53 protein-coding genes (2 of these 53 cut by a window edge) are annotated in these 57,229 nt (G+C 72.5%); 30 read left to right on the plus strand and 23 right to left on the minus strand.

Annotated elements, in window-relative coordinates:
- A protein-coding gene (locus RIN75_RS02675) for a cytochrome P450 (protein WP_309110106.1) crosses the window boundary here: on the minus strand, nt 1-1,160 show its 5' portion. Its footprint begins 73 nt before the window's first position; the window shows 1,160 of its 1,233 coding nt (coding positions 1-1,160); it begins with the start codon at nt 1,158-1,160; its stop codon lies off the left edge, out of view.
- A 93-nt stretch (nt 1,161-1,253) separates the two neighbouring features.
- Here RIN75_RS02675 and RIN75_RS02680 point away from each other — a divergent pair, with 93 nt between their 5' ends.
- The 6 genes from RIN75_RS02680 (at nt 1,254) to RIN75_RS02705 (ending at nt 5,046) form a co-directional block, all read left to right on the plus strand.
- Nucleotides 1,254-1,961 (plus strand): glycerophosphodiester phosphodiesterase family protein, encoded by a 708-nt coding sequence (locus RIN75_RS02680; protein WP_309110107.1) that lies wholly within the window; start codon nt 1,254-1,256, stop codon nt 1,959-1,961.
- 20 nt (nt 1,962-1,981) lie between these two features.
- Nucleotides 1,982-2,926 carry a DUF5926 family protein gene (locus RIN75_RS02685; RefSeq protein ID WP_309110108.1) on the plus strand — a complete coding sequence of 315 codons (945 nt, stop codon included), beginning with the start codon at nt 1,982-1,984 and terminating at the stop codon, nt 2,924-2,926.
- A 76-nt stretch (nt 2,927-3,002) separates the two neighbouring features.
- Nucleotides 3,003-3,329, plus strand: a complete 327-nt coding sequence (locus RIN75_RS02690) for a DUF952 domain-containing protein (RefSeq protein WP_309110109.1) — start codon at nt 3,003-3,005, stop codon at nt 3,327-3,329.
- A 72-nt stretch (nt 3,330-3,401) separates the two neighbouring features.
- Nucleotides 3,402-3,908: a SigE family RNA polymerase sigma factor gene (locus RIN75_RS02695; RefSeq protein WP_309110110.1), complete on the plus strand. Its 507-nt coding sequence runs from the start codon at nt 3,402-3,404 to the stop codon at nt 3,906-3,908.
- Nucleotides 3,905-4,540 (plus strand): hypothetical protein, encoded by a 636-nt coding sequence (locus RIN75_RS02700; RefSeq protein WP_309110111.1) that lies wholly within the window; start codon nt 3,905-3,907, stop codon nt 4,538-4,540. The genes RIN75_RS02695 and RIN75_RS02700 overlap by 4 nt, the downstream gene beginning before the upstream one ends.
- On the plus strand, nt 4,540-5,046 hold the full coding sequence (locus RIN75_RS02705; RefSeq protein WP_309110112.1) for a hypothetical protein: 507 nt from the start codon (nt 4,540-4,542) through the stop codon (nt 5,044-5,046). The genes RIN75_RS02700 and RIN75_RS02705 overlap by 1 nt, the downstream gene beginning before the upstream one ends.
- 20 nt (nt 5,047-5,066) lie before the next feature.
- Here the strand turns inward: RIN75_RS02705 and RIN75_RS02710 are convergent, their stop codons facing one another.
- The 3 genes from RIN75_RS02710 to RIN75_RS02720 all read right to left on the minus strand — a co-directional run bounded on the left by RIN75_RS02710 (nt 5,067) and on the right by RIN75_RS02720 (nt 7,567).
- The gene (locus RIN75_RS02710) at nt 5,067-5,552 is read right to left on the minus strand and encodes a GNAT family N-acetyltransferase (RefSeq protein ID WP_309110113.1); all 486 of its coding nucleotides are present in this window, start codon (nt 5,550-5,552) and stop codon (nt 5,067-5,069) included.
- Between the two features lie 110 nt (nt 5,553-5,662).
- Nucleotides 5,663-6,220 (minus strand): ferritin, encoded by a 558-nt coding sequence (locus tag RIN75_RS02715; RefSeq protein WP_309110114.1) that lies wholly within the window; start codon nt 6,218-6,220, stop codon nt 5,663-5,665.
- Between the two features lie 99 nt (nt 6,221-6,319).
- Nucleotides 6,320-7,567 carry an arginine deiminase gene (locus RIN75_RS02720; RefSeq protein WP_309110115.1) on the minus strand — a complete coding sequence of 416 codons (1,248 nt, stop codon included), beginning with the start codon at nt 7,565-7,567 and terminating at the stop codon, nt 6,320-6,322.
- Nucleotides 7,568-7,775: 208 nt separating this feature from the next.
- Between RIN75_RS02720 and RIN75_RS02725 the strand changes: the two genes are divergently transcribed.
- Together RIN75_RS02725 and RIN75_RS02730 are read left to right on the plus strand one after the other, a co-directional pair.
- The gene (locus RIN75_RS02725; protein ID WP_309110116.1) at nt 7,776-8,132 is read left to right on the plus strand and encodes a hypothetical protein; all 357 of its coding nucleotides are present in this window, start codon (nt 7,776-7,778) and stop codon (nt 8,130-8,132) included.
- A gap of 1 nt (nt 8,133) precedes the next feature.
- Nucleotides 8,134-10,176: a caspase family protein gene (locus tag RIN75_RS02730; RefSeq protein ID WP_309110117.1), complete on the plus strand. Its 2,043-nt coding sequence runs from the start codon at nt 8,134-8,136 to the stop codon at nt 10,174-10,176.
- Nucleotides 10,177-10,321: 145 nt separating this feature from the next.
- Here the strand turns inward: RIN75_RS02730 and RIN75_RS02735 are convergent, their stop codons facing one another.
- The 4 genes from RIN75_RS02735 to RIN75_RS02750 form a co-directional block, all read right to left on the minus strand.
- The gene (locus RIN75_RS02735; RefSeq protein WP_309110118.1) at nt 10,322-10,981 is read right to left on the minus strand and encodes a GPP34 family phosphoprotein; all 660 of its coding nucleotides are present in this window, start codon (nt 10,979-10,981) and stop codon (nt 10,322-10,324) included.
- 20 nt (nt 10,982-11,001) lie between these two features.
- Nucleotides 11,002-12,234: a lipase gene (locus RIN75_RS02740; protein WP_309110119.1), complete on the minus strand. Its 1,233-nt coding sequence runs from the start codon at nt 12,232-12,234 to the stop codon at nt 11,002-11,004.
- 99 nt (nt 12,235-12,333) lie between these two features.
- A complete protein-coding gene (locus tag RIN75_RS02745; protein WP_309110120.1) occupies nt 12,334-13,086 on the minus strand; it encodes a CPBP family intramembrane glutamic endopeptidase in 753 nt (250 codons plus the stop codon).
- 9 nt (nt 13,087-13,095) lie between these two features.
- A complete protein-coding gene (locus tag RIN75_RS02750; RefSeq protein ID WP_309110121.1) occupies nt 13,096-13,854 on the minus strand; it encodes a DUF2470 domain-containing protein in 759 nt (252 codons plus the stop codon).
- A gap of 174 nt (nt 13,855-14,028) precedes the next feature.
- Here RIN75_RS02750 and RIN75_RS02755 point away from each other — a divergent pair, with 174 nt between their 5' ends.
- The gene (locus RIN75_RS02755; protein ID WP_309110122.1) at nt 14,029-14,493 is read left to right on the plus strand and encodes a hypothetical protein; all 465 of its coding nucleotides are present in this window, start codon (nt 14,029-14,031) and stop codon (nt 14,491-14,493) included.
- A gap of 388 nt (nt 14,494-14,881) precedes the next feature.
- Entirely contained in the window at nt 14,882-15,346 is a 465-nt protein-coding gene (locus RIN75_RS02760; RefSeq protein ID WP_309110123.1) for a hypothetical protein, read from the plus strand.
- Nucleotides 15,347-15,392: 46 nt separating this feature from the next.
- On the opposite strand, the gene RIN75_RS02765 is transcribed toward RIN75_RS02760, so the two are convergent.
- From RIN75_RS02765 to RIN75_RS02780, 4 genes are all read right to left on the minus strand, one after another.
- Nucleotides 15,393-16,586: a VWA domain-containing protein gene (locus RIN75_RS02765; RefSeq protein ID WP_309110124.1), complete on the minus strand. Its 1,194-nt coding sequence runs from the start codon at nt 16,584-16,586 to the stop codon at nt 15,393-15,395.
- A gap of 313 nt (nt 16,587-16,899) precedes the next feature.
- Nucleotides 16,900-19,170, minus strand: coding sequence for a DUF5682 family protein (locus RIN75_RS02770; protein WP_309110125.1), 2,271 nt, complete (start codon nt 19,168-19,170; stop codon nt 16,900-16,902).
- Complete coding sequence (locus RIN75_RS02775) at nt 19,170-20,252, minus strand: AAA family ATPase (RefSeq protein ID WP_309110126.1); 1,083 nt, start codon at nt 20,250-20,252, stop codon at nt 19,170-19,172. The genes RIN75_RS02770 and RIN75_RS02775 overlap by 1 nt, the downstream gene beginning before the upstream one ends.
- A complete protein-coding gene (locus tag RIN75_RS02780) occupies nt 20,249-21,469 on the minus strand; it encodes a DUF5691 domain-containing protein (RefSeq protein ID WP_309110127.1) in 1,221 nt (406 codons plus the stop codon). The genes RIN75_RS02775 and RIN75_RS02780 overlap by 4 nt, the downstream gene beginning before the upstream one ends.
- Nucleotides 21,470-21,552: 83 nt before the next feature.
- On the opposite strand from RIN75_RS02780, the gene RIN75_RS02785 reads away from it, so the two are divergent.
- Nucleotides 21,553-21,765, plus strand: a complete 213-nt coding sequence (locus RIN75_RS02785; RefSeq protein ID WP_309110128.1) for a hypothetical protein — start codon at nt 21,553-21,555, stop codon at nt 21,763-21,765.
- Between the two features lie 153 nt (nt 21,766-21,918).
- Here the strand turns inward: RIN75_RS02785 and RIN75_RS02790 are convergent, their stop codons facing one another.
- Nucleotides 21,919-23,184: an SWIM zinc finger family protein gene (locus RIN75_RS02790; protein ID WP_309110129.1), complete on the minus strand. Its 1,266-nt coding sequence runs from the start codon at nt 23,182-23,184 to the stop codon at nt 21,919-21,921.
- A gap of 71 nt (nt 23,185-23,255) precedes the next feature.
- Nucleotides 23,256-24,431 carry a homogentisate 1,2-dioxygenase gene (locus tag RIN75_RS02795; protein WP_309110130.1) on the minus strand — a complete coding sequence of 392 codons (1,176 nt, stop codon included), beginning with the start codon at nt 24,429-24,431 and terminating at the stop codon, nt 23,256-23,258.
- A 69-nt stretch (nt 24,432-24,500) separates the two neighbouring features.
- On the opposite strand from RIN75_RS02795, the gene RIN75_RS02800 reads away from it, so the two are divergent.
- The 3 genes from RIN75_RS02800 to RIN75_RS02810 are packed head-to-tail and all read left to right on the plus strand — an operon-like array spanning nt 24,501 to nt 27,226.
- Entirely contained in the window at nt 24,501-25,367 is an 867-nt protein-coding gene (locus tag RIN75_RS02800; protein ID WP_309110131.1) for a hypothetical protein, read from the plus strand.
- The gene (locus RIN75_RS02805) at nt 25,364-26,545 is read left to right on the plus strand and encodes a fumarylacetoacetate hydrolase family protein (RefSeq protein WP_309110132.1); all 1,182 of its coding nucleotides are present in this window, start codon (nt 25,364-25,366) and stop codon (nt 26,543-26,545) included. The genes RIN75_RS02800 and RIN75_RS02805 overlap by 4 nt, the downstream gene beginning before the upstream one ends.
- Before the next feature lie 9 nt (nt 26,546-26,554).
- Entirely contained in the window at nt 26,555-27,226 is a 672-nt protein-coding gene (locus RIN75_RS02810; protein WP_309110133.1) for a helix-turn-helix domain-containing protein, read from the plus strand.
- Here RIN75_RS02810 and RIN75_RS02815 read toward each other — a convergent pair.
- On the minus strand, nt 27,223-27,816 hold the full coding sequence (locus RIN75_RS02815) for a TMEM165/GDT1 family protein (protein ID WP_309110134.1): 594 nt from the start codon (nt 27,814-27,816) through the stop codon (nt 27,223-27,225). The two genes, RIN75_RS02810 and RIN75_RS02815, sit on opposite strands and share 4 nt — an antisense overlap.
- Nucleotides 27,817-28,147: 331 nt before the next feature.
- Here RIN75_RS02815 and RIN75_RS02820 point away from each other — a divergent pair, with 331 nt between their 5' ends.
- From RIN75_RS02820 to RIN75_RS02835, 4 genes are all read left to right on the plus strand, one after another.
- Complete coding sequence (locus RIN75_RS02820; protein WP_309110135.1) at nt 28,148-29,635, plus strand: cytochrome ubiquinol oxidase subunit I; 1,488 nt, start codon at nt 28,148-28,150, stop codon at nt 29,633-29,635.
- A 9-nt stretch (nt 29,636-29,644) separates the two neighbouring features.
- A complete protein-coding gene (gene cydB, locus RIN75_RS02825) occupies nt 29,645-30,649 on the plus strand; it encodes a cytochrome d ubiquinol oxidase subunit II (protein ID WP_309110136.1) in 1,005 nt (334 codons plus the stop codon).
- A gap of 181 nt (nt 30,650-30,830) precedes the next feature.
- The gene (cydD, locus tag RIN75_RS02830) at nt 30,831-33,950 is read left to right on the plus strand and encodes a thiol reductant ABC exporter subunit CydD (protein WP_309110137.1); all 3,120 of its coding nucleotides are present in this window, start codon (nt 30,831-30,833) and stop codon (nt 33,948-33,950) included.
- 5 nt (nt 33,951-33,955) lie between these two features.
- Complete coding sequence (locus RIN75_RS02835) at nt 33,956-35,065, plus strand: GAF domain-containing sensor histidine kinase (RefSeq protein ID WP_375295895.1); 1,110 nt, start codon at nt 33,956-33,958, stop codon at nt 35,063-35,065.
- A 476-nt stretch (nt 35,066-35,541) separates the two neighbouring features.
- Here the strand turns inward: RIN75_RS02835 and RIN75_RS02840 are convergent, their stop codons facing one another.
- Complete coding sequence (locus RIN75_RS02840; protein WP_309110139.1) at nt 35,542-36,165, minus strand: response regulator transcription factor; 624 nt, start codon at nt 36,163-36,165, stop codon at nt 35,542-35,544.
- 61 nt (nt 36,166-36,226) lie between these two features.
- Between RIN75_RS02840 and RIN75_RS02845 the strand changes: the two genes are divergently transcribed.
- Nucleotides 36,227-36,709: a GNAT family N-acetyltransferase gene (locus RIN75_RS02845; protein ID WP_309110140.1), complete on the plus strand. Its 483-nt coding sequence runs from the start codon at nt 36,227-36,229 to the stop codon at nt 36,707-36,709.
- 48 nt (nt 36,710-36,757) lie between these two features.
- Here RIN75_RS02845 and RIN75_RS02850 read toward each other — a convergent pair whose 3' ends face one another.
- Complete coding sequence (locus RIN75_RS02850) at nt 36,758-37,369, minus strand: macro domain-containing protein (protein WP_309110141.1); 612 nt, start codon at nt 37,367-37,369, stop codon at nt 36,758-36,760.
- Between the two features lie 103 nt (nt 37,370-37,472).
- Between RIN75_RS02850 and pheA the strand changes: the two genes are divergently transcribed.
- Together pheA and RIN75_RS02860 are read left to right on the plus strand one after the other, a co-directional pair.
- A complete protein-coding gene (gene pheA, locus RIN75_RS02855; protein WP_309110142.1) occupies nt 37,473-38,366 on the plus strand; it encodes a prephenate dehydratase in 894 nt (297 codons plus the stop codon).
- Nucleotides 38,363-38,974: a histidine phosphatase family protein gene (locus RIN75_RS02860; RefSeq protein ID WP_309110143.1), complete on the plus strand. Its 612-nt coding sequence runs from the start codon at nt 38,363-38,365 to the stop codon at nt 38,972-38,974. The genes pheA and RIN75_RS02860 overlap by 4 nt, the downstream gene beginning before the upstream one ends.
- Nucleotides 38,975-38,983: 9 nt before the next feature.
- On the opposite strand, the gene RIN75_RS02865 is transcribed toward RIN75_RS02860, so the two are convergent.
- Nucleotides 38,984-39,334, minus strand: coding sequence for a metallopeptidase family protein (locus tag RIN75_RS02865; RefSeq protein ID WP_309110144.1), 351 nt, complete (start codon nt 39,332-39,334; stop codon nt 38,984-38,986).
- A 4-nt stretch (nt 39,335-39,338) separates the two neighbouring features.
- Nucleotides 39,339-40,385, minus strand: coding sequence for a septum formation family protein (locus RIN75_RS02870; RefSeq protein ID WP_309110145.1), 1,047 nt, complete (start codon nt 40,383-40,385; stop codon nt 39,339-39,341).
- A gap of 126 nt (nt 40,386-40,511) precedes the next feature.
- On the opposite strand from RIN75_RS02870, the gene RIN75_RS02875 reads away from it, so the two are divergent.
- The 5 genes from RIN75_RS02875 (at nt 40,512) to RIN75_RS02895 (ending at nt 47,316) form a co-directional block, all read left to right on the plus strand.
- Complete coding sequence (locus RIN75_RS02875) at nt 40,512-41,384, plus strand: hypothetical protein (RefSeq protein WP_309110146.1); 873 nt, start codon at nt 40,512-40,514, stop codon at nt 41,382-41,384.
- Nucleotides 41,385-42,548: a glutathionylspermidine synthase family protein gene (locus RIN75_RS02880; RefSeq protein ID WP_309110147.1), complete on the plus strand. Its 1,164-nt coding sequence runs from the start codon at nt 41,385-41,387 to the stop codon at nt 42,546-42,548.
- Between the two features lie 11 nt (nt 42,549-42,559).
- Entirely contained in the window at nt 42,560-43,012 is a 453-nt protein-coding gene (locus tag RIN75_RS02885; protein ID WP_309110148.1) for a DUF350 domain-containing protein, read from the plus strand.
- A gap of 582 nt (nt 43,013-43,594) precedes the next feature.
- Nucleotides 43,595-46,237, plus strand: a complete 2,643-nt coding sequence (locus RIN75_RS02890; RefSeq protein ID WP_309110149.1) for an HAD family hydrolase — start codon at nt 43,595-43,597, stop codon at nt 46,235-46,237.
- Nucleotides 46,237-47,316, plus strand: coding sequence for a class I SAM-dependent methyltransferase (locus RIN75_RS02895; RefSeq protein WP_309110150.1), 1,080 nt, complete (start codon nt 46,237-46,239; stop codon nt 47,314-47,316). The genes RIN75_RS02890 and RIN75_RS02895 overlap by 1 nt, the downstream gene beginning before the upstream one ends.
- A 595-nt stretch (nt 47,317-47,911) precedes the next feature.
- Here RIN75_RS02895 and RIN75_RS02900 read toward each other — a convergent pair.
- A complete protein-coding gene (locus RIN75_RS02900) occupies nt 47,912-49,492 on the minus strand; it encodes a DUF2142 domain-containing protein (protein ID WP_309110151.1) in 1,581 nt (526 codons plus the stop codon).
- 130 nt (nt 49,493-49,622) lie between these two features.
- Here RIN75_RS02900 and RIN75_RS02905 point away from each other — a divergent pair, with 130 nt between their 5' ends.
- Together RIN75_RS02905 and RIN75_RS02910 are read left to right on the plus strand one after the other, a co-directional pair.
- Nucleotides 49,623-50,822 carry a glycosyltransferase family 2 protein gene (locus RIN75_RS02905; protein ID WP_309110152.1) on the plus strand — a complete coding sequence of 400 codons (1,200 nt, stop codon included), beginning with the start codon at nt 49,623-49,625 and terminating at the stop codon, nt 50,820-50,822.
- A 21-nt stretch (nt 50,823-50,843) separates the two neighbouring features.
- Nucleotides 50,844-51,452, plus strand: coding sequence for a class I SAM-dependent methyltransferase (locus RIN75_RS02910; RefSeq protein ID WP_309110153.1), 609 nt, complete (start codon nt 50,844-50,846; stop codon nt 51,450-51,452).
- A 49-nt stretch (nt 51,453-51,501) separates the two neighbouring features.
- Here the strand turns inward: RIN75_RS02910 and RIN75_RS02915 are convergent, their stop codons facing one another.
- Genes RIN75_RS02915 through RIN75_RS02925 form a run of 3 tightly spaced genes read right to left on the minus strand, consistent with a single transcriptional unit; the run spans nt 51,502 to nt 55,045 of the window.
- Nucleotides 51,502-52,755, minus strand: a complete 1,254-nt coding sequence (locus RIN75_RS02915; protein WP_309110154.1) for a hypothetical protein — start codon at nt 52,753-52,755, stop codon at nt 51,502-51,504.
- Nucleotides 52,752-53,858 carry a glycosyltransferase family 1 protein gene (locus RIN75_RS02920; RefSeq protein ID WP_309110155.1) on the minus strand — a complete coding sequence of 369 codons (1,107 nt, stop codon included), beginning with the start codon at nt 53,856-53,858 and terminating at the stop codon, nt 52,752-52,754. Before RIN75_RS02920 ends, RIN75_RS02915 begins: the two co-directional genes overlap by 4 nt.
- 29 nt (nt 53,859-53,887) lie before the next feature.
- Complete coding sequence (locus RIN75_RS02925) at nt 53,888-55,045, minus strand: glycosyltransferase (RefSeq protein WP_309110156.1); 1,158 nt, start codon at nt 55,043-55,045, stop codon at nt 53,888-53,890.
- 175 nt (nt 55,046-55,220) lie between these two features.
- Between RIN75_RS02925 and serS the strand changes: the two genes are divergently transcribed.
- Both serS and RIN75_RS02935 read left to right on the plus strand, forming a co-directional pair.
- Nucleotides 55,221-56,471 carry a serine--tRNA ligase gene (serS, locus tag RIN75_RS02930; protein WP_309110157.1) on the plus strand — a complete coding sequence of 417 codons (1,251 nt, stop codon included), beginning with the start codon at nt 55,221-55,223 and terminating at the stop codon, nt 56,469-56,471.
- Nucleotides 56,472-56,565: 94 nt separating this feature from the next.
- On the plus strand, nt 56,566-57,229 hold the 5' portion of the coding sequence (locus tag RIN75_RS02935; protein WP_309110158.1) for a UDP-N-acetylglucosamine acyltransferase. Its footprint extends 35 nt past the window's final position; only the first 664 of its 699 coding nucleotides appear in the window; its start codon is at nt 56,566-56,568; its stop codon lies beyond the right edge, outside the window.

Raw genomic sequence — 57,229 nt, forward strand, 5'->3', positions numbered from 1 at the left:
GCCTCCGCCTTGGGCAGCTTGCGGGTCAGCGACGACAGCGCCGCCTGCACCTCGATGCGCGCCAGCGGCGCCCCGAGGCAGTAGTGGATGCCCATGCCGAACCCCAGGTGCGGGTTGCGCACCCGGCCCACGTCCAGCACGTCCGGGTCCGGGAACACCAGCGGGTCGCGGGCGGCGGCCCCGAGCAGGGCGGCGATCTTGGTGCCGGGTTCGACGGTGAACCCGGCGATCCCGACCTGCTCGGTGGCCGTCCGCTCGAACAGCTGGAGCGGGGAGTCGTAGCGGATCAGTTCCTCGACCGCCGTGGAGAGGAGGGACTGATCCGCTACGAGGCGTTCCCACTGCCCCCGGTGGGTCATCAGGGCGTTGACGCCGTTGCCGATGACGTTGACCGTCGCCTCGTGGCCCGCCATCAGCAGCAGGACGGCGGTCGCCACCAGCTCGTCCTCGGTGAGCTTCGCGCCGTCGGTGTCGGTGACCGCGACCAGGTCGGACACCAGGTCGTCGCCGGGGGACCGCCGGCGCAGCGCCACCAGGTCCCGCAGGTAGGCGACGAACTCGCCGGCCGCGCGCTCGGCCGCCGCCCGCTTGTCCGCCGGCAGGTCGTACTCGTACATCTTCACGATCGCGTTCGACCACGGCTGCAGCAGCGGCCGGTCGGCGGTCGGCACGCCGAGCAGCTCGGCGATCACCTCGACCGGCAGCGGCGCGGCGACGTGGGACAGCAGGTCCGCCCGGCCCTCGTCGGCGATCCGCGCGCACAGCTCGTCCACCAGCCGGTCGGCCAGGTCCGCGATCCACGGCCGCAGCCGCTCGACGTGCCCGCGCCCGAACGCCGCCGCGACCAGCCTGCGCAGCCGGCCGTGCGTGGGCGGCTCGTTCTCCAGCAGCGAGTTGCGGTGCAGCAGGTTGAAGTTGGTGAACTCCTCGACGGGCTTGGCGTCCGACCAGATCCGGCCCAGCGAGCGGTGCTTGAGGACCGCCGAGGAGGCCGCGTGCGACACGGCCAGCGCGATGCCCATCTCCTCGTGCCAGTGCACCTCGCCCTCCGCCCGTAGCGCGGCGAAGACGGGGTACGGATCGGCGATGAAGGCTGGATCGTGCTGGTCGAAGGGTGCCACGGTCACGGACGGTAGGTCTTGAGGTCGGTTCGCGTCCATCCGAGTGTGGTTCGTCTGGCAAACATTCAGGCAGCTGTGACATCAGGTAGCCGAGTTGACCCGTTCGGTGCTCCGCCAGGACCATTGCCCGTTGTGCCGCCCGAAGTCGTCGCCCACCGCGGGGCCTCCGCCGCCCGTCCCGAGCACACCCTCGCCGCCTACGAACTGGCGCTCGCCCAGGGCGCGGACGGCGTCGAGTGCGACGTCCGCCTGACCAAGGACGGCCACCTGGTGTGCGTGCACGACCGCACCATCGACCGCACCAGCGGCGGGTCGGGCGTGGTCAGCGCGATGACGCTGGAGGAGCTGCGCCGGCACGACTTCGGCAGCCGGCTCGGCGGCGAGCCCGCCGACGTGCTGACCCTGGAGGACCTGCTGGGCCTGGTCGCCGACTCCGGGGTTCGCCTGTTCGCGGAGACCAAACACCCGGTCCGGTACGGCGGCGACGTCGAACGGCGACTTGCCGACATGTTGTCGAAGCACCGGGTGGACGCGGTGATGATGTCGTTCTCGCCGTGGGCGGTGCGGCGGTTCAAGGCGCTCAAGCCGGACGTGCCGACCGTGCTGCTGTTCAACCGGATCTGGCCGAAGCGGCTGCCGCGCTTCGCCGACTACGCGGGCCCCGGCGTGCACCTCCTCCGGCGGTACCCCGACCGGGGCGCGGGCAGCTACTGCTGGACGGTGGACGCGGTGGAGGACGTCGTCCTGTGCGTCGAGCGGGGCGTGCGGTTCCTCGCGACCAACAACCCGGCGCGGACGCGCGGGATCGTGGGGGATAACTTGACGCCCGACCAGCCCTGAGGAGCTTTGAGGAGGCGGCGGTGGCGAAGCGGACGGCCGTGAAGACCAAGCCGGCGGACGGCGTCAACCCGCGTCAGCCCTGCCCGTGCGGGTCGGGCAAGCGCTACAAGGCGTGCCACGGCGCGGCGGGCGGCGCGGCGGACGTCATCGTGTCCCGGCCGTTCCAGGGCCTGGCGTCGGAGACCGAGCTGATCGCGCTGCGCGAGTTCGTGCCCTCGGCGACGGTCAAGCTGCCGCTCAAGGACGCCCCGCGCGAGGTCGTGCTGGCCTCCGTGCTGCCGATGGCCGCCGCCGCCCTCGTGCGCGCCGACGGCACCGCGTTCGTCGGCCTCCAGGTGCAGACCCGGTCCGGCGACCTCAGCCGCGACCTGGCCCGCGCCGTCCAGTGGGCGCTGACCGCCGAGACCGGCGACGCGCTGCCCGTGGTCGGCGTCGACGACGGCTCGAACCCCGGCCGGCTCCAGGACCTGCTCGACGTGGACGCCACGATCACGCCCGAGCTGCACAAGGACTTCGCCTGGTGGATGCCGCCGGACCACGAGCCGACCGGTGACGTCGCCCTGTCCCTGGAGCGCGCCAACGCCGCGATCCTGCCCACCGAACGGGTCGACGCGCCCGGCGTGCACGCCGCCTACTGGGTCGACGCGGGCGACAAGGCGCACCTGCGCTGGGTCCGCCCGGAGCCCGAGGAGCAGCTGCTCGCCGCGCTCGCCCGGCTGTCCGTGCGGGGCGAGCTGGACCTGGGCGAGGGCTCCCGGTACGCGGGGTCGTTCCGGGCGCACGGCCTGCTGGTGCCGGTGTGGGACCTCGACCGCGAGCTGCACTCCAGCGAGTGGGCCGGTCCCGCCGAGGCCCTGGGCAAGCGTTTGCAGGACGCCCTGACCAGCCTCGACGCCGAGCCGCTGACCGAGGCCGAGCGCCGGGCGCGGGACGGTCTGCGCGGCCGCCAGATCACCCTGCGCTGAGTTGTCCACAGCGAAGTTGTCCCCAACGAGTTGTCCACAGCCGTCCACACGGTTGTCCACAGGAGGTTGTGGATAGATGCTGCTGCGGATCGCGTCGCGCGAGGAGTGGGCGCAGGCCCGTGCGGACGGCGCCATCCCGCTCGACCCGGACGGGTTCGTGCACTGCTCCGACCCCGGGACGGTGCACCTGCCCGCCAACCGGCTGTACCGCGGCCGGCACGACCTCGTCCTGCTGATGATCGACCCCGAGGGCCTGCCGGTGCTGTGGGAACCGGGCGACGGCGACGAGACCGGGCCGTGGTTCCCGCACGTCTACGGCCCGGTCCCGGCCGACGCCGTGGTCGCCGTGCACGAGTTCAGCCCCGACTCGGACGGCTCGTTCCGGCCGTTGCCCGTTCTGTGACCTTCCGGCGGGCAACCGGTCGGGGCACCACCGCGTGAACCCACCGACAGCCGATCGGGGGAGGGGAACGAGGTGACGGCGGTACTGCCTGCCGGGGTGGCCGACGTCCGGGCCGACTTCGGGGAGTTCGTCCGGACCGCGCTGCCGGGCCTGCTGCGCTACGGGCACGCGCTGACCGGCAACCCGCACGACGCGGCCGACCTGGTCCAGTCCGTGCTGGAGAAGGTCGGCTCACGGTGGTCCGCGGTGCTGCGCAAGGACGTCGACCCGCTGGCCTACACGCGGCGGGCGATGGCGAACACGCACGTCAGCGTGTGGCGCAGGCTGCGCCGGGAACGCCTCGTGGCCGAACTGCCCGACGTCGGCGTGGAGTCGACCGACCGGCTGGAGCACGAACCGCTGTGGCAGGCCCTGCGCGACCTGCCGCCGCGGCAGCGCGCCGTGGTGGTGCTCCGGCACTACGAGGGGCTGTCCGAGCGGGAGATCGCCGACGCGCTCGGCATCTCGCCGGGCACGGTGAAGAGCCAGCACAGCAAGGCGATGGCGGCCTTGCGCAAGAAGGTCGGGGAAGGCCGGTGAGCACGGTGGAACTGGACGAGCGGTTGCGCGAGCTGTTCTCCGACGAACGGCTCGACCTGCCGGCGGCGAACGACGCGGTGTCGAGGATCGTGGGCGGTGCCCGGCGGCGCCGGCGGGTCCGGGCGGCGGCGACCGGTGCGCTGGTGGTGGCCGCCGTGGTGGGCGGTGTGGTGGTGGCGCAGGGCCTGAACGCGCGGGTGGCGTCCGAGCCGGGGGCGCCGCCGACGTCGGTCACGACGGTCCGGCCGCAGGCGCTGGAGCCGTCCGGGTACGGGCCGTTCCGGCTGGGGATGACCGAGGGCGAGGCGTCCGAGCGCGGGAGCTTCGAGGTGGTGCCCGCCGGGCCGTGCCGGCGCTACGAGGGCAGCGAGACCAGCTTCTCCCTGCTGGTCTCCCCGGAGGACGGGGTGGTGGCGATCCGGCTGCCGATGTTCGCCAAGACCCCGTCGGGGGTCGGTCACGGCAGCACCGTGGACGAGTTGCGCGGGCCGTACCCCGGTCTGGTGGTGGACGGGGACCGCGCCGCGGTGGCCATGGGGTCAGACTGGGGGTACGTGTTCCGGTTGGCACAGGGCAGGGTGTCGGTCACGTGGATCGAGAAGACCGGCGGCGAGTGCGGACAGGGTGGCTGATGAGGGCGTTGGCGGTGCTGGTGGTCGGGTCGGTGCTGCTGGCCGGGTGCACGACCGCGCAACCGTCGCCGAGTTCGACCACCGCCGCCCCGGCGCGCACCGTGGTGGTGGACGACGTGCCGGTGCTCAGCCCGGGCGGGCTGGGCAAGGTGCGGCTGGGGATGACGCTGGAGGAGTTGCAGGCCACCGGTGAGGTCGGCGGGCAGCTCGACAACTGGCCGCAGGCGAACTGCCCGGTCTACGAGCTGAAGCGGGCCAGCGGCTGGGTGGGGATCGAGGGCGGCGTGGCGGTCGACCTGCGGCTGGAGGGCGGGGCGCGCACGCCCGAGGGGTTGCGGTTCGGCGACTCGCAGAAGCGGCTCAAGGAGCTGTACCCAGCCGCCGAGCTGACCCCGCACGGGTACACGCTGCCGGTGGCCGAGGCCCGCTTCTACTACTTCGGGTTCGGCAACGCGGGCGACACGCTGAGCGTGATGGGCGTGCGGGACATCGGCTGCTTCCTCTGACGGCTTGGTCCGCCGGGCGGTTACCGTCGCCCAATCGGGTGAAATTCGAGCACCGCGTATCCGTCGTGGTCGTCGATCCGGGTCAGTCCGGCGCGTTCGGCGACTTTGATGGCGGCCGTGTTCCACGGTCGGGTCTCACACCGCACGACCCAGTCCGGTCGGACCTCGCCGGCGGTCGCGACCGCCTCCCGGGCCATCTCGGTGGCGATGCCGAGGCCGTGGCGGGCGGGGTCGACGCGGAAGTAGAGGTTCCAGGCGTCGCCGTGCGGCTGGACGCCGCCGAACCCGACCACCCGGCCGGTCATCTCGATCGCCCAGCACCCGAGATCGCCCCGGTCCCACACCTCGGTGAAGCGCCGGAGGTACTCGGCGGACTCCGCTTCAGCCGGCGGGCTGCGCTTTTCGGTGGCGCGCAATGCCCTTTCCAAGGCGACGAAATCCGGCAGGTCGGACATCCGCACCCGCCGCAACGTGAGCCGTTCCGTGGTCCGCTCGAAATGCGCCATGTGCCGAAGGTAACGACTCCGGTGCGCCTCGTCGGCGGAATTTCCGGCCCCGGACGGCACCGCACCGCCCGCCGGGAGTGGCGAGCGGTGCGGCGGTGGCCCGTGGCTGCTTACAGACTGCCGCCGGCGACCCGGGGGGCGGTCGGGTCGGCGTCCTCGCCGACGTGCTCGCGGGCGAGGAAGGTCTCCACGTGGAACAGGTTGCCGTCGGCCCGGTCCACCACGTTGAGCAGCGTGTTCATCGACGCGACCTCCTCCACCTGCTCCTTGAGGAACCACTGGAGGAACTGCTCGCCGAGGTAGTCGCCCTCGTCGCGGGCGGCCTTGGCCAGCGCCACGACCTGGTCGGTGACCGCCTTCTCCTGCTGGAGCGCCAGTTCGACCGGCTCGCGGGCGGTGGAGAAGTCGTTGCGGACCTCGTCGACGCCGGGGATGGCCAGTTTGAGGTCGTTGTCCATCAGGTACTGGACGATCATCATCGCGTGGTTGCGCTCTTCCAGCGCCTGCTTGTAGAAGTGCGAAGCCAGCCGCGGGAGGTCGTTGTTGTCGAACCACACCGCGATGGCCACGTACTGCTGGGACGCGGTGAACTCGTTGCGCACCTGCGCCTGGAGCAGGTCGTGGAACTTGGAAGTGCGCGAGGGAATCTTCTTGACGTTGAGGGCCATGCCCCGAGATTAACCGAAACGCGTTGTTCCCGCATTCAAGGTAAGGCTTATGAATGTTTGGAAAGGGTTGCCTAAATTAGGCGACCCTTTCCAAAGAATTCACACCAGCGGGGCGCGGTCGATCGGGCACGACATGCACCGCGGGCCGCCCCGGCCCGAGCCCAGCTCCGACCCGGAGATCCGCAGCACCTCGATGCCGGAGTCCTCCAGCCGCGCGTTGGTCTCGACATTGCGTTCATACGCCACCACGAGCCCCGGCGCGACCGCGAGCGTGTTGTTGCCGTCATCCCACTGCTCGCGCTCGGCGGTCACCGCGTCCAACCCGGTGTCGATCACCCGCAGCCGCTCGATGCCCATGGCCTCGGCCGCCGCCTCCAGGAACGGCCGCCGGTCGTCCACCAGCACGCCGCCGTTGCCGTCCGAGCGCACCGGGTAGGCGAACAGGTTGTCCCGCACCGCCGGGTACATCACCACGGCGTCCCGGTCGACCATCGTGCACACCGTGTCCAGGTGCATGGTCGCCCGTTCCTGCGTGATCGGCACCGCCAGCACGGTGTGCGCCAGGCCGTCCGCCAGCGCCGACCGCGCGAACGACTCCGCGCCCGCCGGCGTGGTCCGCTCGCCGACGCCGATCGCCAGCACGCCCGGCGCGAGCAGCAGCACGTCACCGCCCTCCACCGGCGCGGAGTGCGCCCCGTACGCCCGGCCGGTCTTGCGGAAGCGCGGGTGGTAGGCGTAGATCAGGTCGGTCAGCGCGGTCTCGCGGTCGCGCGCGGGCAGCGCCAGGGACGTGATCGCCACCCGGTCGCCCACCCACACCGACGAGTCGCGGGTGAACAGCAGGTTCGGCAGCGGGTCCACGGCGAAGTCGATCGGGTGGTGCATCTTGCGCACCAGCGACGCGCCCTCGGCGGCGGGCAGCTCCTCGAACGTCATGCCGGTCATCAGCGCCGTCGCGAGCTGGTCCGGGCCGATGGACGACAGGTGCGACCGCAGCGCGTCCGCCAGGTCGATGCCCAGCCGCCGCTCGTTCACCGCGCTGTGGATGCCCGCGATGCGCGCGCGGTCGTCGTGCAGCGCCGCCACCAGCAGGTCCGCCAGCAGCAGCACCTCGACCCCGCGCGAGCGCAGCACCTCGGCGAACGCGTCGTGCTCCTCCTGCGCCCGGTCCACCCACGGCACGCCGTCGAACAGGAGCTGGTCGTTGTTGCGCGGGGTCAGCCGCTTCAGCTCCAGGCCCGGGCGGTGCAGCAGCACCGTGCGCAGCGGGCCCACCTCGCTGTCCACCCTCGGCGCCGGGAACGGCGCGGCGTCGACGGACTCCGTCTGAGTGATGTGCGCAGTCACGTAGGCGAGGGTAACCCGACGGCGGCGAAACATGCAGCTCTAAGTGGCCTAGATCAGCGAAACTCGATCGTATGAACGGCTCAACGCAGCGAATCGTTAAGCACTCGCGCGCTTGTGGGCGTGAAACGTTGCGTTGTGACGTGGACTGGGTCTGTCCCGATGATCGGGGTGACTGGGATGATCGACGTCCTAACCGGGGAGGAAACGCGTGTTCCACTTGACGATCGACGCGCCGGGCAGTGCGGCGTCCGCGACGAACCTGCTGCTGGAGGAGTTGGTCCGGGGCGCCCGCGTGGACGCCCGGCACGCGCCGACGGAGCTGCCGGACGGTGCGAAGAGCGGCACCGGCATGGCCATCGCCGAACTGGTGGTCAACGGCGCGCTGCCCGCCGCCGTGGCCGCCGCCGTCGCGTCCGTCATCACCGCCTTCGTGCAGCGCGGCAGCGCGCGCAAGGTGACCATCAAGGTCGGCCAGGACTCGATCACCGTCCAGGGCGGCAGCAAGGCCGACCAGCGGGCACTCGTGCAGACGTTCCTGGAGAAGCACGGCTCCACGGACGCCTGACGTGGGCCGTTACGCCTTATTGGTGGCCACGGGGGAGTACGAGGACGCCCGGCTGAGCCGGTTGCGCGCGCCCTCGCAGGACGTGGAGCGCCTCGCCGCGCTGCTGGAGGACCCGGACGTCGGCGGCTTCGCGGGCGTCCGGGTCCTGCGCGACGCCACCGCCGACGAGATCCGCCGCGCCGTCGAGGACGTGCTGGCCTCGCGCACCCCCGACGACCTGGTCCTGCTCTACTTCTCGTGCCACGGCCTGACCACGCCCGCGCGCCGGCTGTACTTCGCCGCCGCCAACACCCTCCAGGACCGGCCCGCCGGCACCGCCATCCCGCGCTCGTTCGTCAACGAGCAGTTGGAGGACTGCCGGGCGGCGGGCCGCATCCTGGTGCTGGACTGCTGCTTCAGCGGCGCGTTCGTGGAGGGCTTCAAGGACGCCTCGGCGACCGTCCTGGACGACACCGCGCAGGGGTACGTCGTGCTGACCGCCTCGAACGCCTACGAGTACGCGTTCGAGCAGGACACCCTGTCCCTGGAGGCGCCGCGGGCGTCGCTGTTCACCGACGTGCTGATCGAGGGCCTGTCCAGCGGGGCGGCCGACCTCGACGGCGACGGGTGGGTCGACGTCAACGAGCTGTTCGGCTACGCGCACCGCGAGGTCCGGCGGCGACGCCCCGACCAGACCCCGCAGTTCTTCGCCCAGGCGGGCGGGCCGCCGCTGCGGGTCGCGCGGGCCGGGCGGTCGGTGCCGACGACGGTGCGGCGGTCGGCGTCCTACACGTCCGGGCAACTGCTGGTGGCACGCGGGTTCCGGGCGGCGGCCGAGCCGGTGTGCCGCACCCTCGGGCCGTTGGGGCGGCGGTCGGTGCTGTTCGTGCGGGGCGTGCCGGTCGAGCTGTCCGACGCCGCCGCCATCGCGGGCGCGTTCCAGCCGGACGACCCGCGCGACACGCTCGGCGCCTCCTACGTGCGGGAACTGATCGAGGAGGTGCACCGGGTGGCCGGGGACGGCGCCGCGTCGGCGGTCGCCGTGGCGCAGGGCGCGATCCTGCGGCTGGTCGAGGCCATGCGCGACGGCCACAACCCGGTCCGGCTCATGCACGGCGTGCGTGCGGCCGGTGCCCGAGCGGCGGACCTGATCGCCGAAACCGCGCAACCGCTGGAGAAGTCGGACACGGCACGCCTGGCCACCTCGTCCTCGGGCAGCGCCGAGATCGGCGAGGTCGTCGGGCAGGTGATGGCGGTGACCGGCAGGCGGGGCGCGCTCCTGGTCGAACCGACCCGGCGGTTCGGCCTGGACTACGAGATCACCCGCGGCCTGCGCTTCGACGGCGGCTACGCCTCGCCGCAGTCGATCACCGACCGGACCCGCCGGGAGGCGGTGCTGGAGTCACCGCAGGTCTTCCTCCACGCGGGCCGCCTGGCCGCGGTGCCGGACACGCTCGCCGCGGCGCCCGGGAAGGTGCTGGTGGTGTGCGAGGAGGTGTCGGACGAGGTGCTGAGGCACCTGGACACCGGCAAGGTCGTGGTGACCGCGGGCCGGGAGGTCCTGCTCCCGCTGGCCGCCGTGGTGGGCGGACGCGTCCTCGACCAGGACCTGCTCATGTTCCGGGTGGGCCAGGCGGACATGGGCCGGGCGGCGAAGGCAGTGATCTCGGAGCACTCCACCACGGTCATCGGCCTGCCCGACGTCGGCGCGCCCGGTGCGGAGGCGGCGGGCATCATCCGCGCACCCGCCGAGGACGTCGGACGGGTGAGCGCGGCGGTCCGCACCGTGCGCGGCGCGGTGACGGCGGGTGTGTTGCGCGGCGCGGCGGTCGGCCTGCGCGAGGTCGGCGAACTCCTGGCCGCCGAAGCAACGGGGAGCGCGGCGGAGGTCGCGGGCTGGCGGGCCCTGGCGGGCGCGCTGTCCGAACCGTCGAGGTGGATCGCCGAGAACGCGGCCGTGGAGATCACCGACCTGGACCCGCTCCTGATCGACTCGGCCGAAACCGCCCGCGCGGTCGTCGCCGCAGCCACCGCGACCACCGCCCGCTTCCTCCTGGTCGCCTGACCCCGGCGGACTGTCGGTCGCCGACGGGACAATGAGCCCCAGGGGGCGCTCGGACTCGATTGTCGGTGGTCCGTGGGACAATGGAACCGGGGGCCGGAGGCCGCGGGTCAGCTGGTCGGCCGCGGGTCAGCTGGTCGGCCGCGCGTCAGCTGGTCGCGGCGGGCACGATGGCGGCGACCATCATCACCGACACCGCCACCTGCACCTCCTCGATCGCCTTCCGGGTCGCCTCGGCCGCCCACTCGCCCTCGGAGATCTCCTTCAGCCGCCGCTTCACCACGTCCCGCGGCTGGTCGGCGAACACCTGCCGGTCGAACTGGACGGCCCTGATCAGCGCGCACAGCGCCGCCGTCCGCGGGTCGACCGGCCTGCCCGAGCCGACCGCCAGCGCCAGCCGCGCCCGGACCTCGGTCTCCAGCGGCGGCTCGACACCGCCGGGGGACGGGAAGCGGGTGCGCGGGAAGACCAGCAGCACCTTGTCCTGCTCGCGGCGCAGCACGCCGGACTCCGCCAGGCCGTCCAGGACCCGGTCGGTCAGCCCTTTGCTCAGCTTCTCCACCCACGCCTTCGGCTTGCGCAAGCGGTCGTCGGCGATCCGGGTCAGGGCGTCGTCCAGCACGTCGTGCCCGATGCGCTCGGTGCTCAGCGCCACGACGTTCTTGTCCGCCACCTCGACCCGGCCGGCGATCGCCAGCTCGACCAGCACCGCGCCGGCCAGGCCGTACCCGAGGGCGGGCTGACCCAGCCGGCGCGTGCCGTCGTCGTCGTAGGCCAACAGGGCCAGTTCGTCGGCGAGCGTCAACATACGACCACGATAGGCGCTGATCAGGTGATGAAGCGGGTGTCCGGGTGGCGCACCGGGCCGTGGTCGAACAGCCAGCCGCCCCGGTGCTTCAGGTGCAGGTCGAAGAACCCGCCGAAGTAGGCGCGCTGCGCGTCCATCGACCGCTCGGCGTCGATCCAGCCGACGACCTGGCGCCGCCTGTCCGGCGCGACCAGGTCACCCAGTTGCGGCACGGCGAACTGGAGGTCGGTGAACCCCAGGTGCGCCGCCCCGTCGAAGTGCAGGTCGCGCTTCCACCCCCGCTGGTTGAGCCAGAACTGGTGCCACGTCGGGTCGAGCTCCGTCTCCACGTGCGAGTGCGCGACCAGCCGGCCGTCGACCTCGAAGTCCGCGCCGACCAGCATGAACGGCCGGTCCAGGCCGTGCTTCACGACTTCGCCCACCTGGTCGGAGCGCATCGCGCCGTCGATGTTGATGCCCGCGTCGACCCGCCGGTCGTGGTGCATCGTCTCGCCGGACGTGAACCCGCCGTACGAGTGCCCGTACATGCCCACGCGGGACAGGTCCAGCGCCCCGGCCAGGCCGCGCGGCAGCGGGTCGCGCTCCGCGTCCGGGTTCTCGCCGCGCTCCAGGCGTTCCAACTGGTCGAGCACGAACCGCGAGTCCGCGACCCGCGCGTCCAGCGCGGTGCGCAGCGCGGCGGCGTCGGGCTCGGTGACCGACCCGATCACGAGCCGCCCGCCCGGGAACTCGACGACCCCGGCTTCGTGCGTGTGCGAGATGGACACCACGACGTAGCCCCGGCTGGCCAGGTCGTCGGTGAGGCCCGCGTTCAGCTCGCGCAGGCCGCCGAAGCCGTGCGAGAACAGCACGACCGGCCAGTCGCCGCGCAACGCCTTGGCACCCGTGCGGGTGTGCCGCTTCGTCGCGCCCCAGTCCACCGCACCGGGCGGCACGCCCAGCTGGTCCGGATCGGCCGCGAACTGCTCGATGGCCGATCCGACGGCGGGCGTCAGCCACGGGGCGCGGTCGCCGTCGCGGTGCGCCGGGTAGGTGACGGTCACCATCAGTTCGCGCTTCTGGGCCGGGAACCACGGGTCCGGGCGCGAGTCGACGAGGTGCAGGTCGGTGGTGCCGACCGGGTAGTGGCCGGTCGGCGCGGGCATGGTGATCCGCGCGGGCGCGGCTTCGGCCGAGGCCGGCGGCGCGAGCAGCGTGGCGGCGATCGCGACCCCCGCGAGCAGGGCCGGCACGCGTCTGTGCGTTGTGGACATTTCCCCTCCTTGCCGGATGGCGGCAGGCCCATGCTGGCAAGGGGGTTCGCGGTGGCGCGTCAGTCCGGCGGAGGAGTCGACGTCCACCGACGGGGTGATCTACGGCAGCCAGGAGACGGTGCCGCGCAGGGCCGTGTACCCGACGAAAGCCACCACGTCGAGGAGCGTGTGCGCGATGACCAGCGCCCACAGGCGGTTCGTGCGCTGCCAGACCTTGCCGAACACCAGGCCCATCACCACGTTGCCGATGAACCCGCCGAAACCCTGGTAGAGGTGGTACGAGCCGCGCAGCACCGCGCTGGCCAGCAGCGCGGTGTTGTCCTTGAGCCCCAACTGCTTCAGTCGCGTCAGCAGGTAGCCGACGACCAGCACCTCCTCGGCCCACGCGTTGCCCGCGGCGGCGAGGATGAGGACGACGCTGCGCCACCACGACTCGTCCAAAGTGGACGGAAGGACGGCGAGGTTGAGGCCGAGGTTCCAGGCGATCAGGTAGAAGACCAGGCCCGGGATGCCGATCACGGCGGCCAGTGCCGTGCCGCCGAGGAAGTCCTTGCCCGGCCGGGTGCGGTCGAGGCCGATGGACCGCAGCGCGATCCCGCCCCGCCACAACAGGTACGCGCCGAGCCCGCCCCACGCTGCCAGCTGCACCACGCTGAGCAGCTGCGCGATCATGTCGAGCAGGTCGAAGCGGGCCTGCGGGACGTTGATCGCGACCGACTGCTCGTTGAGCGGCTTGGGCTGGAGCAGGCTGTCCAGCAGCCGCACCAGGCTCCGCAACCCGGACAGGCCGAGGGTGACGGCGAAGACCAGCAGCAGCTCGACCTTGTGGGCGGTGCGTTCCTCCGGGATCACCCGCGCAGGTTAACGGCGCTGCGCGAGGAACGGGCAGCCCATCAGCCGGCGCAGCTCCACCGCCAGCTCGTTGGACGTGGACACCGGCCGGGAGAACGCGATGCGCACGTCGTGGTCGGAGTCCGCGGCTTCCACGCGCAGCCGCAGCCCGAACCGGTCCAGCCCGAGCGGCCGGACGTGGCCGCCGCGCAGGTCGTCCGGCAGGTGCTGGGCGAGCAGGCCGACGACGTCCCGGTGCGACAGCTCCAGGTGCCGCAGCCAGTGGTCCTCCTGCCGGTGGAACGGGTCCGGGTCGGCCTGCGCGAACAGCTCGGGACGCAGCGAGGTGGTGCCCTCCGCGTCCGCGACGACCAGGCTCGCCGGGCACAGCCGGAGCGCGGACGCGCCGTGGCCGACGTCCAGCAGGCGGGGGTCGGGGCGTTCCTCGGCGACTTCCAGGCAGGCGGCGCGGGCCTCGTGCGGGTCCATCGTGCGCAGCCAGCCGGTCACCCAGAGGAGGCCGCGCACCGGTTCGCGCAAGGGCACGGGGGCGTGGTCGGCGACCTCCAGCATCGCGGTGATCTCACCGCCCTCGGCGGCTCTGGTGAGCGGGTGGTCGTCCGGCAGCAGGATCGTCGCGTCACCGCAGGCGTGCACGTGGTGCAGCAACGGCGTGATGCGGTTCTCCGTGCCGTCCGACGGCAGCAGCGCGGCGCGGCCACCCCGCGCGGCGATCGTCCGCGCACGCTCCGCGGGGTGCGGCGCGGGCGGTCGGCGGTTGTCGGTCACCGTTCACCTCCCCGAGTTAGGGCAGCCTAACTTGGAGGTGCGGGTAGGGGAAGTCCCACGAACGGATGTCCCGCTTCGTGGTTGCCCGCAGACGCGGAGTGCCCGGAGGTCGTAGCCTCGTCGGTCGTGTCTCGTGGGTAGTGGCCTCGGCGATGGCGGAGGTGAGCCGTGGTCGTGCCGAACAGGCCCTCCACCGAGGGCTCGGCCCTGGATGACGAGTGGACGCGGCACTGCCTGGAGATCGCGAGCCGACGCGCGTTCGGTTGGGTGGTCTTGGGCGTGTTGGCGTTCGTGGGGCAGCTGTTGTTGGTCTTCCTGGCTCCCGTCCCAGACGTGCCTGTGGTGCTCTTGGCCTTCTCAACTGTCGTCTTGCTGGCCGCCTTACGCCGCCGCCGCCCAGCCGCCCGGCTCTTGGCGGATCGCGAGTGGCACTACGTCCGAATCCACTGGCGGCACGGCTTGCTGGTGGTGCACGGCGAACGCCCCCTGGTCCTGGACATCACCGCCGGCCCGTTGGTTCGGGGCCGAATCAGCCGCCACCGCCGAGCCTGGCTCGTGCCGCCGGACAGGGCGGGCAACACAGTGGTCACCTTCCGCGGCATCCCCCACCTCTTCCCCGCCCAAACCCGCCGCCGCTGACCCCAACCGAGACTATCGATGCCCCGACCGAACCCCGCCGCCCGCGCCCCCCGGACCGCCCGTCCCGCCGGCTGCGCCCCCGAACCGCCCGCCCTGCCGCCCGCGCTCCGGACCGCCCGCCCCGCAGACCGCCGCACTCCGCCAACCCGCCACCGGCAAAACCTGCCCCGCTCGCCGTCGAGCCAGAACCACCTGGTGCAGACGGTGCCCGGCGAGTCGGGCGGGTGCAGTGTCCGCCGGTGCGCGTCGGGTCGGCCGCGTCGATCGTCGCGTCGGATGGGTCGCGTCGGATCGGTCGCGGTTGAGAGGTATCTCTCGCGGGTTTCGGTGATCATTTGTTCGGCTATCCCGGCTGGAAGAGCTCGTTTCTGGTTGTGTGGGAGCAGTGGTGGGCGAGGAGTGGACGCGGCGGTGCCTGGTTCGGGCGGACCGGCGGGCGGTCGGGTTCGTGGGGCTCGCGGTGCTCTCGTGCCTCGTGCTGTGGCTGGTGTCGGTGTGGACCGGGTCGAAGTGGGTCTTCGTGCTGGTCCCGCTGTGCGTCGAGTTCGCGGTGCCGGGGCTGCGGCACTTCGTGTGCCGGCGCAAGGTTCGGCGGCTCGCCGAGGACTACGCGTGGCACCCGGTGAGCGTGTCGTTCGTGCCGGGACGGTCGCGGATCGGGCGGCAGGCGTACCTCGAGACGGAGGGGTCGGACCGGACCTTCCTGCGGTTGCCCGAGATGCCCGAAAGGGCGCGTGAGGACGTCCGCCGCACCGGGAAGTTGTGGCTGGCCGGTCCCGACGACCGTGGGCGCACGGCCGTGCTGACGCCGGAGACGCCGTTCGTCACCCTTGGTCGCGTGGTGATCCGCTGACCGCATCGACCGTCGTGGGCCGCGAATCTCGCCTGACCAGAGGGGATCAGCGGCCGACGGGGATTTCGTTGCGCTCGGCCCAGGCTGTGACGTCTTCCTTGCGGAGTGCGGTCGCCAGCAGGTCCGGGAAGCGGTCCGGGGTGCAGGCGAAGGCCGGTGCGCCTAGTTCGGACAGCTTCGCGGCCAGCTCGTGGTCGTACGCGGGGGTGCCGCTGTCCGACAGCGCCAGCAGCACGACGACCGTCACCCCGCTCTGCACCAACTCGCGCACGCGGCGCTGGAGTTCGCGGGCGACGCCGCCCTCGTACAGGTCGCTGATCAGCACCATCACGGTGTCGGTCGGCCGCCGGACCAGCGATTGCCCGTACGCGACCGCGCGGTTGATGTCCGTGCCGCCGCCGAGTTGGGTGGCGAACAGCAGGTCCACCGGGTCCTTCAGGTCCTCGGTCAGGTCGACGACCTCGGTGTCGAACACGACCAGCTTCGTGTCGACGGCCCTGAGCGACGCCAGCGACGCGCCCATGACCGCCGAGTAGACGATCGACTCGGCCATCGACCCCGACTGGTCGACCAGCAGGATCACGTCCTTGAGCGACGCCGCCCGGCTGCGGCGGGTGTTGCCCTTCAGGTCCTGGACGACGACCGTGCGCTGTTCGGGCTGGTAGTGCTTGAGGTTGGCGCGGATCGTGCGGGCCCAGTCGACGTCGCTCAGGCGCGGGCGGTTGGTGCGCTTCGCGTGGTCGATGGCGCCGTGGACGGCGTTGAACAGGCGTTCGGCCAGGCGGCGCTCGATGTCCTCGACGACCTTCCGCACGACCGCGCGGGCCGTTTCGCGGGTGCGGGCGGGGATGGCGCCGGACAGCGAGATCAGCGTCCCGACGAGGCTGACGTCCGGCTCGACGCTCTTGAGCAACTCGGGTTCGAGCAGCAACTGGCGCAGGCCGAGGCGGTCGACGGCGTCCTTCTGCATGACCTGGACGACGGAGGTCGGGAAGTACGTGCGGATGTCACCCAACCACCGGTGGAGCACGGGTGATGAGCCACCCAGACCGGCGCTGCGCCGGCCACTGCCGTCCGGCGCGTCGGTGGCCGCCGTCGGTGCGCCGCCGCCGTAGAGGCCGGTGAGGGCGGAGTCGCGGCGGCGGTCGTCCTCGTCCAGGGCTCCCAGGTCGCCGGACGCGCCGCCGAGGAGGAGGCGCCAGCGGCGCAGGCGTTCTTGGTCGGGGCCGGTGTCGGTCATCGGGTGTCGCTGCTCCCTGTCGCAGGGTGGGGCCGGGGAGGAGAGGAGGGCGGGGAGGAGAGGGCCGGGTCGGGCGGCGGGGCTGGGTCTCAGGGCGGGGCGGCGGACGGGTGTGGCGGACGGGTGTGGCGGACGGGTGCCGAGGGCGGGCACCGGGGCTGCGGCAGTGCGGCGTCGGAGGCTGTGCGGGCAGGAGGCGGTGGGCGTCGAGAGGTGGGGTGTCGGTTCCGGGGGGCGGGGGTCGGTGGAGTGTGGGTGTCGGTGGGGTGGGCGGTGGGCCTGGGTGTTGGGGGCCGTTGACCGCGCTCCTTGTTTACGGGACGCGTGAGTCGGCTAAAGGTCGCAGATCCTGTATGTCGCTCGATTGGGTGATGTTCGGGGGCGGGGTGCTCAGGAGGGCTTTGACGTGGGTGGTTAGGCGGGTCGCTAGGGGTTCGTCCCAGGTGGTTTCGGTGGTTGTCGATCTGGTTGAGCCTTTTACGCGGTCGCCGAGCATGCGGCGTTCGGCTGGGCTGAACTCCGTGATCGCTCGGCGCAGGAGGGGGAGGGCTGCTTCGAAGTCCGTTGCCGCCAGGTCGGTCAGCCAGTCGTCGACCACGGCGAACAACCTCGGGTCCGCGGTGAGCAGAGCGGCCGAGCCGCGGAGGAAGCCGGCTACGAAGGCCGTTGCGCCCGCAGCTTGGGTGGTTGCTCGGTGGAGTCTGGTTGCGACTGCCTCGGAGTCCAGGACCCCCGTTTCCCACAGCAGGCGAGTTGCCCGTCCACCGGGGAGACCGTGGGCGTCTTGCATGTTGACGAGCGCTTTCAGGGCCTGTTGCCAGGTTTCCTGGTGGTCTTCGTCTGCGGCCAGGCGGGTGGCGTCCTCGGCTCCGTTGATGGCTGCCAGGGCGCGTTCGGCGGTGTCGTCGTCGATAGCGCGGCAGGCAAGGGGTAGGCCAACGGCACCGCGGGTGAGGAGGCCGTGGAGGGCTACTCGGAGGAGGTCTGGGTCGGTTCCTCGGACCGAGCCGTAGCGCACCGTGGTGGCCAGGTCGGGGAGGGCGGACAGGAGTTCCAGGGCGTCTGTGGCTGCTGCGGCGCAGCGGTCGAGGGCGGTTCGGGAGGCGGTTACGGCCTCTGGGAGTTCGCAGCCCACTGAGCGGCTCAGGGTTTCGGCGGCTTCGACCACTCGGGTCGCGGTGGCGGCCTGGGTGGTGAGGACTTGCCTGGCTGCGGCTTCGACCGTGGTGCCGTGGCGGGCGGCGGTTGCCAGGGATACGGCGAATTCCGGGCGCCAGTGCAATTGCCATGCCTCGGCGAACGTGCCGATGCTGCGGGTGGTGTCCGGGGTGCCCCACGGGACGTCGAGGACTTCCAAGCGGCGCAGGAGTTTCGAGCGTTCGCGGTCGGTGTCCTTGCGGAGGTCCAGGCGGATCTGCTTCGGCTCCGCGTTCAGGGGCAGGCGCAGACGTCTGGTCAGGCGGTTCAGGTCGGCGGCCAGCGGTGAGGTGGGGACGTTCTCGCCCACCTCACCCAGGCGTTCGCCGACCACCAGACGGGTGTGGATCAGGCGCAACGGGGTGTCGTCGCCGTTGCACAGCACCGCGCGGGCCGATTCCATCACCTCGGACAGGCCGGGGGACGGGCGACCGCGTAGCGCTGCGAGGGTGTCGGCCAGGCGGACCGCCTCGACGGCGCCGGCGGTGGAGGCTGGGAGGTCTTCGGCGCGGAGCACTGTGCACGCTCGTGCGAACCAGCGTGGCACCGCGTCTGCAGCGGGTGCGCACTCCCAGAGGTGGGCGTACCAGCCCGGGGAGTCGATGCCGGCGCCGTAACCCGAGGCGGTGGCGAGCTTGCCGTGGCTCCACGGGACCCAGGTGCCGGAGATCTTGCGGCGGGGCAGGCCTTTGAGCAGGGCGTTGTCGGCGGAGGCCGGGGGCAGGGTGCGCAGGGCGGGGACGTGCCACGCACCGCAGACCACGACGATCGGGCCGTCCGTGTCCTTCAACGCCTGCCGGAGGTTCCGGCGCATCGCCGCCTCGCGGCGCAGTGTGCGGTCGTCCACCTCGTCGGCGAACTCCTCGCGCAGGGCGGTCATCGCCTCCGCCACGGCTTCCGCCAGGTCCGCCGGGTCGGTGTGGTGTTCGACCACGTCCTCCCACCAGCGTTCCGGGTCGTCGAAACCGGCTGCTGCGGCGAGGGTGCCCAGGGGGTCCAGGGAAGCCCGGCGGGGTTCGTCCGGCGACGCGGGATCGGTGGCGGGGCTGGTGGGGTCGTCGTCGGAGAGGGAGGCGGCGGCTGCAAGGTCGAAGAAGCGGACTGGGACGGTGGAGGTGTTGGCCCACACCATCGCTCGCCATTCCGGGGAGAACTCGGCGAAAGGCCAGAAGGCGGCACGGGACGGGTCGGCCTCGTCGTGGAGGAGCAGGGCGACTGGGGGCACGAGGTCCGGGACGTGGTCCAGCAGCGCGTCGCCCTCGGGCGGACCCTCGATGAGGACCAACTCGGGCTGGACCCGTTCCAGTGCCTCGGCGACCATGCGGGCCGAGCCGGGGCCGTGGTGGCGGATGCCCAGCAGGGTCACCCGCTCCGGGAGGTCCGCCATCACCACCCCTGGCACGCCCGGTAGAGGTCGCGCCAGTCGGCGCGTTCCTTCACGACCGCCTCCAGGTACTCCTGCCACGCCGCGGTGTCGGACACGCGGTCCTTCACCACCGCGCCTTGGAGGCCGGACGCCAGTTCGTCGGCGGTGATCGTGCCGTCGCCGAAGTGACCGGCCAGGGCCATGCCGCTGGTCACCACGGAGATCGCCTCCGCCGTGGACAGGCTGCCGCTGGGCCGCTTCAACTGGGTTCGACCGTCCACTGTGGACCCGTTGCGCAGCTCGCGGAAGATGCGCACGACCCGGCGCACCTCCTCCAGCGCGGGCGGTTCGGCGGGCAGTTCCAGGGCGCGGCCCAGTTGGGCGGCCCGCGAGGCCACGATCTGGACCTCGTCGTCCTCGGTCGCCGGCGGCGGGAGCACGACCGTGTTGAACCGCCGGGCCAGCGCGGACGACATCTGGTTCACGCCCCGGTCCCGGTCGTTGGCCGTGGCGATCACGGTGAACCCCGGCACCGCCTGCACCTGCAAACCCAGCTCCGGCACGGGCAGCGCCTTCTCCGACAGGATCGTGATGAACGAGTCCTGCACCTCCGCGGGCATCCGGGTCAGCTCCTCGACCCGCGCCACCGCACCGGTCCGCATCGCGGTGAGCACCGGGCTCGGCACCAGCGCCGCCTCGCTCGGACCCTCCGCGATCAGCCGCGCGTAGTTCCAGCCGTACCGCACCTGCTCCTCGCCGGTGCCCGCGGTGCCTTGCACGACCAGTGTCGAATCGCCGCTCACCGCCGCCGCCAGGTGCTCGGACAGCCACGACTTCGCCGTCCCGGGCACACCCACCAGCAACAGCGCCCGGTCGGTCACCAGCGTGCCCACGGCGATCTCCACCAGCCGCCGGTCGCCGACGTACTTGGGTGTGATCACGGTGCCGTCGGGCAGTGTCCCGCCCAGCACGTACCGGACCACGGCCTGCGGGGACAGCCGCCAGCGCGGCGGGCGGGGGCGGTCGTCGGCCTGCGCGAGCGCCGCGAGTTCGGCGGCGTACTGCCGCTCCGCGGCGGGGCGCAGCACGGTCTCGGTGGTCACGGCAGTGGTCCTTCCGGTCGGATGGTGAAGGCTTCGCGCAGTTGCACGCGCAGGCGGAGCACGTCGAGGTCCACGGTGTGCTCGGGCCAGCGGGCGGTGATGCGGTCCCAGTTCGCGCCCAGCACGCCGGCGTCGCCCCGGGCCAGCAGCACCGCGGGCGGCCGGCCCGCGCGCCACCTCGGGTCCCGCATCTGCGCGTAGCGGTCCAGCAGGGCGGCGGTGGCCTCGGGTGTCCACGGCGCGGGCAGCTGGGAGCACGCGTGGTCGAGCAGGTCGTAGTTCCAGTTCCGCGACACCTCGGCGACGGTGCGCGCCCCGAGGTCCGCGGGCAGGGTGGCGAGCATCTCCAGCTGCTCCATGCCGGTGAGCGACCGGGTGGCCGCCACCGCCCACGGACCGGCGTCGACCGCCAGCCGCAGCCGCTGCGCCACGCCCCGCAGCAGCGACGCCGCCCACGGGCTGCGCTCCAGCTCGCGAGCCGCGCCCAGGTCGTCGGTGCCCAGCCGCTGCGTCCAGTGGCTCGGCGGGACGCTCGCCGCCGCACCCCGGACGCGGCCCGCCACGCCCGTCTCCGAACCGTCCCGCAACAGGTCGCGGGCCTCCTCCGGCTCCGGCTCGGGCACCGCCCACAGCTCGTCGCTCTGCACGTCGAACCCGTCCGCGGTCAGCCACAGCCCCCGGTAGAGGCGTTCGGCGGCGCGCTGGGACAGCCGGGACGACGGCAGGGCCCGCAGCAACCGCACGGCCTCGTCGTGCACACCGATCGCCCGGTCGTCCAGGGCCTGCTCCAGCAGCGGCTCGTCGTCCTCGGACAGCCCCGCCTCCAGCGCGCCGACCAGCACCTGCCGGTCGGTCGCCCGCCGCTGCACGGCCAGTTGCTCCGCGATGAACGCCCGCGTGCCCGCCGGATCGGCCCGGCGTGCCCGGCGCAGGGCGGTGAGCCGGCTCTGGCCCGGCAGGTCCAGCACGTCGGCCAGGTCGACCTCGGCGGGTGTCGCGTCGGTGGCCCACGACCAGCCCGGCCGCAGACCCGCCAGCCACCGGCCGCGCCTGCCCAGGACGGTCGACACGGCCTGCCGCAGCCCGGGGTGGCCGGTGGCCATCGCGAGCAGCGCGGGCAGCACCTTCGGCTCGGCGACGAAGCCCCCGGCCGCCGCCAGCCCGCACCACTCGGTGAGCAGCACCTGGTCGTCCAGCGCGACGACCTGCGCCAGCACACCCCGCGCCGCCGGACCGGGGAGCCGCTCGCCCGAGCCCGCCGCCGACGCTGAACCCGACGCCGATGCCGCCGTTGAGCCCGATGCTGCCACTGCCGGGCCGGATGCCGACGCCGCTGAGCCGGATGCCGCTGCCGCCGGGCCGGATGCTGCCGCCGGGCCGGATGCTGCCGCCGCCGGGCCGGATGCCGAGGCTGCTGGGCCGGATGCCGCCGACGCCGATGCCGCCGAGGATGGTGCCGGTGCCGGTGCCGAGGTCGAGGTCGAGGACGGTGTCGGTGCCGGGGCCGGTGTGAGGAGGGGTTTGTCGATCAGTGGTGGGAGTTGGGCGCCGTGTGCGGCCACCCCCAGGGCGGCGCAGCGGTCCAGCAACTCCGTAGGGCTCATGTGAGCCCGGTGGGCGCCTATCAGCAGCGCCTGCACGGTCTCGTCCCACTCGGCTCGCGTGCTCATCCCAGCACCTCCGGCACCCCGCCCGGCGACGCCACCGCGCCCACCCGGAAGTCGCGGCCGTTCCACAGCCCCCAGACGTCGAACGGTTCCCCACCGGTCACCGCCGCGGCCTGCTCCACGGCCAGGTCCGCCCGCACCGGCAGGCCCCGCCCCGAAGCGTCCACCACGTGCCCGAGGTCCGCGGTCAGTCGCACCCCGCCGCAGCCCACGGGGTGCAGCCGCAGCCACGGATCACCCAGAAGTCGCGGCTCCAGCCCGGCCAACGCCTCCCGCCACGACCCGGGCACCGGCACCGGCCCCGACGCGCACGGCTCGACCTCGCCCACGGCCACCCGCTGCGGCGCCGACCCCGGGTACGGGTGGACCACCCCCTGCACCTCGATGCCGTGCGGCAACGCCGGCACCGGCCTCGCCCCACCGGCCGCGTGCCGGATCGCGACCACCCAGCCGTGCTCACGCCCCCACAGCCACTGCCGGACCGTGCGCACCAGCCCGTCGTCGGACTCCAGCCGCAGCAGCGGCAGCCAGCGGTCCGCCCAGGCCGCACCGGCCCGGACCTCCTCCTCCGCCACGGAGAACCCCAGCCGCCGGCGCACGACGTCCGACGGCGTGTCCGCCAGTCGCGCCAGCAGGTGCAGCCCGCCCAACCGGTCCGCCGCGTCGTGCGCCCACGACGGCCCGCCGGCCGCCACCACCGACCGCAGGTCCTCGATCGCCGACGCCAGGCCCTTCGCCTGCGCGTCGACCATCCGCGCCCCGATCGAGTGCCACCACGCCGAGTCGCGCGCGGGCAACCCCGCGATGCCCGCGCCCGCCACGTCGGCCAGCCAGTCGGTCAGCCCCGCGACGCCCGCCCGCACCGCCTCGGCCCGGTTGCGGGCGGTCTTCTCCTTCGCCCGCGCCCGCCGCTCCACGGCCTCCGGCGAGGTGTCCAGCTCGCGGGCCGCCTTCTGCCGCCGCGCCAGCCACTCGCTCACCCAGTCGGGTGGATCACCGGCCGGGAAGGGCTCGCGCGCGTCCCGCAGTTGCAGCGCCAGCGCGTGCTTGCACGGGAACTTCCGGGACGGGCACGAGCACTTCGACGCCCGGTCGCCCAGGTCGACGCACACCCGGTACGGGTTCTGCCCGCTGCCCGCGCACAGGCCCCACAGCGCCTCCGCGCTGCGGCCGGTGCCCTGCCAGCCGGACGACCCGGCCAGCCGGGTGGCGCTGCCCGCCACCCGGCTGTCCGGGGCCAGTCCCAGAACCGCCTGTGCGTCCATGGCACACGACGCTAGCGGCGACCACCGACAAAAAGACGATCAACCGGGCGGAAGGCTCGCCCAAAAGGCCATCAGCCCAGGTCAGGACCCCGCTTCGCCCACGACCACGCGTACTTGCGGTCCTCGGACGCCAGCGCCGCCTCGCCCAGGTCCAGCGGCCGGAACGTGTCCACCATGACCGCGGTCTCGTCGAAGTACTCGACGCCCAGCGACGCCTCCACCGCGCCCGGCTGCGGCCCGTGCGTGCAGCCCGACGGGTGCAGCGACAGCGACCCGATGCCGATGCCCGAGCCCTTCCGGGCCTCGTAGTTGCCGCCCACGTAGAACATCAGCTCGTCGGAGTCGACGTTGGCGTGGTTGTAGGGCACCGGGATGGCCAGCGGGTGGTAGTCGACCTTGCGCGGCATGAACGAGCACACCACGAAGTTCGGGCCCTCGAAGGTCTGGTGCACGGGCGGCGGCTGGTGCACGCGGCCGGTGATCGGCTCGAAGTCGCGGATGTTGAACACCCACGGGTACAGGCACCCGTCCCAGCCGACCACGTCGAACGGGTGATTGGCGTAGGTGAACCGGGTGACACCGGCGCGGTGCCGCACCAGGACCTCGACGTCCTCGCCGTCCACCAGCAGCGGCTCGGCCGGACCCCGGATGTCCCGCTCGCAGTACGGCGCGTGCTCCAGGAACTGGCCCTTCGCCGACAGGTAGCGGCGCGGCGGCCCGATGTGCCCCTTGGCCTCCAGCACCAGGATGTTCATCGGCTGGGACGGCACCACGCGATAGGTGCAGGACGTCGGCAGCACCACGTAGTCGCCCTCGGCGACCGGCAGCGCGCCGTAGATCGTCTCCACCACGCCCTCGCCGGTCTGCACGTACAGCAGCTCGTCGCCCGCCGCGTTGCGGTACAGGGGGCTGGGGGCGGTGGCGCGGACGAACCCGATCGTCACGTCCTGGTTGCCGAACAGCCGCCGCCGCCCGGTGACCGCGTCGACCTCGTCGGGCCAGGTCAGGTCTTGCGTCTTGAACGCGCGGGGCTTGAGCGGGAGGTTCGGCTCCAGCACGCCCCGGTCGTCCTCGACGGTCTCCGCGTTCACGATCGCGGTCGGCAGGTGGCGGTGGTAGAGCAGGGCGGAGTCAGCCGAAAAGCCCTCCACGCCCATCAGCTCTTCCGCGTACAGGCCGCCGTCCGGTGTGCGGAACTGCGTGTGGCGCTTTCGGGGGATCTCCCCGACTTGGCGGTAGTACGCCATCGTTCTCTCCGGGCGTTCGATAAACGGACATCTTTGTTCATTGACCGGTACGCCACTAGCGTGTCAGCCGTGTCAAGCGCCTTCGAACTCCGTGCGCCCGGTCCACGCGGCACTCCGCCCCTGCTCGCGAGGCTCGTCGACGACGCCGCGCTGTTCCCGCCGGGCAACGCGACCATGCCCGACGCGGTCCGCGGCCACCTCGACGCGCGGGCCGGCGAGTGGGCCGGCGCGGTGGGGCTCTTCCTGTGTCCCGCGTCACGCCTGGCCGAGCTGATCACCGAGTTGATCAAGGTCAAGCCGGTGAAGCCGATCGCCCTGTCCCTCGTGATCGACACCGGTCTGGGCGGCGTGCCCAAGGCGGTCTCGATCGTGGAGTCGCGCAGCGAGCTGCTCGCGCTGCGCATGGTCGAGATGCCCGCGCCGTCCGACGTGGACGAGGTGTGGCTGGAACGCGTCTCGGAGTTCGTCCCCGAGGACGTGATCCGGGTCGTCGAACCGCGCCGGGGCGGCCCCGAGTGGCTCGACGGCGTCCGCCGCGTCATCGAGCACGGCAGCTGGCCCAAGCTGCGCTGCGGCGGCCTGAGCAAGGAGAACTTCCCGAGCGTGGACGAGGTCGCCGACTTCCTGTCGGTGGTCTCCTCCGGCGGGGTCGCGTTCAAGGCGACCGCGGGCCTGCACCACGCCGTCCGCTACACCGACGCCGAGACCGGGTTCACCCACCACGGTTTCCTCAACCTGCTGGTCGCCACCGCCCGCGCGCTGTCCGGCGGCGACGTGCGGGCCGCCCTGTCCTCCTCCGACGGCCAGGCGCTGGCCAAGGAGGCCGGCGAGCTGTCCGACCAGGCCGCCCACGCGGTGCGCGGCGTGTTCGCCTCCTACGGCTCGTGCTCCCTGGACGAGCCCATCACCGACCTGGAAGAACTGGGCCTGCTGTGAGCTGGATCGACGACCCGGCGTTCACGCCGGACGCGCCCTTCGGGCCGCAGACCCTGCCCTACGGCGTCGTGCCCGGCGGCATCGCCGTGCGCGTCGGCGACCGGGCGCTGCTGCTGCGACCGCTCGCCGACCACTTCGGGGAGCGCCTGGCGCCCCTGCTGACGGCCCCGACGCTCAACCCCCTGCTGGCCGCCGGCCGGCCGCTGTGGAGCGAGCTGCGGGCCAAGCTGGTCGAGCTGGTCACCGCCACCTCGGCGCCGCGCGGCGCGGAGCTGGTCGGGCTGGACGGCGCCGTGCTGCCCTTCGAGGTCGCCGACTACGTGGACTTCTACTCGTCGCGCCACCACGCGGAGAACGTCGGCCGGATGTTCCGCCCCGACGGCGACCCGCTGCTGCCCAACTGGACCCACATCCCGATCGGCTACCACGGCCGCGCGGGCACGGTGGTCGTCTCGGGGACGCCGGTGGTGCGGCCGGAGGGCCAGCGGCGCTCGTCCGACGGGCCGGTGTTCGGCCCCAGCCGGCGGCTGGACATCGAGGCCGAGGTGGGCTTCGTGTGCGGCGGGCCGGTGGCGACGCGGCTGTCCCCGGCCAAGGCGGTGGACCACGTGTTCGGCGTGACCCTGGTCAACGACTGGAGCGCGCGGGACATCCAGGCCTGGGAGTACCAGCCGCTGGGGCCGTTCCTGGGCAAGTCGTTCGCCACCTCGGTGGGCGCGTGGATCACGCCGCTGGAGGCGTTCGCGACGGCCCGGGTCACCCCGCCGCCGCTGGGCAACGACGTGCTGCCGTACCTGGTCGAGGACCGGCCGTGGGGCCTGGACATCCGCATCGAGGTCGAGTGGAACGGGGTGCTGGTGTCGCGCCCGCCGTTCCGGACGATGTCGTGGACGTTCGCGCAGCAACTCGCGCACCTTTCCTCCAACGGCGCTACCGTCAGGCCGGGTGACCTGATCGCGTCGGGCACCGTGTCCGGCCCGAACCGCGACGAGCGCGGCTCGTTCCTGGAGCTGAGCTGGGGCGGGCAGGAGCCGGTCGCGGTCGGGGACGCCGAGCGCACGTTCCTGGAGGACGGCGACACGGTGCGGATCACCGCGACGGCCCCCGGCGTGAACGGGTCGGTCGTGGGCCTGTCCGAGGTGGTCGGCACCATCGCGCCCGCGATCTCGGAAGGGTAGGGACGCCTGGTGGCCAGACCTGACCCGCGCGGCAAGCTGCCGCTGCCCGCCGGGTCCAAGGAGAGTTCGCTGACCCTGGAGCGGGGCCTGGCCCTGCTCCAGGCGGTGGCGGACGCCGAGTCGGAGGCGCCGTCGATCAGCGAGCTGGCCGCCGCGATCGGCGCTTCCCGGGCCGCCGTGTACCGGTTGCTGGTGCCGTTGCAGTCGCGCGGGCTGGTGCGCCGGGAGGGGTCGAAGGTCCGGCTGGGCCTGGGCGTCCTCCGGCTGGCGTCCAACGTCCTGCCGCAGCTGCGCCTGGCCGCCCAGCCCGCCCTGCGGACGTTGGCCGAGCAGGTGGGCGCGACCGCGCACCTGACCGTGGCGGACGGGACCGAGGCGCAGGCCGTGGCCGTGGTGGAGCCGTCCTGGACGGCGTACCACGTGGCGTACCGGGTGGGGTCGCGCCACCCGGTGCACCGGGGCGCGGCGGGCAAGGCGATCGGGCTGTCCCCGGAGGGGCGGCAGTGGGTGCACTCGACCGGTGAGTTGCAGCCGGGCGCGTTCGGGGTGGCGGCGCCCGTGCGGGGCGTGCCCGGGTTGCGGGCCAGCGTGGGCGTGGTGGCCCTGGAGAAGCTCGACGGGGATGTCGTCGGGCCTCAGGTGGTCCGCGCGGCCCAGGAGGTCGCTGACGCCCTGCGCTAGGCGAGGGCCTGCCACAGGGCCAGCGCGGCGAAGACCGCGAAGATGGTGCCGCTCACCCGTTGGATCAGGTGCGTCGGAATGCGCGCCGCGATCTTGCGGCCGACCAGGACCGCGATGCCGGCCACCGTCACCAGGGCCAGGAAAGCGCCCAGGCCGACGAACACCGGGGTGCCGTAGCGGGCGGCCAGGGCGGCGGTGCCGAGTTGGGAGGCGTCGCCCCACTCCGCGGCGAACAGGACGCCGAAGGACGTCAACGCGGCCCGGCCGAAGGAGACGGGGCTCTGGGAAGCGGAGCCGTCGGTGGATTCGTCGTCCTTGGCGAAGCTCTCCTTGAGCAGCAAGAAAGCGCCCACGCCGAACAACACCGCCACGACGCCCGCCACCACGCGGTCCGGGAGCAGGGTCAGCACCCCGCCGAACGTCGCCGCCACCACGCACTGGATCGCGAACGCCACCGTGACGCCCACGAACACCGGCAGGGCCCGGTAGCGGGTGGTCAGGACGAGGGTCGCGACCATGGTCTTGTCCGGCAGTTCGGCCAGGAAGATGATGCCGAACGCCGTTGCCAACGCGATGAGTTCCGGTGCCACGAGTACCTCCACGTCCGTGAACCCGGACGGAGGCAGCACGACCCCGACCGGGCGTGATGCGCTGCCCGGCCGGAGGTCTCGTTCGCCCGTTCACGAGAACGGGTGAGGGACCGGATCCGCTCGAAGGCGGGATCAGTGTGTCGATCACCTCGCCGTGATCGTCCGAAGTGCACGATCGCGGGAACTACTCCCCTCTGGCGGAACCTACTTTAGGCGACGCGTACGCGCAGGTCGACGTGACGCCGGACGCACCGGGGAGGACCTTGGTCCCGGGCCGGACGGGACCGTCGTACCTGAGCGGGGCCACCCGCCCCGACTTACCGTCGTCGCCGTGGACGTACTCGACCTGGCGCGGTGGCAGTTCGGCATCACCACCGTCTACCACTTCCTGATGGTGCCGCTGACGATCGGCCTGTCGCTGCTGGTCGCCGGCATGCAGACGGCGTGGGTCCGCACGGGGGACCGCAAGTACTACAAGATGACCAAGTTCTGGGGCAAGCTGCTGCTGATCAACTTCGCCATGGGCGTGGTGACCGGCATCGTGCAGGAGTTCCAGTTCGGCATGACCTGGAGCGCGTACTCCCGGTTCGTCGGCGACGTGTTCGGCGCGCCGCTGGCGATGGAGGGCCTGGTCGCTTTCTTCGTCGAGTCCACGTTCCTCGGCCTGTGGATCTTCGGCTGGGACCGGCTGCCGCGCAAGGTCCACCTGGCCTGCGCGTGGGCGTTCTCGACGGCCACCATGGCCTCGGCGTACTTCATCCTGGCCGCGAACTCGTGGATGCAGCACCCGGTGGGCGCCGAGCTGGTCGACGGCCGGCCCCGGCTGACCTCGATCTGGGCGGTCCTGGGCAACAACACCGTGCTCGTCGCGTTCCCGCACACGATCTTCGGCGCGTTCGCCGTGGCCGGCTCGTTCCTGGTCGGCATCGCCGCCTGGCACCTGTGGAAGCGGTCGGCCGAGGAGCCGGTGTGGCGGTCGTCGGTGAAGCTGGGCACGTGGGTCGGCGTGGTCGCGTTCGCCGGGCTGGCGGTCAGCGGCGACCTGCAGGGCAAGCTGATGTTCGAGCAGCAGCCGATGAAGATGGCCGCCGCGGAGGCGTTGTGCCACACCGAGCGGCCCGCCGCGTTCTCGGTGTTCGCGATCGGCGACGTGTCGCGGCCGGACTGCGAGAACGTCAAGAGCGTCACCGTGCCGGCGCTGCTGTCGTTCCTGGCGCACAACGACTTCACGTCCGAGGTCAAGGGCATCGAGGAACTGGTCCCGATGTACCAGGCCAAGTACGGCACGAACTACCCGGTGGACGAGCGGCTGGGCGAGCTGTCGGGCAAGCCCATCGACTACGTCCCGCTGCTGCCGGTGACCTACTGGGGCTTCCGGCTGATGATCGGCTTCGGCGCGATCGCGGCCGGCGCGGGCCTGCTGATCCTGTGGCTGACCCGCGGCGGGCGGGTGCCGACCGGGCGGTGGTTCCGGCTGCTCGCGCTGGGCAGCATCGCGACCCCGTTCCTGGCCAACAGCTTCGGCTGGATCTTCACCGAGATGGGGCGGCAGCCCTTCGTCGTGGTGCCGAACCCGAGCGGCGTGGACGGGGTGTGGATGTTCACCGCGCGCGCCGTGTCGAACTCGACGCCCGGCGAGGTGCTGACGTCGTTGATCGCCTTGACGCTCGTCTACGGGGTGCTCGCGTGCGTCGAGGTGTTCCTGGTCCGGCGGTACGTCCGCGGCGGTGTCGCGGGCGTGCTGCCGGACCACGGGCCGGGTCCGAAGCCCGACCAGGCCGATCGCAAAGACGACGACGTCCTGTCGTTCGCGTACTGAGGGGTTGTCGTGGAGACGTTCTGGTTCTGCGTGATCGCGCTGCTGTGGCTGGGCTACCTGTTCCTGGAGGGCTTCGACTTCGGGGTCGGCATGCTGCTGCCGGTGCTCGGGCGCGACGAGACCGAGCGGCGGGTGCTGATCAACACCATCGGGCCGGTGTGGGACGGCAACGAGGTGTGGCTGCTGGTGGCGGGCGGTGCGACGTTCGCGGCGTTCCCCGGCTGGTACGCGTCGCTGTTCAGCTCGGCCTACCTGCCGCTGGTGCTGTTCCTGCTGGCGCTGATCGGGCGCGGGGTCGCGTTCGAGTACCGGGGCAAGGTGGACTCGGTGCGCTGGCGGCGGGTGTGGGACACGGTGATCTTCGTCGGCTCGTGGGTGGCGACGCTCGGGGTCGGGCTGGTGCTGACGGCCAACGTGTTCGGCCTGCCGCTGGACGCCAACGGTGACCGCGTGGGTTCGCCGTTCGCCGCGGTGACGTTGGAGTCGCTGCTGGGGGCGCTGGCGATCGCCGGGTACGCGTTGGTGCACGGCGCGGTGTTCCTGTCGCTGAAGACCGAGGGCGAGGTGCGGGAACGTGCCCGTGCGGTGGCGTTGCGGATCGCACCGGTCGCGTTGCTGCCCCTGGTCGTGCTGCTGCTGTTGGTGCAACTGCGGTTCGGGACGGTGTGGACGTACGCGGCGGCGATCGGTGTCGCGCTGGCGGCTTTCGGCGCTCTGGCGCGGTTGGCGCTGCGGCGCGAGGGGCAGGCGTTCGCGTTGATGGGCGTGGCGATCGCGTGCGCGGTGGCGGCGTTGTTCGGGGCGCTGTACCCGAACGTGCTGCCGTCCACTTTGGACCCGGCGTTCTCGTTGACGGTGGAGAACGCGGCGTCGAGCCCGTACACGTTGACGGTGATGACGTGGGTCGCGGCGTTCGGTACGCCGGCGGTGCTCGTGTACCAGGGGTGGACGTACTGGGTGTTCCGCAAGCGCATCGGGACGCGGCACATCCCGCAGGTGCACGTGCCCCAGTAGGTGGCTGGTAGTCGAGTTTCGGAGTCGCGGTGGTCGTCGGGTCGACCACCGCGACGAGCTTGTTCCCGGGGTTGATCGAGGTGCGCCCGGACGGAGGACGACGGGAGGGGACCTAGGTCCCGCCGGCGAGGGGACCCTCGTACCTGAGCGGGATGCGGTCCGGGGACCTACGGTTCGTGGTGTGGACGTCCCCGGAACCCCTTCCGCCAAGAAGCCGGGGAGGGGTCCGCTCGGCGCGCTACCCGCCCTTTCGCCTTCGGCGCGCCGAGCGTTGACCCTCTGCGGTGTGCTGGCCGCGTTGTCGGCCGGCGCGTTGGTCTTCCAGGCCGTGACGCTCGCGTCCGCGCTGGTGTCCGGCGGGTCGTTGTGGCTGCTGGGCTGCGCGGTGGTGGTGCGGGCCGTGTTGGCGTGGGCCACCGAGACGGTCGCGGCGCGGGCGGCGGCGGGCGCCAAGGAGGAACTGCGGGCCGCGGTGCTGGACCGGGCGCTGGGGCTGGGGCCGGCGTGGATCGTGTCGCGGGGTCCGGCGGAGCTGGCGGTCCTGGCCACCAAGGGCCTGGACGCGCTGGACGCCTACTTCACCAAGTACCTGCCCGCGCTGGTGACGACGGCCGTGGTGCCGGTGCTGGTCGGGGCGTGGATCTTCTGGACGGACCCGACGTCGGCGGTGCTGATCGCGGTGACGCTGCCGTTGATCCCGATGTTCGCGATCCTGATCGGCAAGTTCACCTCGGCGCGGGTGGCCGCGGCGGCGTCGGCGTTGGAGCGGCTGTCGGGGCGGTTGGCGGAGCTGGTGCGGGCGCTGCCGGTGCTGACGGCGTTCGGGCGGGCTTCGGCGCAGGCGCGGGCGGTCGGGGAGGTGGGGGCGCGGTACCGGAAGGCGACCATGGGGACGCTGCGGGTGGCGTTCCTGTCGGCGCTGGTGCTGGAGGTGGCGGCGTCGCTGTCGGTGGCGCTGATCGCGGTGGGGATCGGGCTGCGGCTGGTGTCGGGGGAGCTGACGCTGCTGACCGGTCTGGTGGTGCTGATCCTGGCGCCCGAGTGCTACCTGCCGCTGCGGGCGGCGGGGGCGGCGCACCACGCCTCGGAGGACGGCGTGGAGGCGGTGCGCCGGGTCGCGGAGATCCCCGAGGTGCGGCGGACCCGGGGTGGGCCGATGCGCGGGGAGGTCGTCGGCTCTCGGCTCGACGCGGTTCGCGGGGTCTTCACCGGTCGGCCGGTCGGGATCGAGGTGCGGAACCTGCGGGTGCGCCGGCGGGGGCGGTTCGCGCCGGACGGGGTCAGCTTCGTCGTGCGGCCCGGCGAGGTGCACCGCCTCGACGCGCCCAGCGGCGCGGGCAAGTCGACCCTGTTCGACGTCCTCCTCGGCTACGTCGAGCCGGACGGCGGCGAAGTCGTCGTCGACCGGGACGCCATCGCCTGGGTCCCGCAGCGGCCCGCCTTCGCCGGCCGCACCGTCGCCGACGAGCTCGAGCTGACCACCGGCCGCGTCGACCTCGACGTCCTCGCCTCGATCGCCGCCGACCACCTGGTGGATCGTCGGATCGTCGACCTGTCGACAGGTGAACGCCAGCGGGTCGCCATCGCCCGTGCGCTGACTCGCGTGAAGGATGGTTCAACCACCCTCTTGCTGGACGAGCCCACCGCTCATCTCGACCCGGCGACGGCCGCCCTCGTCATGAGCGCTGTGCAGGCCGCCGCCGACGCCGGGGTCGCTGTTCTCCTGTCCACTCACAGGGTTGTTGAGCAATCCGACAACCCTGTTCCGGTGGCCGCTGTGGACCACGAGGTCGGCCGGGCGTCGGCACCGAAGACGCCACGGCCGACCGGTCGGGTGCTGGCCGGGGCGGCGTTGGGGATCGCCGCCTCGGCCAGCGGTGTCGCGCTGACCGCCGTCGCCGCGTACCTCATCGCCAAGGCCGCGACCCAGCCGCCGATCCTGACGCTGTCCGTGCTGGTCGTGGGCGTGCGGACGTTCGCCCTCGCCAAGGGCGTCCTGCGCTACCTGGAGCGGCTGGTGTCGCACGACGCGGCGTTCCGGTTCGCCGAGGACCTCCGGGTCCGGCTGTGGCGGGCGCTTCGTCCCGGCCGCGCCGAGCTGACCCGGCTGGTGGACGACGTCGACACGGTCCGCGACCTGGTGCCCAGGGTGCTCCAGCCGCCGCTGGTGGCGGCCGGGGTCGGGCTCGCCACGACCGTCCTGTTCGCGTTGATCGACCCGTGGGCGGGGGTGGCGGTCGGGCTCGCGGTCCTGGTCGGCGGGACGCTCGCGCCGCTGGTCGCGGTGGTCGCCGAGCGCCGGGCGAGCACGGTGCTGGCGCGCGGTCGGCGGCAGGTGTCCGAAGAGGTGCTGACCCTGCTGACGGCGGCCCCGGACCTGATCGCGTTCGGCGCGGACCGGGTGGTGCGGGCGCGGCTGGCCGAGCACGACGCCGAGCTGGCGCGGATGGCGCGCCGGCAGGCGTGGGGCGCGGGCGCGGCGACCGGGTTGGTCCACCTCGTGCTCGGGGGCGCGGTGGTGGCGTGCACGGCGATCGCGGCGGGCGTCGACCCGCTGTTGGCGCCGTTGCTGGGGCTCGTGCCGCTGGCGTTGGCCGAGGTGTTGGGCGCGCTGCCGGCGGCGGCCCAGCACCGGCAGGCGTTGCGGGAGGCGTACGGGAGGGTCGTTGAACAGGACTCCGCGCGGGTGATTGTTGAACAATCCGACGACATCGTGGTGCAGGGTGTCACCGCGCGGTGGCCCGGCGCGGCGCGGCCGGTGTTCGAGGACGTGAGCGTGCGGGCGCCCGCGGGGGCGAAGGTGGCCGTGGTCGGGCCGTCGGGGGTGGGCAAGTCGACGTTGTTCGCGGTGCTGCTGGGGTTCGTGGCGCCGACCGAGGGGACGGTGCGTCGGCCGGCGCGGGTCGCGTGGTGCCCGCAGGAGCCGATGCTGGTGTCCACGACGCTGCGCGAGAACCTGCGCATCGGTGACCCGGCGGCCGACGACACCCGGATGCGGGAGGCGCTGGCGCGGGTCGGGCTCGACCTCGACCTGGACACCGTCGTCGGACCGACCCTGCTGTCCGGCGGCGAGGCGCAGCGCGTCGCCCTCGCCCGCGCCCTGCTGCACGACGCCGACGTCCTCCTCCTCGACGAACCCACCGCGCACCTGGACGAGGAGTCGGCCCGCCGCCTGCTGGACCTGGTCGACGGGCTGGACCGGATCGTCGTGCACATCACCCACCGGCCCGACGAGGCGCGGCGGGCGGACGTGGTGTGGGAGGTGTCCCGGGGGCGGGTGGGGGTCGGGGCCTACCGTTGACGGCCGTGGACCCCGCCCTGGTGCTCGCCGCGTCGACCGAGATCACCTCCGCCGCGCTCGCCGGCGACGACCCGGACGCCGTGCTGCCCCTGGTCGTGCGGCGCGCGGCCGAACTGGCGGAGGCCGACCTGGGGCTGGCGATGGCCACCGGCGACGACGGGACGCTCACCGTCGAGGCGTCGTCCGGCGACGTCGACCCGGTCGGCATCGTCCTGTCCCACCGCTCGTCCGCCGCCCGCGCCGCGCGGACCGGCGTCGCCGTGGTCGCCGACGACTTCACCACCGACCCGCGCACCGCCCCGTTCGTGCCGCAGTCGCTGCGCGGGTACGGGCCGTTCGCGGTGGCGCCGTTCGGGACGCGGGAGCGCAAGATCGGCGCGCTGGCCGTGTACCGGCGCAAGGGCGCGCCGCCGTTCAGCACGGACACCGTGGACGTGCTGACCGCGTTCGCCGCGCAGGCCGGGCTGGCGGTCGTGCTGGCGGAGGGTTCGACGGCGCGGCAGCGGATAGCGGTGTACCAGGAGCGCGAACGGATCGCGCGCGACCTGCACGACGTGATCATCCAGCGCCTGTACGCGACCGGTGTCCAGTTGGAGCTGCTCAACCGGCGGCTGAAGCTGGACGGCCGGGAGGCGAAGCGGCTGGCGGACTGCGTGGACCAGCTCGACCAGACCATGGCGGAGGTGCGGGCGACCGTTCGCGCGCTGCGCAGTGCCGATCCGGGGAAGCCCGGCGACGCTGATCTGCGCGCGTCGGTGGTGGCGGAGGCGCGGACCGCGGGGGAGTTGCTGGGGTTCGAGCCTGAGGTGCGGGTGGAGGGTGACCTGGCGGATGTGCCGGCTGACCTGGCCGACCACGCGCGGGCGGCGTTGCGGGAGGCGCTGTCGAACGTGGTGCGGCACTCGGGGGCGGGTCGTGTGGAGATCGCGCTGACCAGGGAGCCGGGGCGGTTGGAGCTGCGGGTGGCCGACGACGGCTGCGGCATCCCGCGGGGTGTGGCTCGGCGGGGGTTGCGGCACCTGGAGGAACGGGCTCTGGCGGCGGGCGGCGGCTGCGAGGTCACGTCGTCACCGCGGACGGGGACGACGATCACCTGGCACGTGCCGCTGACCTGACGCCTGGCCTCGGGGTGTCGTGAAGCGCGACCTGCGGCCCGGGCCCGGGCGGCGGCCAGGACCAGGCGGCGGGGCTGGGCTTGGGGCGCGGCTGGCTCGGCTGGCGGCTCGGGTCGGGCGGCTGGGGCTGGCCTGGGCGGCGGGGCTGACCCAGCTGGCGGCCCAGGCTGGGTGCGGCTGGTTCAGGCGGCGACGGGCGAGCTGGGCATGCGGACTGGCTGGCCCCGGGCGGGTCGTGTGGCGGGGTGTTGTGCGGCGGGTGTTGTGCGGCGGGGTGTTGTGCGGCGGGGTGTTGTGCGGCAGGGTGTTGTGCGGCAGGGAATGCCGTAGGCGGTAAGGGTTTTCGTGCAGTGCGCGCTGGGTCGAATTTTTGGGGCGCGGCCTCCGGCCCCCGTCTCCATTGTCCCACAGGGGTACGACAATTCGGGTTGAGCGCCCCGTGGGACATTCTCCCAGGAAGCACCGACAACAACGCCTCAACGGGAGCGGCGGGCTACCCAGGCGGCGGCCTGAGTGCGGCGTTCCATTCCGAGTTTCTGCAGAACCGAGGTCACGTAGTTCTTGACCGTCTTCTCCGCCAGGAAGAGCTGTTCCGCGATCTGCCGGTTCGTCAAACCCTCGCCGATCAGGTCCAGCACGCGCCGCTCCTGGTCGGTCAGCGCGTCCAGCACGTCGACCTCCGGTGGGCGGCGCATCCTCTCCAAAACCCTGGCCGTCGTCTGGGGGTCCAACAGGGACCTGCCTGCCGCCACCTCTCGCACGGCGTTCACCAAGTCCTGGCCGCGGACCTGTTTCAGCAAGTACCCCGACGCGCCGGCCATGATCGCGCCGACCAGGGCCTCCTCGTCGTCGAACGCGGTCAAGACGAGGCAGCGGACGTCCAGGGCGCGCAGGCGGCGGCACAGGTCGACTCCGGTGCCATCAGGCAGGCGCACGTCGACCATGGCCACATCCGGCCGGGTCGACGAAGCGAACACCAGGGCCTCGTCCACCCCACCCGCCTCGGCTACGACAGTGATGTCGTCCTCGTCGTCGAGCAGCTCGCGCAGCCCCCTGCGGACGATCTCGTGGTCGTCGACCAGCAACACGCGCACCGGCACGCACCCACCATAGGTCGAATGCCGGTACCGGTTGCGCGCGGACCTCAAGACAGTGCAAGACATGCTGGTACGCGCGATCGAGGAAGCCGACCGGATCGTCGTCGGCCGACTGGTGCTGGAGCTGTGGGGCGCCCACACCTCCGTCGCCCACGGCCAGGTGTTCTTCCCGGCCAGCCTGCCCGGGTTCCTGGTCGAGCAGCAGGACCAGGTGGTCGGCCTGCTCACCTACGCCGCCACCGACGGGGTCCTGGAGATCGTCACCATCGACGCGCTGCGAAGAGGCCGGGGCGTGGGCAGCTCCCTGGTCGAGGCCGCGGTGCAGCGCGCGCGGCAGCTCGGCTGCTCCCGCGTCCGGCTCACCACCACCAACGACAACCTCGACGCCCTCCGCTTCTACCAGCGGCGCGGGTTCCGGCTCACCGCGTTGCGGCCCGACGCGGTCCGGGAGTCACGCCGGCTCAAACCGGAGATCCCCTCGGTGGGGGACTACGGCATCCCCATCACCGATGAGCTGGACCTGGAGCGATGGGTCGCGCCGAGGTAGTTGTCCACAGGCTGCACGGGGGTTGTCCACAGAGTTGTGCACAGGTCGTCAGCGCCGGGGCAGGGAGCTGAACACCTCGTCCCACGCGGCGGCGACCTGGCGCGCGCACGTCTCCGGCGCGACCCCGCCAACTCCGGTCCCCAACCCCGGCATCGCGATGGTCCGCACGGCCGACCGCACCGGGCGGCCGTCGTCGAGCCGGCCGTCGCGCCACACCCGCAGCACGGCCCGCGCCGCCAGGTACGGGTGCACGGTGTCCTCCGGCAGGTGCTCGCCGGCGGTGCGCATGGTCGGCGCGCTGATCAGCCACTCCGGCTGCGGCTCGCCGGTCGGCACCACCAGCGCCTCGCCCACCGGCAGCTCACCGCCGTGCAACGCCAGCACGGCGCTGCGCACGTGCGCTTCGACGTGGGGAAAGGCTCGGGCGTACACGGCGTCTATGCCGCCGCGCATCCAGCCCGACGAGTTGGCCGGGCTCACCACGGCCTCGGCCACGATGTCGAGCACCGAACCCCGGTGCACCTCGACACCGCTGCGGCCGTCGGCGACACCCAGCCACGCCGTCGCGAGGGGCTCGTCGACGGCGCACAACACCAGACGGGGAACAGCTACCGGAGCGTTGATCTCACCCTCCGTATCGGCGGACACAGCCGCAAGCATTCCAGGACACAGGGGTCCGGCGGAACGGGGCCGGGCACCCGCCGGCCGGGTGATCCTCGCCTCAGCGACGATCACCGGGCGTGGTGCTCGTATCGTTGCGGCCGTGCTCGCCTACTTCGGACCGCAGGGGACGTTCACCGAGCAGGCCGCCCTCGGCCTCGGCGCCTCCCCGGACGAGCTGGTCCCGTACGACACCGTGCCCGCGGCCCTCGCCGCGACCCGCCGCGGCGACGCCGAGGCCGCGTGCGTGCCGGTGGAGAACTCCGTCGAGGGCGCGGTCCCGGCCACGATGGACGCGCTGACCGAGGGCGAACCGCTGGTCGCCGTCGCCGAGGCCGTGCTGGACGTCCGGTTCAGCGTCCTGGTGCGGCCGGGCGGTGGCGAGGTGAAGACCGTCGCGAGCCACCCGCACGCCCTGGCCCAGGTCCGGCACTGGCTCGCCGAGCACCTGCCGAACGCCGACGTCGTGGCCACCACGTCCACCGCCGCCGCCGCGCGGGCCGTGCTGGCGGGCGAGTTCGACGCGGCGGTGAGCGCGCCCGTCGCGGTGCGGCACTACCCGCTGGAGGTCCTGGCCACCGACGTGGCCGACGTCCGGGACGCCAAGACCCGGTTCCTGCTGCTGCGCCGCCCCGGCCCGCCGCCCGCGCCCACCGGCCACGACCGCACGTCCGTCGTGGTCACCGCGACCGACCGGGTGGGCGCGCTGTCCGACCTGCTCAGCGAGCTGGCGCTGCGCCGCATCAACCTGACCCGCATCGAGTCGCGCCCCACCAAGGGCCGGCTGGGCGAGTACCGGTTCTACATCGACTTCGACGGGCACGTGGCGCAGCCGCGCGTGGGCGACGCGCTCGCCGCGCTGCGCCGGCACTGCCCGGACACCAGGTTCCTCGGCTCCTACCCGAAGGCGGAGCCCGGCGGTTCGGTCCCGGGCGACGAGGAGTTCGTGGCGGCGGCCGAGTGGGTCGCCGCGGTGCGGGAAGGGCGGGAGGCGTGAAGCTGATCCTGGTGCGGCACGGGGAGACGGCGTCGAACCTGAAGATGGCGCTGGACTCGCTGCCACCCGGCCCGCCGCTGACCGACGCCGGCCGGGCGCAGGCGGCGGCGCTGGGCGAGGCCCTGGCGGACGTGCCGGTCAGCGCGGTGTACGCGAGCGCGGCCGTGCGGGCGCAGCAGACCGCGGCCCCGGTCGCCCGGGCGCACGGCCTGGACGTCGAGGTGCTGGACGGCGTGCAGGAGATCTTCTGCGGCGACCTGGAGGGCCGGCACGACCGCGAGGCGTTCGACCTGTTCCTGGCCGCCGCGCACGAGTGGGCCGCGGGCAACCTGGACGCGCCCGTCCCCGGCGGCGAGTCCGGCCGGCAGGTGATCGAGCGGTTCGTCGCGGCGGTGGACGAGGTGTGCGCGCGGCACTCGCCCGACGACACGTTCGTGCTGGTCAGCCATGGCGGGGCGATCCGGCTGGCGGCGCTGGCGATGGCGAAGAACGTCCAGCCGGCGCTGCTGGAGGCGGGGCTGCTGCCCAACACCGGTCAGGTCGTGCTGGAGCACGACGGCGCGGGCTGGGTGTGCACCTCGTGGACCGGCGTCGACCGGATCGACTAGCGCGCCCGGTCAGCCCCAGCCCAGTTCGTGCAGCTTGTCGTCGTCGATGCCGAAGTGGTGGGCGATCTCGTGGATCACGGTGATCGCCACCTCCTCCACCACGTCCTCCTCGGTGTCGCAGATGTCGAGGATGGCCTCGCGGTAGATGGTGACCCGGTCGGGCAGCACGCCGCCGTAGTCGGTGGTGCGCCGGGTCAGCGCGATGCCGGTGTAGAGGCCCAGCAGGGACGGCTCCTCAGGGTTGCGGTCCTCGACCAGCACGACCACGTTGTTCATCGCCGCCGCGAACTCCGGCGGCAGCAGGTCCAGGGCGTCGCCCACCAGTTCCTCGAACCGCTGCCGGGTCATCTCCGCGGGCACGGCATCACCTCGACGGCTTGGGTTCGGACGAGTTGGAGGTCGGCGTCACCGACGCCGAGGACGACCCCGACGGCGCGCTGCTGTTCGACTGGGAGTGCAGCGGCGCGCCGGTCGGCTCGTCCTGCTGCACGGTCGTCGTCTGCGGCGGGTTCGACGTGGTCAGGGGCGGCGCGTTGGGGTTGCGGACGCTGCCTTCCCACGGGTTGAGGCCGGTGCCGTCGGTGGCCGCGCCGACCTTGCAGTTCGCCCGGTGCGAGCCCGCCGCCCAGCTCTCCGGCGCCCGGGTGTCCCAGGTGACGACCAGGCCGCGCGCCTTGAAGTCCAGGCCGCCGGAGTACTCGGCGGCGATCCGGGCGCACTCGCCGGACAGCACCTCGTCCTGCCGCTCGACCGGCGGGAAGTCGCCCGCGGGCAGCGTCACCACGCCGACGACCTCGAACGCGTGCGGCTTGACGCACTCGACCGGGTCGCCCACGCCGCGCGCCTCGGTGATGCCCAGGCACACGCCCGGGTCGTAGACGTCGGACTGGTCCTGCGTCTTGGCCGACCCGTACGCGGGCAGCAGCCCGCCGGCCGGTCCCGCGACCTGGAGCCCGCAGCGCAGCGTCCGCTGGCCCTCGGCCCACAGCCGCTCGCCGGGGTTGAGCGGGCCGACGGTGTACTTGCCGAACGGGTCGAACCGGCCGCCCAGGTAGTCCAGGGACGTCTTGGCGCAGTACTCCTCGCTGATCTTCTGCCACTGCTCGTCGGTCGGGAACGGCGCCTGCGGCCCGTACCCGGCCCCGATGTCGGCCACGCCGGTGACCTCGAACATGTGCTGCGCCGCGCAGTCGACCTTGGTCACGTCGGACAGGTTCGCCCTGGTCCAGTTCAGGCAGTCGCCCGCCTGCGAGGTGTAGACCGGGTTCACGGCCGCCTCGGTGGCCCCGCCGACCGGTCCGCCGGCCACCGGCCAGGAGGTGAACGTGCTCAGGGCGAGCAGAGCGAGCGCACCGGCGAACGCGCCGAGCATGACCAAGTGGTCACCTCGACGAAACCAGCGAGCGCTCATGGACATCTACTCCATGATGCCTGTGCCGACCGCGCTGCCAACCGGGCGGGTGGACTGTGTTGCTTTTGGGACACTCGTCACCCATTCGGCGGCCGATCTCTGTACCGTCCCCGCCGGGAGTGGCTGATGACTGAGAACGACCGTAACGACGAGACGACGCCGCAGGCCGGCGGGCCCGCGAACCCACCGCCCTACGTGCCGCCGCCGGCGCCTCAGGGCGGGCAGCCGCCTGCGCCCGGACAGCCCGCGCCCGGACAACCCGGTGGCGCGCACCCGGCGCAACCCGGGCAGCCGGGCTTCGCGCCGAGCGGGCCGCAGCCGACACAACCCCTGCCGGGCCAGGGCGGTCCGGCTCAGGGTGGTCAGGGCCAGCCGGGGCAGCCGGGCTTCGCGCAGAGCGCGCCCCAGCCAGGCCAGGGCGGTCCCCAGGGACCCGGTGGTCCGCAGGGGTCTGGCGGTCCGCAGGGCGGCAAGCCGGTCAAGCGCGGCGAGATCCGGCAGCAGCAGCCCGGCGTCACACAGCCCCGGCCGCCGTCGGTGGCCGAGCAGCGCGCCCGCCAGCAGGCCGCCAAGCAGCAGCGCGAGGCCGCCGAAGCCGCCGCGGCCGAGGAGGCCCGCCGCCGCAAGCGGCGCAAGCGGCTGCTCATCGGCGGTGGCGTGGCCGTGGGCGTGGTCGGCGTGGTGGCCATCTGGTACGCCGTGGCCAGCCCGGACGAGGTCGAGGCGCAGTGCGTCCGCGACGACGTGGTCGTCGAGGACCAGTACTGCGACGAGAACTACGCCCGCACCCACGGCGGCTACCACAGCAACGGCTTCATCTACATCGGCGGCAGCTCCTACCGCTACTACTACGGCGGCACGAGCGTCCCGGTCGGCCAGAAGGTCAGCGGCGGCAGCTACACGATCCCCAAGGGCGCGAACGTCACGACCAAGTCCGGCACGACGATCCAGCGCGGCGGGTTCGGCGTCTCCGGCGGCAGCAAGAGCGGGGGCAGCTGAGTGCGCCGGGAGACCTCCGCGCCCCGGCCGAACTGGCAGCGCACCGTGTCCGAGCAGGGCCTCGTCTTCGGCGCACCCGCCCGCGCGGCCGACGGCAGCCCGCGCCCGTACTGGGACGAGTCGGCGCACTACGTCTTCGACATGAGCGACGTCCTGTCGCTGGAGGCGGACGTCGAGCTGCTGCACAGCATGTGCCTCGAAGCCGTGGACAACGTCGTGCTGACCGAGCGGTTCCGGGACTTCGGCATCCCCGAGTGGACCTGGCCCGCGATCGCCGAGTCGTGGAAGCGCCGCGACCCGCACGTCTACGGCCGGTTCGACCTGCGCTACGACGGCCGCGGCCCGGCCAAGCTGCTGGAGTACAACGCCGACACGCCGACGTCCCTGCTGGAGGCCTCGGTCGTCCAGTGGAACTGGAAGACCGACGTGCACCCCGACGACGACCAGTGGAACTCCATCCACGAGAAGCTGGTCGAGCGGTGGGCCGAGATCGGGGCGAAGCTGCCGTCCAACGAGGTCCACTTCACCTGGTCCGGGGCCGACCCGTCCGGTGAGGACCACGTGACGGTCGCCTACCTCCAGGAGACCGCGGCCGAGGCGGGCATGAACACCGTGGGCCTGGCCATCGAGGAGATCGGCTGGGACTCGCTGCTCAACCGGTTCGTCGACCTCGAAGAGGCCCCGATGGGCACGGTCGTGAAGCTGTACCCGTGGGAGTGGGTGGTCGACGAGCAGTTCGGCCGCTTCGCGGTGGAGAGCCTGCCGGGCACCCTGTGGATCGAGCCGCTGTGGAAGATGCTGCTCTCCAACAAGGCGCTGCTCGCGGTGCTGTGGGAGATGTACCCCGGCCACCCGAACCTCCTCCCCGCGTTCCTCGACGAACCCAGCGTCCTCACGGAGTACGTGCGCAAGCCCCGGTTGGGTCGGGAGGGCGCGAACATCCAGATCGTGGCGCCGGGCTACGAGACCATGACCGGCGGCGTGTACGGCAAGGAAGGGTTCGTCTACCAGGCGTTCGACCCGCTGCCCGAGTTCGACGGCTACCGCCCCGCGCTGGGCGCGTGGGTCGTCGGCGACACGGCGGCCGGGCTCGGCATCCGCGAGACGGTCGGCCTGGTGACCGACGATGGCGCGGCGTTCGTCCCGCATCGGATTGTCGAATGAATGGAGTGGCAGTGATCAGCGAACTCGCGTTGGACCCGGGCTTCGGCTCCGCGATCGGCCGGGGCATCGGCGCGATCGCCCTGTACGCGGTCGTCGGCCTCGCGCTGATGGTCTTCGGCTTCTACGCCATCGACTGGACGACGCCCGGCAAGCTGTCGACCCTGGTGCGCACGGGCGCCCCGAACGCGGTCATCGTGACGGCGGCGGGCCTGGTCAGCATGGCGCTGATCGTGGTGGTGGCGATCTACAGCTCCGAGGGCAAGCTGGACGAGGGGCTGCTGTCGGCCCTGATCTACGGCCTGGTCGGGATCGTGGTGCAGGTGCTCGCGGTGCGCCTGCTGGAGTGGGTGACCCGGCTGGACATCGGTTCGCTGATCGAGTCGGAGCGCTTCGCGCCGGCCAGCGCGGTCGTGGCCAGCGCCCACTTCGCCCTGGGCCTGGTGGTGGCGGTCGCCATCTCCTGACCGTTCGGGCCCGCCGGGCAGCACTCCGCGAGTCGGAGCGCTGCCCGGTGTGCTTTCGGGCGGCTTTCCGGCGCGGCACACGCTCCGGCGTCCGGCCTTTGCCGCCGCAGGCGGCCCCGCCGAAGGCGGGTGCAGTTGGGGCTTTGCGGGGTGGCCTGGGAGGGGGTGGGCGGGTGGACACCCACCGGCGGCAAAGCCCACCCGCGATCCGCCACCCGACCAACTGACCCAGCCCCGGCGAACCCCGCCGCCCCCGAGCCGCCACCGCCGAGCCGCCACCGCCGAGCCGCCACCGCCGAGCCGCCCACCGCAGTTCCAGCCGTCGCAGCCACGGCCTAGGTCCGGCGCTCAGGCCCGCGCTCCTGTCCCGGGCGTGGCCTCCGGCCCCCGTCTCGATCGTCCCACGTGGCACCGACAGAAACCGCCCCTCGGAGTCCGCTCGACAGTCGGCAGGCGGTTCGTTTCCCCCGTCCGGGTATGGTGGGCGCGCCGGAGGGCGACCGCGTCCCCCGGCGGCTCGCGCTTGGCAGCGCAACACCTGCCTCTCCGCACCGGACCAGGGAAGATAGGGGGGTCACCGCGATGACCGAGGTCGCGGACACCAGTCGACACGCTCTGCTCGAAGACGTCCACCGGATGATCGCCGACCGGTCGTGCGAGGTTCTCTCGCTGGACATCTTCGACACCGTGCTCTGGCGTCGGGTACCCCGTCCGGCCGACGTGTTCGGCATCCTCGGGGCCCGGCTGCGCGCCGCGGGCCTCTGCCCGGACTGGGTCACCGACGCCACCTTCCGGCGCATGCGGCACACCGCCGAGGAGAAGTCCCGGCACGGCCGCGACGCCCTGGGCACCGAGGTGTCGCTGTTCGACATCTGGCGCGCCATGCCGACGGACGTGTTCGACAAGGCGCTGCTCGAAGAGCTGGTCCAGGCCGAGATCGAGGTCGAGCGCGAGTTCACCGTCGTCGACCTGGACATCGCGGGCGTCATCGCCCAGGCCCGCAAGCACGACGTGCCGATCATCCTGGTCTCGGACACCTACTTCACCGCCGAGCACCTGTCCTACCTGCTCGACCGGCCCGAGCTGGACGGCTTGAAGGACGCCCAGGTCTTCCGGTCCCACCAGCACGGCCTGGACAAGGCCAACGGGCTGTTCGAGATCGTCCTCAAGCAGCTCAACCTCAGCCCCGAGCAGGTCCTGCACGTGGGCGACAACGAGGTGGCCGACTACGAGGTGCCCACCGAGCTGGGCCTGCGCACCGTCCACTTCCGCCGCCTCGACGAGCCCTACGCCGTCGTGCTGGAGCGGGAGAACGAGTCGCTGCACCCGTTCGGCCCCTACGCCGAGAACCTGCACACCACGCACGGCGACTTCGGCATCACCAGCCTGCGCGCCAAGACCCTCGCGACCGCGGCGGCGGACAGCGGGTCCGGGCGCGACACCGCGTTCCGGTTCGGCGCGGCCGTCCTCGGGCCGGTGCTGACCGGGTTCGCCGAATGGGTCGCGTGGCGGGCGCACCAGACCGGCACGCGGGTGCTGTGGTGCCCGATGCGCGAGGGCGAACTGCTGTCCAAGCTGGTCAACAACGCCGCCCAGGTGCGCGGCTGGGACGTCGAGGCCAAGCCGATCTGGCTGTCCCGCCACGTCACCTCGCTGGCCGCGCTGGAGCACTTCGACACCGACTCGGTCCACGAGTTCATCCGCCGCAGCTACCACCTGTCCGTGCGGCAGCTGCTGTCCGTGCTGACGCTGCGCTCCGGCGAGGTCCCGAGCCTGGCCAACGACCTGGACACGATCGTCGACAACGGCGGCATCGCCGAGCGGGTCGCGATCGCGCTCACCGAGACCCCGCACATCCAGAACCGCCTCAAGGCCACCTTCACCGCGGCCCGCGAGCGGCTCATCCGCTACCTGCGCACCACCGGCGCCCTCGACGGCGACGACCTCACCCTGGTCGACCTGGGCTGGGGCGGCACCATCCAGCTCCAGCTGGCCAAGGCGCTGCGCATCGCCGAGATCGACCTGCGCCCGGCGGGCCTGTACCTGGCCACCGACGACCGGTCCGTGCGCACCTACCTGGCGGGCCTGCGCGCCGAGGGCTACCTGGCGCAGGCCGGCCACCCGGTCGACGTCGCGTCGACCATCGTGCGCAGCCCCGAGGTGCTGGAGCAGTGCGTCAACGCGCTGTGCGGCTCCCTGATCGGCTTCACCGAGGACAGCCAGCCCGTCCTGGGCCGCGTCTCGGAGTCGCAGACCCAGAACACCGAGCGCCTGGCCGCGCAGGAGGGCATCCTCGCGTTCCAGCGCCAGTGGAACCGCTACGTGCGCACCAACCCAGGCTGGCCGGAGCTGGTCAGCGAGCCGGCCGCCAAGGACCGCCTGGCCAACATCCTGGTGTCCGCCCTGAAGGCGCCGACCGCCGAGGAGGCCTCGGTGTTCGGCAACTGGGCGCACGAGGACAACTTCGGCTCGTCCGTGGTCACCATGGTCGTCCCCGAGGACCTGCGGGCCGCGATCCCGTACCTGTCGCCGGCCGACCTGGAAGACCTGCACATGCGCGACTCGTTCTGGCCCGCCCTGCTGGCGGCGTCGGACACCGGTCTCGCCGCGGCCAGCCGCGCGCTCAACCTGGGCGCCGTGAGCCGGGACGTGTTCGAGTCCTCCGGCGAGCCGTTCGAGACCCGCCTGCGCTACCGCACCGTCGACGACCGCTGGCGCGACGCGGGCCGCAAGCGGGTCCGCATCAACCACAACGGCCTGTCGTTCGCGCGCCTGCGGTTCGAGCACCACGACACCGTCGACGTGTCGCTGGCGATCCCCGGCCGGCCCGCCGTGGTCCGCGTCGACTGGATCGAGGCGCGGGTCATCGCGAACGGCCGCCACCGCGAGGAGCCGCTGCGCTGGGAGACGCCGGAGGACTTCGCCGGCCTGACCTTCGCCGAGTGCCGCTGGCTGGGCGGCAACCTGGTCGAGTTCGACTCGCCGCACGCCGCGATCTGGCTGCCGCTGGCCTCGCGCGCCGGTGGCCTGGTGTCCTCGGGCACGGTCACCGTGGCGTTCTCGATGCTGCCGCAGTCGCTGTCGAACCTGGCGCCGAAAATGCCGCCCGCCAACCGGATCGCGCGTATTACGGGGCGTTTGCGGGAGGAGTACCGTGCCCACGGCGCCACGGGTGTGGCGGCCGGGGCGGCGCGTGTCGCCATCCGCAAACTGGGAGGCAGTTGATGAGCCTGCTCGTGGACATTATCGGCAGCCGGGAAGACCCGCACTCCCAAGCGCGTGCGGCTCGCAAACAGCCGTTGCTGCTGCACTCGATGTCGACGTTCCGCGAGCTGTTCGCCGTCGTGTTCGCGCACCGCGAGATCGAGACGGTCGTCGAGGTCGGTGTCGAGTCGGGCCAGGTCAGCTCGATCTACACCGACCTGGGCGCGTCCGCGGTCCACTGCGTCGACCCGCACCCGACCGACGAGCTGCGCGCCACCCTGTCGGGCAACGACAAGCTGCACCTGGTGGAGAAGCGGTCGCCGGAGGTCCTGGCGGAGCTGCCGCACGCCCAGCTGTACGTGCTCGACGGCGACCACAACTACGCCGTGGTACGCGCCGAGATCGGCTGGATCATGCGCAACGTGCCGGACGCGGTCATCGCGATGCACGACGTCCTGTGGCCGTGCGCGCGCCGCGACCTGTACTACGAACCGTCCCCGCTGAGAGGCGAGGACAAGCACGAGTCGTCGTCCGACGGCCCCACCATCAGCCACGACGGCCTCACCCCGGCGGGACTCGTCGGCCTGGGCGCGTTCACCTGGGCGGAGAAGGCGGGCGGCGAGCGCAACGGCGTGCTGACCGCCGTCGAGGACGCGATCGCCGAGGAGGAGGGCGACTGGCGCTTCGAGGTCGTGCCCGCGGTGTACGGGTTCGGCCTGCTGATGCGCGCGGACGCCCCCGGGGCGGCGAAGATCCGCAAGGACCTCAAGCCGTACACGTCGTCGGAGCTGATCGCGAAGCTGGAGAACAACCGGGTCGCGCTCTACACGCGCGTGCTGGAGATGCAGTACGAGGCTGTGGCGCACGCGGACGATGCCGATCGACTGGCGGAGACCATCGCGGCCCAGCGGCACGAGATCGCGGCCCTGAGGGGCGAGGTCGAGCACCTGCGTAGGGAGACCGACCACCTGCGGGACGCGAACGCGCGGTTGGAGCAGGAGCTGCGGGACCCGCTGTCGGTGCGGGAGCCGAGTTTCGGGTCGGCGATCAACCACTTGGGGCGGGCTACGGCGGCTCGGCTGCGGAAGGCCCGGCAGTGAGGCGAGCGTTGAGTCCGGCATTGAGTCGGTAGTGGTGATGGAACGGCCGGTGGTCCTGGGGACCACCGGCCGTTTTGTGTGTGCTGGGCGCGACGGGCGTGAGGTGAGCGGCGGGTCGGCCCTGGGTCGGTCCTGGGGCGGCGCGTGTGGGGCTTGTGGGGCATGTGGGGCGTGTGGGGTGGAGCGGGTGGAGTCGAGCGGGTGGAGTGGGTGGTGGCGTTGGGTGGTTGGGTCGCGTTGGGCATCCCCACCCACCACCCCCGCCAAGCCACCCCAGCAAAAGCCACCAAGAGCACCCGCCTGCGGCGGCCGGCACGGCCCGGCTCCGCCGGGGTCGTGCGACCCGAGCGCGCAGCGCTCGGGTCAGCGCGCGAAGCGCGCTTGGCGCGCAGCGCCTGGCTTGTGCCAGGGTGGCCTGGCGGGGGTGGTGGGTGGGGATGTCCAACGCGACCCAACCACCCAAACCCTCAGCCCACCCCACCCAGACACCCGCCCAGGGCACGCGACCGAGCAGCCCCGCCTGCGCAGGCCCGCCCAAGGCCGGCCGCTCCGAGGCCTGCACGCCCCTGCTCCAGCCCTCCCCGGCACCCCGCGCCTACTGGCGGGCGGTCTCCGGGACCCGGGTCTCGCCGTTGTCCGTGTGCGGCACAGCCTCGATCGTCGTCGTGTCGTCCGAGACCGGCTCCGCCTCGACCTCCGCCGCCGGCTCCGTCGGCACCCGCGACGCCCACCAGAACATCGCGAACAGCACGATCACACCCAGCGTGGCCGCCGCCAGCGGGAGCACGTGACCGCCGTACGGCTGCACCCAGCTGCCCTTGAACGGGTTCATGATCGCGAGCCCGGACTGCCACCGGATCATCGTGAACGCCACGCACACCAGGTGGATCGGCAGCAGCAACAGCGCGAACACCCGCGTCGCCGACCGGAAGTGGGCCGCCGTCAACGCGTTCTTCGCCAGGATGTGCGCACCCAGCAGCGGCAGCACCACCGCGCCCGGCAGGAAGTAACGGCCCTGGTTGAACCAGCCCGTCTGGTTGATCAGGTACAGCTCCGCCGCCAGCAGCGGGGTGAAGGTGCCGAAGAACAGGGCGATCATCCGCCACCGGTCGACCCGGCCACCGACGATGAACCCGCCCAGGATCAGCACCCCGAGCGCCGCGAACCACACCACGTAGATCAGGCGCGGCATGAGCGTCTCGGCCCAGCCCATGACACCGACCATCTGGTTGGCCAGGTTGGGCCAGAAGTCCAGGAGCGCGACCTTGAGGACGTCCTTGTACTGGTAGTCGTACCGAGGCGGCGCGACCTCGGCCGTCCCATTCGTGAACGTCCACAGCACGGACGCGATGCCGGCCAGCACGACCGCGCCCAGGCCCACCTGCACGGCCCGGGTCCGCACCAGCTCCTTCACCCGCTGCCACCGCACCGGCACGAGCAGCGCGAACGCGATGACGCACAGCCACATCACCCCGCTGAACCGGGGCGTCACGATCACCGCCGACGACACGGCGGCCAGCGCAACCGCCGCCTTGTTCACCGGCCCGCCCCCGCGTTCGTGCAGCAGCGCTATCAGGGCCACGCCCAGGCACAGCCCGGCGGTGATCTCGATGCCGTTCGGGTTGATCGACCCCGCCAGGTGCGCGGTCATCGGGGTCACCGCCACGACGATGCCCGCGAGCAGCGCCCGGTGCCTCGTCCAGCGCACCGCGCCGACCACCGCGCACGCCAGCATCGCCGCCATCAGACCGGCGCTGATGAGCCGGGACAGCATGATGCCGCGCCATTCCGGCCAGAACTTCAGCGGCCAGCCGACGACGGCGTAGTAAACAGGGTTGAAACGCGCTTCTGACACGTAACGAACAACAAGGGTCCGATCGCCGCCCGGCTCTTCGGTGCAACTCGCGGGCACCGTGACCTGCATGGGGAAACAGGAGCGGTGGCGCAGTACGCCGTTCTCCAGCTTGTTGTTCTTGTCCAGGCTTTGCGGGACGAGCTGCCCGTTCCCCTCACGCGAGAAGATGTCGCCGTTCATGATGGCGGCGGCGCGCAGGGCGTGTTGTTCCTCGTCCGGCGGTCCGTCGAAGGGCGCGGCAAAGGCCCAGCCCGCGTGCAGCAGCCAGAATCCGATGAAGGCGAGGAGCCAAAGCCGTGCACCCGAAGGCCGGTTCGTCACGGGCGCGTAGTCTATGCCACGCTGGCGCGGTCTCCCGGTTCAGCCCCGGGAGGCGGGGACGCCCGGTCGCACCGGTTACAGCGCAAGATCGAGCAAATCGTAGATCCCACCATAGGGGAGCACGCGCGGTATGACTCTGTCGAACCAGTCCGTGGAGACGCCGTCCGGGACGCCCACGGAAGTCGTCGAGCTGTCGATCGTCCTGCCGTGCCTGAACGAGGCCGAGACGCTCGAGGTCTGCGTCCGCAAGGCCAAGCGCTCGCTGGAGGAGCTGGGCGTGGTCGGCGAGGTCATCGTCGCCGACAACGGCTCCACCGACGGCTCCCAGGACATCGCCCGGGCCAACGGGGCGCGCGTGGTGGACGTGCCGCGCCGCGGCTACGGCGCCGCGCTGATGGCGGGCATCGAGGCGGCCGAGGGCACGTACGTGCTGATGGCCGACGCCGACGACAGCTACGCGCTGGACGACATCGGCGGGTTCCTCGAGGGCCTGCGCGCGGGCAACGACCTGGTCATGGGCAACCGGTTCAAGGGCGGCATCGCGCCGGGCGCCATGCCGTTCCTGCACAAGTACCTGGGCAACCCGGTCCTCTCGCTGCTCGGCCGGCTGTTCTTCCGCATCCCGGTAGGCGACTTCCACTGCGGCATCCGCGCCTTCCGCCGGGACCGGATGCTCGAACTGGGCCTGCGCACCTCCGGCATGGAGTTCGCCAGCGAGATGGTGGTCCGGGCCTCGCTCAACCACCGCAAGATCGCCGAGGTGCCCACCACCCTGCGCCCCGACGGCCGCAGCCGCGCCCCGCACCTGCGGACCTGGCGCGACGGGTGGCGTCACCTGCGGTTCCTGCTCGCGTTCAGCCCGCGCTGGCTGCTGTACTACCCGTCGCTGCTGCTGCTGGGCGTGGGCTGCCTGGGCCTGCTGTGGCTGTCGTTCGGCCCGCAGGAGGTCGGCGGCATCGGGTTCGGCCTGCAGAGCATGCTCGGCTTCGCGACCATGCTGTTCGTCGGCCTCCAGGGCGTCGGTCTGGCGGTCATCGCCCGCTCCTACGCCGCCCACCTGGGGCTGCTGCCGCCGCCGTCCGGGCGGCTCATCGGCCGGGTCGCGCGGGCGTCGCTGGAACGCGGCCTGTGGATCGGCGGCCTGCTGATCCTGGTCGGCATCGGGTGCTTCATCGGCGCGGTGGCGACGTGGGGCGCGGCCGGGTTCGGCGCCCTGGACGTGGTCGACACCGTGCGCGTGCCGATCCTGGGCATGGTCGCCATCGTGACCGGGTTCCAGATGATCAGCGTCAGCTTCACCCTGAGCCTCACCAAGATCGGCGAGGACTAGTCCCCATCCCTGTCGCGAAGAATGGTGTTAAGTGTGGGTTACCACGAGTGGCACGCGAAACCGGGCTATTACAACGACATCGTGAGGCACTTCCGCCCCGGTTCGCGCATTCTCGACGTGGGGTGCGGGACGGCCTGGGTGTCGGAGTTCTTCCCGGACTACGTGGGCCTGGACAACTTCCAGTCCACCGTCGACAAGGCCAAGGAGCAGGGGATCGACGTCCGGCTCGCCGACCTGGAGGAGGACCTCCCGGTCGGTGACCACGAGTTCGACGGCGTCGTGCTCAAGGACGTGCTGGAGCACCTGCTCGACCCGGTGTCGCTGGTCAAGGAGGTGCGCCGGGTGCTCAAGCCGGGCGGGCGCGTGTTCGCGTCGTCCCCGGACGCCCAGCGCTGGTCGTGGAACGACTACACCCACCGCCGGCCGTGGACCCGCACGTCGATGCGCCGGCTGTTCGCCGACCAGGGCTTCGACGTCAAGAAGGTGTCCTACGAGTCGGTGATGCCCGGTTCCAGCATCATCTCCGGCATGCTGCCGGCCAAGCGCCGCCCGGCCCCGCTGGTGGCGGCCGCGTGGCTGCCCGGCTGGCGCCGCAACGTGTGGATCCTCGCCACGAGCCCCACGTCCTGACCCGAAGCACGAAGGCGCCCGGTGGTCCTCCACCGGGCGCCTTCGTCGTTCAAACCGCCGTGGTCTCGCGGGTGGTGCGGCGGTGGGCGAGCGCCATCCGGACCACGCCGTCGCTGGACGCCACCTCGATGGCCGCCAGCGCCGCGCCGATCACGATCGCCGAGGCCGCGACGATGTGCCACGCCGAGTCGTGCAGGAACGCCAGCAGCACCCAGTGCGCCAGCGCCGTCCCGACCAGGCCGCCGATCATCAGCTTGCTCTTCTTGGCGATGGCGAACATCAGGTGCACCCACAGCACCGCCGCCGCCGTCATGACCAGCGCCAACGGCGCCAGCAGCGGCTTGGACGCCCCGTAGGCCGGGCCGAAGGTCGCGGTCAGCAGGGACGTCGGCACCAGCCACAGGCCCAGCGCCACGGCCAGGCCGCTCACCGCCGTCAGGCCCATCGTCTTGAGCACCAGCCCGTCCGCCCGCTGGCCGCGCTCCAGCGCCGCCGCCGCGCGCGGCAGCAGCACCATGGCCAGCGCGGACGGCGCGAACAGCGCCACCTTGCCCAGCAGCACGGCACCGGCGTAGTGGGCGCGTTCGATCTCGGGCAGCGTGGCCTGCGCGACCAGCAGGTCCACGTTCGTCAGCGACGAGAACGCCAGCAGGCCGATCATCGTCACGACCGTGCTCGGCATCGGTGGCGGCGCGGTCGGCGTCACCCGCATGTCCCGGATCACCGGCGGCAGCATCACGGCCAGGCCGATCAGGGCGGCGGCGAGCATCGCCAGCATCGACCCGGACATGCCCGCGATCAGCACGAACACCGGCAGCAGCAGCGGTCGCAGCGCGCCCAGCGGCCCGGCCAGCGCGAACGCCACGTACCGGAACCGCTCCGCGCCCTGCGCGACACCCGTCACGACCAGCAGCAACGCCGTCCACGCCATCCACAGGGCGGCGAACACCAGCGGCTGCGCGGCCCCGATGTTCAGGGTCTCCGCGAGCAGCGGGCTCAGCCCGGACAGGGCGATCGCGATGGCCAGGCTCACCACGCCCATCCGGCGGCCCAGCCGGCGCAGGTAGCCGGACAGCTCGCCCGGCGTGCCGGACGCCCGCAGCACGGCGACGTCCCGCGCGGTGGCGACCTGGATGCCGTTGACCGGCATCTGCACGATCGTGCCGAACGAGATCATCGCCGAGATCGCGGCGAACTCACCGGGCGACACCATCCGGGCCGCGACCAGGTAGAACAGGTAGTTGCCCGCGTGCCCGGCGAAGCTGGCGACGAGGACGATCAACCCTTCGCGCCGGGCACTCACCGTGCGACCGTCTTCTGGGCGACCATCTTCCGGTACACCTCGGCGTGCGCGTCGGCGGTGCGCTGCCAGGTGAACTGGGCGGCCCGCTTGAGGCCCGCCGCCGACAGGGCGTCCCGCAGCGCCGGGTCGGCGACCACCTTGCGCACGCCGGCCGCGATGGACGCCGGGTCGTACGGGTCGACGTAGACCATGTCGTCGCCGCCGACCTCGCGCAGCACCGGGATGTCCGAGCCGACGACGGGGCACCCGCGCGCCATCGCCTCCACCACGGGCAGGCCGAAGCCCTCGAACAGCGTGGGGAACACGTACGCGCTCGCGCCCTCGTACAGGTCGGCCAGCTCGTCCGCCGTCACCCAGCCGTGGAGGTCGACGTCGTCCTCCAGGCCCAGGTCCCGCACCAGCGGGGCGAGCGGGTCGTCGCCGTGGCTGCCGGTGATGACCAGCTTCGGCCGCTCGGCCGCGGGGATCGACGCCCACGCCTCCAGCAGCCGGCCGTGGTTCTTGTGTGGCATCCGGTTGCCGCCGGTCAGCACGTACGGGCGGCCGGTGCGCTCGACCCGCTTGCCCTGCTCCACCTGGTCCGCCCCGAGGTGGATCATGTCGATGTCGGACCGGGACCGGCCCAGCAGCGCCACGATGTCGTCCGCCGACGCGTCGCTGATCGTGTGGATGCGGGTCGCGGCCCGCGCGCTGGCCCGGCTGAGCAGCTGCACCGCCTTCGCCCGCCCGCCGGGCACCCACTCCGGGTGCTTGATCGGCAGCACGTCCAGCACCGACACCAGTGTCGGCAGCAGCCGCACCGAGGGGCCGAAGTTCGCCGGGCAGTGCAGCAGGTCGGCCTTGATCGACCGGGCCTTGACGGCCACCGCGAACGCCTCGGCGAGCGCCCACTGCACCCGGTTCTCCCCGGACACCGGCAGCGGCACCACCTCGCCCGGGAACCAGTCCGGCGGGTTCGCCGCCAGCTCCCGGTTGCCGATGCCGACGAAGCGCAGGTCGTCGTGCGCGGCGGCCAGGGCCGGGAACACGCCCCGCACGTACGTTTCCGCGCCGCCCTTCTTGCCGGTGAAGAACACGAGGTCTACGGCGATGTGGAGAGGCACGCGGCTCATGGTAGGCCGGTCACGGGGTGTTACTCGCGCGCCGCCGCCACCAGCCGGTCGAGGATGCCGCGGGCCGCGGCCTGGATCGTGTTGGTCTTGCTGACCTGGGCGTACCAGGCGTGCGTGGTCTTGCGCAGGGGTTCACCCGCGGCCACCACCTCGGCGATCGCGCCACCCAGGTCGGCGGGCGAGGTGGACGCCGCGATCCGGCCGTTCACGCCGTTCTCGACCAGTTCGACGGAGGCGTTGTCGTCCGCGTCGACCAGCACCACTGGCGTCCCGACCGCGCACGCCTCGACCACGACCAGGCCGTAGCCCTCCCGCTGGGACGGGTTGACCAGCACCGCGGCGGTCCGGATGCCCTCGTCCAGCTCCTCCTGGCTGACGAACCCGGGCGTCTTCACGACGTCTTGCAGACCCAGGCGCTCGATCTCGGCGAGCACGGCGTCCCGCGACGGCCCCTCGCCGAAGATCGTGGCGGTCAGGTCCGGGACGGTCTTGCGCGCCTCCGCGATCGCCGCCGGCAGCGCCTCGACCCGCTTGTCGGGGATGTGCCTGCCCACGAACACGACGTTCGGCGCGCCGGTCGTGGTCAGGTTCGGCTCGACCTCGCCCTGCGGGTCGATCAGACCGGGGCTGACCACGGCCTTCGACCGCAGGCCGCCCGCCTCCAGCCGGCCGGCGTTCATCCGCGAGTGGCAGGACGCGAACGGGCTGAGCTTGGCCGCCAGCCACTGGAGCGCGCTCGCCACCCGGCCGATCACCGGACCGGCGTACGTGCGCCACTGGTCGGGCCGCCACACCTCCAGGAAGTCCACGCCCACCGCGACCCCGGAGAACACCAGGGCGGCCCGCACCGCCGGCACGTTGGTGGACGGCAGCGCGGACACCAGGACCGCGTCGTAGGACTTGCGGTTGCGCAGGAAGTGGAAGAACAGGCCCTTGGCGTACTTGATCGCGGGGCCGAGCGTGCGGGCGCCGTTGTCGTCGTAGAGGCCGTCGTCGTGGCTGACCTCGACGACCTTGATGCCGTCCAGCACGGGCGGCGCGCCGTCCCACTGCCGCCGGGTCAGGTAGGTGACCTCGTGCCCGGCCGCGGCGAACTCCTCGGCGAACCGGCGGTACTGCCGCTCCCCGCCGCCCTTCGACCACGGGAACAGACAGTCATAGGCAACGGCGATGCGCACTTGTGGTCCTCCACCGAACGGCCGCGCTGGGAATGCCGGCGATGGTAACGGGTGCGGGCGTGGCCTCCGGCCCCCGTCTCGATCGTCCCACGGGGGAGGAGACAATTCCGGGCGGCCGAGGCCGGCGGGATATCGGTTCGAGCCGGTCGGCGGCACCCGGCTACCCTTTCTCCTCGTGATTGACCTCAAGGCCCTGCGCGAGAACCCGGAAGCCGTCCGCGCGTCGCAGCGCGCGCGTGGCGAGGACGAGGCCGTGGTCGACGCGCTGCTGTCCGCCGACGAGCGGCGGAGGGCCGCCATCGCCCGCGCCGACGCGCTGCGCGCCGAGCAGAAGGCGTTCGGCAAGCAGGTCGGCAAGGCGCGCGGCGAGGAGCGCGAGGCGCTGCTGGCCAAGGGCAAGGAGCTGGCCGCCGAGGTCAAGGCCGCCGAGGCCGAGCAGTCCCAGGCCGAGGCCGAGCGCGACGAGCTGCACCGCGCCATCGCCAACGTGGTCCACCCGGACGCCCCGCACGGCGGCGAGGACGACTACGCGGTGCTCAAGCACGTCGGCGAGCCCCGCACGTTCGACTTCGAGCCGCTGGACCACCTGGACCTGGGCACCCGGCTGGGCGGCATCGACATGGAGCGCGGCGCGAAGGTGTCCGGCTCGCGGTTCTACTTCCTCACCGGCGCGCTGGCCCAGCTGGAGCTGGCGCTGCTGAACATGGCCGTCGCCCAGGCCACCCGCGCGGGCTTCACGCTGGCCATCACGCCCACCCTGGTCCGCCCGGAGATCATGGCCGGCACCGGCTTCCTGGGCGCCCACGCCAGCGAGGTCTACCGGCTGCGCGACGACGACCTGTACCTGGTCGGCACGTCGGAGGTGCCGCTCGCGGGCTACCACGCCGACGAGATCCTGGACGGCGAGAAGCGGTACGCGGGCTGGTCGTCGTGCTACCGCCGCGAGGCCGGGTCGTACGGCAAGGACACCCGCGGCATCATCCGCGTGCACCAGTTCAACAAGGTCGAGATGTTCTCCTACGTCCGGCCCGAGGACGCCGAGGCCGAGCACGCCCGGCTGCTGGCCTGGGAAGAGGAGATGCTGGCCAAGATCGAGGTGCCCTACCGGGTCATCGACACCGCCGCCGGCGACCTGGGCACCTCCGCGGCCCGCAAGTTCGACTGCGAGGCGTGGATCCCCACCCAGCAGGCCTACCGCGAGCTGACGTCGACCTCGAACTGCACCACGTTCCAGGCCCGCCGCCTCAACGTCCGCTACCGCGACGAGAACGGCAAGCCCCAGATCGCGGCCACCCTGAACGGCACCCTCGCGACCACCCGCTGGATCGTGGCGATCCTGGAGAACCACCAGAACGCCGACGGCTCGGTCACCGTCCCGGAGGCCATCCGCCCGTTCCTCGGCCTCGACGTGCTGAAGCCCCGCTGAGGACCCCTCCGGTACAGTGGTGCACCGGCCCCCGCCCGGCGTAACCGCTGGTGACGTGGGTGACACCCATCATCCACGGGGCAGGGAACTACAGGTGGCGAACCGCATTCACCCGACCGCGATCATCGGCGCGGAGGTCGAACTCGGCGACGACAACGTCATCGGGCCCTACACGGTGATCGTCGGTCCGGCGCGGATCGGCGACGGCAACTTCATCGGCCCGCACGTGAGCATCGGCGGCCCCGCCGAGTACCTGGGCGCGGACCACCTCGCGGGCTGGGACGGCGAGGTCTCCGGCCCCGGCGTGGTGATCGGCGACCGCAACCGCATCCGCGAGTTCGTCACGGTCAACCAGGGCGTGACCGAGGCCACCGCCATCGGCGACGACTGCTACCTGATGGGCCGCGCCCACGTCGCGCACGACGTGCGGCTGGACGACGGCGTCATCGTCACCAGCGCGGTGCAGATCGCGGGCCACTGCCACGTGTGGTCCGGCGCGAACCTCGGCCTGGGCACGGTCGTGCACCAGCGCACCGCCATCGGCCCCGGCGCGATGGTCGGCATGGGCTCGGCGGTGCGCAAGGAGGTCGGCGCGTTCACCATCACCGTCGGCAACCCGGCCCGCACCACCGGCATCAACACCATCGGCCTCCAGCGGCGCGGGTGCGACGAGGAATCGATCGCCGCCCTCACCGGTTTCCTCACGGGGAAGACCACCGACCTCCCGGCCGACCTGCCCGCCGAGCTGTCCGCCCTGC

This window comes from Saccharothrix sp., assembly GCF_031180885.1.
GTDB lineage: Bacteria > Actinomycetota > Actinomycetes > Mycobacteriales > Pseudonocardiaceae > Actinosynnema.

Excerpts from the sequence above, each read along its gene's own strand:
- RIN75_RS02770 (WP_309110125.1), bottom strand. The coding sequence starts at position 19,170 with ATGGCGGACCTCCCGGAGCGGGTGACCCTGCTGGGCATCCGCCACCAC.
- RIN75_RS02895 (WP_309110150.1), top strand. The coding sequence starts at position 46,237 with ATGAGCCTGCTCGTGGACATTATCGGCAGCCGGGAAGACCCGCACTCC.
- RIN75_RS02910 (WP_309110153.1), top strand. The coding sequence starts at position 50,844 with ATGGTGTTAAGTGTGGGTTACCACGAGTGGCACGCGAAACCGGGCTAT.
- RIN75_RS02735 (WP_309110118.1), bottom strand. The coding sequence starts at position 10,981 with ATGTTGACGCTCGCCGACGAACTGGCCCTGTTGGCCTACGACGACGAC.
- RIN75_RS02875 (WP_309110146.1), top strand. The coding sequence starts at position 40,512 with ATGACTGAGAACGACCGTAACGACGAGACGACGCCGCAGGCCGGCGGG.
- RIN75_RS02690 (WP_309110109.1), top strand. The coding sequence starts at position 3,003 with ATGCTGCTGCGGATCGCGTCGCGCGAGGAGTGGGCGCAGGCCCGTGCG.
- RIN75_RS02795 (WP_309110130.1), bottom strand. The coding sequence starts at position 24,431 with ATGGCGTACTACCGCCAAGTCGGGGAGATCCCCCGAAAGCGCCACACG.
- RIN75_RS02905 (WP_309110152.1), top strand. The coding sequence starts at position 49,623 with ATGACTCTGTCGAACCAGTCCGTGGAGACGCCGTCCGGGACGCCCACG.
- RIN75_RS02715 (WP_309110114.1), bottom strand. The coding sequence starts at position 6,220 with ATGGCCCTCAACGTCAAGAAGATTCCCTCGCGCACTTCCAAGTTCCAC.
- RIN75_RS02845 (WP_309110140.1), top strand. The coding sequence starts at position 36,227 with ATGCTGGTACGCGCGATCGAGGAAGCCGACCGGATCGTCGTCGGCCGA.
- RIN75_RS02870 (WP_309110145.1), bottom strand. The coding sequence starts at position 40,385 with ATGAGCGCTCGCTGGTTTCGTCGAGGTGACCACTTGGTCATGCTCGGC.
- RIN75_RS02890 (WP_309110149.1), top strand. The coding sequence starts at position 43,595 with ATGACCGAGGTCGCGGACACCAGTCGACACGCTCTGCTCGAAGACGTC.
- RIN75_RS02710 (WP_309110113.1), bottom strand. The coding sequence starts at position 5,552 with ATGGCGCATTTCGAGCGGACCACGGAACGGCTCACGTTGCGGCGGGTG.
- RIN75_RS02850 (WP_309110141.1), bottom strand. The coding sequence starts at position 37,369 with ATGCTTGCGGCTGTGTCCGCCGATACGGAGGGTGAGATCAACGCTCCG.
- RIN75_RS02785 (WP_309110128.1), top strand. The coding sequence starts at position 21,553 with ATGCTGCCACTGCCGGGCCGGATGCCGACGCCGCTGAGCCGGATGCCG.
- RIN75_RS02705 (WP_309110112.1), top strand. The coding sequence starts at position 4,540 with ATGAGGGCGTTGGCGGTGCTGGTGGTCGGGTCGGTGCTGCTGGCCGGG.
- RIN75_RS02740 (WP_309110119.1), bottom strand. The coding sequence starts at position 12,234 with ATGTCCACAACGCACAGACGCGTGCCGGCCCTGCTCGCGGGGGTCGCG.
- RIN75_RS02765 (WP_309110124.1), bottom strand. The coding sequence starts at position 16,586 with ATGACCGACACCGGCCCCGACCAAGAACGCCTGCGCCGCTGGCGCCTC.
- RIN75_RS02790 (WP_309110129.1), bottom strand. The coding sequence starts at position 23,184 with ATGGACGCACAGGCGGTTCTGGGACTGGCCCCGGACAGCCGGGTGGCG.